Below are 55,008 nucleotides of genomic sequence, written 5' to 3' on the forward strand. Positions count from 1 at the left end.
GCAGCGGTAATAATAATCTCGACCAGATATTCCGGGGCGGCGAGCTTTGCTTCGCCGGTGGCGCGGGCTGGCGTGTTGCCCTGCGGCACCCACTTGTCCCACTCAGCGTTCATCTCGGCAAAGGTGCTCATGTCGGCCAGCCAGATGATCGCCTGCAGGATCTTGGTCTTGTCGGAGCCAGCCTTGGCCAGCAATTCGTCGACAGCCGCCAGGATGTCCCTGGTCTGCGAAGCGACATTGCCGGTTGGCTGGCCGACCTGACCAGCCAGATAGACGGTATTGCCATGGATGACGATCTGGCTCATGCGCGGGCCGACATCGATGCGACGAATGCTCATTGGATGGTTCCTTCCTGTGGCGGTTGCGCTTCTTTAGAGTCGCGACCGGCTTGGGGCAAGGTCGCCAGGTCGAATCCCCTTGGGCCAACGGCATATGATACGCACACACGGCAAGTTGACCCTGCGGCCGCAATTCCGCCGGATTGGCTTGTTGACTAATGTAATAACATCACATATCCAATCGGCCGCTGCCAGCAGCCGGATTTCGCCGCCTACGGATCGCAGAATGACAAATACCTGCCTGACATTCCGCGACCTGACGCTTGGCTACGGCAGCCATCCGGCGATCCATCATCTCGACGGCACCATCCGCAAGGGCTCGTTGACCGCTGTGGTCGGCGCCAACGGCTCCGGCAAATCGACGCTGATGAAAGGCATTGTCGGCGTCCTGAAGCCAATGGCCGGCGAGGTTATCCGCGCGCTCGGTGTACGTGCCGCCTATCTGCCGCAGCAATCGGAGCTCGACCGCTCCTTTCCGGCACGGGTGGTGGATCTGGTTTCGCTCGGCCTGTGGCCACGGCGCGGCCTGCTTGGCCGCTACACCAAGGAAGATCGCGATGACGTCAGCAAGGCGCTGATGGCGGTCGGCCTCGGCGGCTTCGAGAAGCGGCCGATCGACACGCTGTCGGGCGGCCAGTTGCAGCGCACGCTATTTGCGCGTGTGCTGCTGCAGGACGCCGACCTCATCCTGCTCGACGAGCCGTTCAACGCGGTGGATGCCAAGACGGTCGGCGACCTGATCGCGCTGATCAAGCACTGGCATGGCGAGGAACGCACCATCATGGTCGTCGTCCACGATCTGGATCTGGTGCGGCAGAATTTCCCCGAAACGCTGCTTCTGGCCCGCCAGCCGATCGCCTGGGGCGAAACCCGGGAAACGCTGAAGCCTGAAAACCTGTTGCGCGCCCGCCGTTTTCACGAGGCCTGGGAAGAAAATGCACCCTGGTGCGAGCCGGGCGAGGACGCTCATGGTCACGATCACCATGGCCACGATCACGATCACCAACATGGCGTCGGACCGAAGGCTGCCTGATGGACACATTTTACGGCCTTGTCATCGCGCCCTTCGCCGATTTCGCCTTCATGCAGCGGGCGTTGATCGGTTCGCTGATGCTGTCGCTCGGCGCCTGCCCGATCGGCGTCTTCCTTATGCTGCGGCGCATGAGCCTGTCGGGCGACGCCATGGCGCATGCCATCCTGCCCGGTGCGGCCGCCGGCTTCCTGTTTTATGGGCTGGAGATCCTGCCGATGACCATCGGCGGCCTGATCGCCGGCGTCATCGTCGCGCTCGGCGCCGGCGCCGTCTCGCGCTTCACCATCCAGCGCGAAGACGCCTCGATGGCGGCTTTCTACCTTATTTCGCTCGCCATCGGCGTGCTGATGGTGTCGATCCGCGGTTCCAGCGTCGATCTCATGCATGTGCTGTTCGGCACCGTGTTGGCGCTCAATGACGAGGCCCTGACGCTGATCGGCGGCATCGTCGCGGTGACGCTGGTCAGCCTCGCCATCTTCTGGCGGGCGCTGGTCGCCGAATGCCTCGACCCGCTGTTCCTGCGCTCGGTCAGCCGGCTCGGCAGCCCGGTGCATTTCATCTTCCTCGGCCTTGTCGTACTCAACCTCGTCGGCGGCTTCCAGGCGCTCGGCACGCTTCTATCGGTTGGGCTGATGATGCTGCCGGCCGCGGCCGCCCGCTTCTGGACGGTTCGCGTCGAGCCGATGTGCGTGCTGGCCGTACTGATCGGCTTCGCATCCTGCGTCGCCGGGCTGCTTTTGTCCTATCACGCCTCGCTGCCATCCGGCCCGGCCATCATCCTGTCGGCCGGCGTCGTCTATTTCGCCTCGATCCTGTTTGGCACGCGCGGCATCCTGCGCGCACGCATCATCCATCACCGTCACAGAACGGCCTGATCCCCGCCCCTAGAAGGAGACCCCTCTATGCTGAAATCCATCCATGCCGCCCTGGCGATGAGCGTTATAACATTAACCGCCTTTGGCGCATCGTCGGCCTTCGCGGCACCGCTGAAAGTGGTCGCCAGCTTCACCGTCATTGCCGATTTCGCCAAAAATGTCGGCGGCGACCGCATCGATGTCACCACCATCGTCGGGCCGGATGGCGATGCCCATGTCTACGAGCCGAGCCCGGCCGATGCGGTGGCCATGGCCAAGGCCGACATCGTGCTGGTCAACGGCCTGCATTTCGAAGGCTTTCTGCAGCGGCTGGTCGATGCCAGTGCCACCAAGGCCTCGATCATCACCTTGACCAAGGGCGTGACGCCGATCGATTTCAAGCCTGAATTCGCCGATGCCGACGCGGCCGAAGCTGCCGGCACCGGCGGCGGCAAGACGGTCACCGATCCCCACGCATTCCAGTCGATTGCCAACGCCAGGATCTATGTGAAGAACATCGCCGAGGCTTTCTGCGCGGCCGATTCGGAAGGCTGCGTCAGCTATCAGACCAATGCCGCCGCCTACACCAAGAAGCTTGATGCGGTCGAAGGTGAAGTGAAAGCGGCAATTGCCTCGATCCCGGAGAGCAAGCGCGTCGTCATCACCTCGCACGACGCCTTCGGCTATTTCGAACATGCATACGGCCTGACCTTCCTCGCCCCGCAAGGGGTGTCGACCGACTCCGAACCATCCGCCGCAGACGTTGCCAAGCTGGTCAATCAGGTGAAGCAGGACAAGGCGGCTGCGATCTTCGTCGAGAACATCACCAACCCGCGCCTGATCGAGCAGATCGCCAGCGAAACCGGCATCAAAGTCGGCGGCACGCTCTATTCGGACGCGCTGTCGCAGCCCGACGGCCCGGCCGCGACCTATATCGACATGATGCACAACAACATCCGCCAGATCAAAGGCGCTATTCTCGGCAGCTGAGTTTGAAGGATTGCCCAGCCGGGCCGCATCGGCCCGGTTGGATTTTCTGGCACGCAATGTCTATTTGGCAGAGAAATCCTTCGGCACGGATTGCCGCCCATGTCGGGGAGTGGCAAGACTGCCACCTGACCAGTTTGCGAGGATGCTGCCATGGAATACCGCGAAATCAGCGAGGACTATTCGGTTTCGGGCCAGATCCAGCCCGAAGACGTCGCCGCCATCAAGAAAGCCGGCTTCAAGAGCGTCATCTGCAACCGGCCCGATGACGAACAGCCGGGCCAGCCTTCTGCCGACACCGTCGGGGCAGCGGTCGAAGCCGCAGGCCTCGCCTTCCGCTACATTCCGGTGATCAGCGGCCAGATCACGGCCGAGAATGTCGAGGATCAGGCCGAAGCGCTCGAGGAACTCGACGGCCCGGTCTTCGCCTATTGCCGTTCCGGCGCCCGCTGCACCAATCTCTATGGACTGATCCAGCAGTCGAAGGGTTGAACGGCCCTTCCGTCATTAGGCTGGCGATCCTTCACACCCCCTCTGGCCTGCCGACGTATCAATGATATCCGCTCAGATTAAATCGGCAGCGCGCCGGTTTCCTTCAGCGTCTCCAGCACGATCGCCGTCTTCACGTGCTGCACGGATTCGTGCGGCAGTAGCACGCCGTTGACGAATTCCGACAATGATTTGAGATCCGGCGTCACCACTTTCAGGATGTAGTCCATCTCGCCGGTCAGCGCGTGCGCTTCCTGCACTTCGGGCAGCCGCGCCACCAGTTCGCCGAAGCGCCTTGCATTGTCGCGATTGTGGGTGGCGAGCGTGACCGAAATGACGTTGACCAGGGAAAAACCGAGCTTGTCGCGGTCGAGAACGGCGCGATAGCCCCTGATGAAGCCGTCCTCCTCCAGCCGCTGACGGCGGCGCGAGCATTGCGACGCCGACAGGTTCACCCGCTCCGAAAGATCGTTGTTGGTCAGCCGCGCATCACCCTGCAACAGTGCCATTATCTTGCGGTCGAACTGGTCAATGCGCGCCTCATCCATGGCTTTCCCTTACATCATGCACGCTTCACGCATGACATCATCATTTCAAGCGTTTGAATGCAAGCACCGTGCGCCTCCTCCGCGTTATCATCGTGTCAAATCGCCTTTTCAGGCCAGGCCAGCTTTCGGAGGAATATTATGGGTCCCTTCCCGCACGACGCCCCGCCCGCCAGGATCAGCAAGGACAACCCGGCCGGCACCGATGGGTTCGAGTTCGTCGAATTCGCGCATCCGGAGCCGCAAAAGCTGGCTGAGCTGTTCACCCGCATGGGCTATATCGCGGTGGCCAAGCACCGCACGAAGGACATCACCGTCTGGCGCCAGGGCGACATCAACTATGTCGTCAATGCCGAACCCGGCTCGCATGCGATGAAGTTCGTCGACAAGCACGGCCCTTGCGCCGCCTCGATGGCCTGGCGGGTGGTCGACGCCAAACACGCCTTCGATCATGCCGTTGCCAAGGGTGCCACACCTTACGAAGGTGCCGACAAGGCGCTGGACGTGCCGGCGATCGTGGGCATTGGCGGCTCGCTGCTCTATTTCATCGAGACCTACGGCAAGAAGGGCTCGGCCTATGACGCCGAGTTTGAGTGGCTGGGTGCGCGCGACCCGCGGCCGGAAGGCGTCGGCTTCTACTATCTCGATCACCTGACCCACAATGTCTATCGCGGCCAGATGGACAAATGGTGGGATTTCTACCGCAACCTGTTCGGCTTCAAGCAGATCCATTTCTTCGACATCGACGGCAAGATCACCGGCCTGGTCAGCCGCGCCATCACCTCGCCCTGCGGCAAGATCCGCATTCCGCTCAACGAGTCCAAGGACGAGACCAGCCAGATCGCCGAGTACCTGAAGAAGTACAATGGCGAAGGCATCCAGCACATCGCCGTCGGCACCGACGAAATCTACGAGGCCACCGACAGACTGGCCGAGAACGGGCTGAAGTTCATGCCCGGCCCGCCTGAAACCTACTACGACATGTCGTATGACCGCGTGAACGGCCATGACGAACCGATCGAGCGGATGAAGAAGCACGGCATCCTGATCGACGGCGAAGGCGTCGTCGACGGCGGCATGACCAAGATCCTGCTGCAGATTTTTTCGAAAACCGTGATCGGGCCGATCTTCTTCGAGTTCATCCAGAGGAAGGGCGACGAAGGTTTTGGCGAAGGCAATTTCCGCGCGCTGTTCGAATCGATCGAGCAGGACCAGATCAAGCGTGGCGTGATCAAGGTTCAGGCGGCGGAATAGCCATCGAACTCACTTGCGGCCCGGCCAATTATGACCTAAATTCTGGTCATAAGAGGTCGTCTATGAATATCCCCATGGCAAAAGCGAAGGCTCAGCTTTCCGAATTGGTGAAACGTGCCCAGGCTGGCGAAGAGATCCATCTGACCAGACATGGAGAGGTTGTCGCAACCTTGAGCGCTCCCGTTCGGGCTGGTGGGAGCAAAGGCTTGCTTGGCGCCCTGAAAGGCCAGATTTGGATATCGGATGATTTTGATGAACTCGGTCCCGAATGGGACGAGTATATTAAATGAGCCGCAGATATCTGGTCGATACCCATATTCTGCTTTGGGTACTCAACGCCGATTCACGTCTTTCGGATCATCATCGCGATATCTTTCTCACAGGCAAGGATGTGATCGTCAGCGCCGTCTCGGTGGCCGAGATCGCCATCAAGAAATCGCTCGGCAAAGTGACGCTCACAGGCGACATCGTGGACATCCTGCGATCGAACGGGATTCCGATTCTCGGCGTAAACGAACTACACGCGGCGAGACTTGAACATCTGCCGCTTCACCACCGCGATCCCTTCGACCGCCTGCTTATTGCGCAGACCCAAATTGAAGGCCTGACGTTGGTCTCCGCGGATCGGCAATTTTCAGCCTATGACGTCGTATTGGCCTGATCGCCCAAGCCCAGCCGCTTGACCTCTTTCGCCGGGCTGAAGGGACAATACCGCGCGGTAGAGTCGGTCGTTCGACCAGAGATTGTTGCCGGCCATGCTGCGCGGGTAGTCGGGCAGGCTCATCACGTCATCCGGTTGACCGCGACAGATACAAGCCCGCCCACATAACGACAAATCCAGCAAGAACGATCAGCAGCAACCAGTTCATACGCCGACGTATGCTCTGCGTTTCCGCGTCCCGCGCGACGTCCATGTTGGTGATGGTGTGGAACATCATCGCCTTGCGCGGAAAGCCGCTGAGGTTGGTCAGGTCGGGCGATCGCGCCTCGATGCGATAGCTCAGCCGGATCGCCTGGATGAAGACCGCCAGTATGGCGAGTGCCCAGACACCGGCCAGCAGATAGCCCCCCGTCATGCCCTCACCTCTCGTATTTTTCGACCTTCTGCTCGATGGCGCCGAAGATCGAATGCCCGGTTTTGTCCTTCATCTCGATGCGCACCGTGTCGCCGAAGCGCAGGAACGGCGTTTTGGCTTCGCCCGACACAATGGTTTCGATCATGCGCAGTTCGGCGATGCAGGAATAGCCGGCGCCGCCGGCCGAGACAGGCTTGCCCGGCCCGCCGTCTAGCTTGTTGGAGACGGTGCCGGAACCGATGATCGTGCCGGCGGCCAATGGCCGTGTCCTTGCTGCATGAACGATCAGCGCAGGAAAGTCGAAGGTCATGTCGATACCGGCATTGGCGCGGCCGAACGGCTTGCCGTTGAGATCGGCAAGCAGCGGCAGGCTGACCTTGCCGCCGTCCCAGGCATCACCCAGTTCGTCCGGCGTCACAGCGACCGGCGAAAACGCCGAGGACGGCTTTGATTGGAAAAAACCGAAACCTTTCTCCAGTTCCGGTCCGGTGAGCGCGCGCAACGTAACGTCGTTGACCAGCATGACCAGTCGGATCGCTGCCTTTGCTTCTTCGAGGCTTGCACCCATCGGCACATCGTCGACGATGACAGCGACCTCGCCCTCCATGTCGATGCCGAAGGCTTCGTCAGCCGTGCGGATCGGATCACGTGGCGGAATGAAAGAATCCGAGCCGCCCTGGTAGATCAGCGGGTCGGTCCAGAAGCTCGCCGGCATCTCGGCGCCGCGCGCTTTGCGCACCAGCTCGACATGGTTCACGTAAGCCGAGCCATCGGCCCATTGATAGGCACGCGGCAGCGGCGAATGGGCGTCATGTTCGTGGAAGCGCTCCGCCGGCATCGCATTGTTCTCAAGCGATTCCGCTATTGTCGCGAGATGCGGGGCGATGCGCCGCCAGTCGTCGAGCGCCGCCTGCAGCGTGCGAACCAGGAACGAGGCGTCGGTGAAGCGTGTCAGGTCGCGCGAGACGACGACGAGTTTCCCGTCGCGCGTCCCGTCCTTCAATGTGGCAAGCTTCATGCGGTTTCCTCTCCTGCTGCAGCTTTGGCGCTGCTTAAGCCCACAACAAGACCGTCGCGGGCGATCGTCAAGTCGCCGTTCCAAGTTTTCCTGACGGCGGCAGTCCAGTCGGCCTCGCCTATCAAAGAATCGTCGGCCGGAATGAGGTGGTTGAGCACCAATCTCTTCACGCCGGCATCGCTTGCGATGCTGCCGGCCTCTTCGGCAAAGCTGTGGCTGGCGAGCAGATGCTCTCTGAGCCGCGCACCATTGCCGGTCCTGGCCACCAGTCGCTCGATGCCTTCTTCCAGCATGGCTTCGTGGACGAGGATGTCGGCGCCTCGGGCAAAATCGGCGAGCGGCGGATAAAAGGCCGTGTCGCCGGAGAACACCACGCTTTTGGCGCCATGCTCGAAGCGAAGCGCAAAACAATCGGTCACCGGCGGATGCTCGACGCGCAGCGCCGAAACCGTCAAGCCGCCCTGCGCGACCACCTGGCCTTCGCCGAATTCGCTGATCGACACCAGATCGCGAATATCCGGCCGGCCTTCGTCAACGATGCGGATCTCGATGTCGAACTCCATCGCCTGGCAAAAGCGCCGCCAGTAATGACCGGTGCCGGGCGGGCCGAACACGCCGACGGGCGTCGCGAGGCCCGCCGTCCAGGCGGTGTGGATCAGCGGCCCCAGTTCCAGCACATGGTCGGAGTGCAGATGCGTGATGAAGATCAGGTCGAGCGACTTCAGGCTGATGCCGGCATCGACCAAACCACGCGTCACGCCAAGGCCGCAGTCGACGACGATGCTGCGGCCGCCGATCTGCAGCAGCGACGAACTCGGCCATGGACCACCCGGCCGCAATGCCGGGCCACCCTTCGAGCCCAAAAGCACCAGCCGATCCGGCATTGGCTCGGTGATCAAGACCAGTCGCCCTCGGGCGTGCCGTTGAAACGCTTCTTCAGGTCGGCCCAGCAGTCGATGTAGTTGTCCTGCCGGGTTTCGAGCTCGGCGCCGTAGCGGGTCAGCATCTGCGGAAATCGGGTCTCGAACATGAAGGCCATGGTGTTGTCGAGCTTGACCGGTTTCAGCTCCGCGCGCGAGGCCTTTTCGAAGCCAGGCGCATCCGGCCCATGGGCCAGCATCAGATTGTGCAGGCTGATGCCGCCGGGCACGAAACCTTCTTCCTTGGCGTCGTACTGGCCGTGGATCAGTCCCATGAACTCGCTCATGATGTTGCGGTGGTACCAGGGCGGCCGGAAGGTATCTTCGGCCACCAGCCAGCGCGGCGGAAAGATGACGAAGTCGATGTTGGCCGTGCCCTCCTCGCCGCTCGGCGCGGTCAGCACCGTGAAGATCGACGGGTCGGGATGGTCGAACAGCAGCGCTCCGACCGGTGAAAAGGTCGCCAGATCATATTTGTAGGGCGCGTAGTTGCCGTGCCAGGCAACGACATCCAGCGGCGAATGGCCGATCTCGGTGACATGGAAATTGCCGCACCATTTCACGATCAGCCGGCACGGCGTTTCCTTCTCCTCGAACCAGGCGTAAGGCGTCTTGAAATCGCGTGGGTTGGCCAGGCAATTGGCGCCGATCGGGCCGCGATCGGGCAGCGTCAACTTGGCGCCGTAGTTCTCGCAGACGTAGCCGCGCACTTCGGCGTCGACCAGCTCGACCTTGAAGACCAGACCACGTGGCAGCACGGCGATCTCGCCGGGCCGCAGCTTAATGACGCCCATCTCGGTGACGAAGCGCAATGCGCCGACCTGCGGCACGACCAGCAACTCGCCGTCGGCATTGAAAAAATGATCGTCCGCCATCGAGGTGTTGGCGACATAGACATGCGCCGCCATGCCAGTCTGCCCGAGCACGTCGCCAGCGGTTGTGATGCTGCGCATACCGGCGATGAAATCGGTCGGCTCCTTCGGCATCGGCACCGGGTTCCAGCGATACTGGCCGAGCGCCAGTTCATGATCGCCGACATTGGGCGCACTCTTCCACAAGGGATAGCTCGCCGCCTTGAAGCGGCCGGTGTGCTTGACGCTCGGCCGGATGCGGTAGAGCCAGGACCGCTCATTGGTGCCGCGCGGCGCGGTGAAGGGCGAGCCTGAAAGCTGCTCGGCATAGAGGCCGTAGGCCGGCCGCTGCGGCGAATTCCGGCCCTGCGGCAACGAGCCGGGCAGCGTCTCGGTCTCAAAATCGTTGCCGAAACCCGGCATGTAGGAAAAGGCCATTGCTTCCTCCCGGAATGGATCTCAATTGACCAAACTGGTTTCATTTGTAACCATCGAAAATGTAACCATCAATGGCGGCTTTGAAAAATGGCGATCAGGAGCGAAGCGTCCGACGCGGCTGAAATTCTCAATCTGGAAAACTTCCTGCCCTACCGGCTCTACCGGCTTGCCGACGCCGTCAGCCGCGAATTTTCGAGGATATACAAGGACAGCCATGGCCTGACGCGGCCGGAATGGCGCACCCTTTCGGGGCTGGGGCAGCATGGAACGATGACTGCGACCGAACTCGGCGAGCAATCGGCTATGCACAAGACCAAGGTTTCACGCGCCGTGGCTGAACTCGAACGGCGGCGTTGGCTTGTGCGTACGCCAGATGAGAATGATCGCCGGGTCGAGCATCTGTCGCTGACCGGAACGGGGCTTGCCGCCTATCGCGAGATGGTGCCGCTGGCGAAGGCGTTCGAACGGGATTTGCTGGCAAGGCTCAGCGCTGAAGAGCGCACGGCGATCACCAGCGGACTGGCTGCATTGGAGACCAGTCTGGTCCCGAGCAAGAGTTAGTCCAAGATCAAGCCAATCACTCTGAACGACGGAGTTCGAGCGAGACTGCGTGGAAACTCCCGAAGCATAGCATTGCTTTCGATTTAATCGTGATTTGCGTTGTCAGGCCGCGTATAATGCCCATCATACCGACAGGAGGATACGATGAGCATTCGCACATTAAGTGTCCTGGTGACGCTGCTTGTAGGCACCTGCACATTTGCGCAGGCGCAGCAGACAAAGCCGATGTCGATCGAAGTGTTCCCTTTCGAATTGGAGGACAAGAGCGCCGGGGCGGGAATAATTCCCCCGGATGAATATGACAGGCGCTATCTGTCGGAATCAGCACAAGTTGCTAAGGACATGCTCTCCCAGTCTGGGCGTTTTACAGTAATTGATGTGCCGGCGAGGGATACACAGGCTGCGGCGCCGCACGGATTGCGCAACTGCGCTGGTTGTGAAGGCCCGATTGCCAAGGAGCACGGCGCGTCGCTTGCCTTGCTTGGCGTCGTAACGCGCGTCAACCGAACAGAACATACTATGTTCATTCGCATCCTTGACGCCGAAACCGGGAAACATGTTTCGGAGGGGTTTACCGATCTTCGCATGGGTGCGAACTACGCGTGGCCCCGCTCCGTGAAATGGCTGATGAAAAACAGAATTCTGCGTTAGGGCGGCATCTACCAATCCATCACCACCTTGCCGGAACTGCCGCTGCGCATTGCATCGAAGCCGGCTTGGAAATCGTCGATGCCGATGCGGTGCGTGATAAGCCCGGAAACATCCAGCGGCCCCTGCACCAGCGCGATCATCTTGTACCAGGTCTCGAACATCTCGCGGCCATAGATGCCCTTGAGATGCAGCATCTTGAAGATGACCTTGTTCCAGTCGATCTCGAATCCGGTCGGGGCGATGCCCAGAATGGCGATCTTGCCGCCGTTGTTCATGGTGTCGATCATGTCGCGGAAGGCGGGGGCTGCGCCCGACATTTCGAGGCCGACATCAAAACCCTCGGTCATGCCGAGTGCCGGCATGACATCGCGCAGCTTTTCCTTGGACGCGTCGACGACATGCTGGACGCCGAGCTTTTTCGCCAGCGCCAGCCGCACCGGATTGATGTCGGTGATGACGACTTTTCGCGCGCCGACGCATTGGGCGACGAGCGCGCCCATGATGCCGATCGGCCCGGCGCCGGTGACCAGCACGTCCTCGCCGACCAGATCGAAGGAGAGTGCCGTGTGCACGGCATTGCCCAACGGATCGAAGATGGCGGCGATCTCGTCCGGCACATCATCGGGGATCGGCACGACGTTGTGCTGCGGGATAGCCAGATACTCACCGAAGGCGCCCGGACGATTGACGCCGACGCCGAGCGTGTTGCGGCACAGATGCCCTCGCCCGGCGCGACAGTTGCGGCAATGACCGCAGACGATGTGGCCCTCGCCCGACACGCGCTGGCCGACCTTGTATTCGGTGACCGCTGCGCCGAAATCGGCAACGGTGCCGACGAATTCATGGCCCGTCACCATCGGCACCGGCACCGTCTTCTGCGCCCACTGGTCCCAATTGTAGATGTGCACGTCGGTGCCGCAGATCGCCGTCTTCTTGATCTTGATCAGCACGTCGTTAGGGCCGATTTCCGGCACCGGCACCTCTTCCATCCAGATGCCTGGTTCGGCCTTGGCCTTCACCAGCGCTTTCATCATGTTCGACATGCTTTTGTCCCTTGAAGCTCTTGTTCCGGAATCGCTTTTCGATTCCGGCTTGTCAGGAAATGACGCCGAGTTCGCGCCCGACGGCGGCGAACGCTTCCACCGCGCGGTCGATATCGGCGCTGGAATGCGCCGCCGACATCTGCGTGCGGATGCGCGCCTGCCCCTTTGGCACCACCGGGAAGGAGAAGCCGATGACGTAGATGCCGCGCTTCAGCATGCGCGCGGCCATCTCCTGCGCCAGGCTGGCATCGCCCAGCATCACCGGGATGATCGGATGATCCGCTCCGGCCAGCGTGAAGCCGAGCTTGCCCATTTGCGACCGGAACCGCGCAGCGTTGTCGTAGAGTTTGTCGCGCAGCCCATCGCCGTCCTTGATCAGCTCGAACACCTTGATCGAAGCGCCGGCGATCGCCGGCATCAGCGTGTTGGAAAAGAGATACGGCCGTGAGCGCTGGCGCAACCAGTCGACCACCTGGCTTTTGCCCGAGGTGTAACCACCGGAGGCCCCACCAAGTGCCTTGCCGAGCGTCCCGGTGATGATGTCGACCCTGCCCTCGACGCCGCAATGCTCGGCCGAACCGCGGCCGTTCTGACCGACGAAGCCGACGGCATGGCTGTCGTCGACCATCACCATGGCGTCATACTTCTCGGCGAGGTCGCAGACACCCCTGAGATTGGCGATGATGCCATCCATCGAAAACACGCCGTCGGTGGCGATCAACCGGAAGCGGCAGTCCCGGGCTTCCTTCAGGCGCGCCTCGAGATCGGCCATGTCGTTGTTGGCGTAGCGGAAACGTTTGGCCTTCGACAGCCGCACACCATCGATGATCGAGGCATGATTCAAGGCATCCGAAATAATGGCGTCTTCCTCGCCCAGCAGCGTCTCGAACAGGCCGCCATTGGCATCGAAGCAGGAGCCGTAAAGGATGGTGTCTTCCATGCCGAGGAAGGAGGAAATCGTCGATTCGAGCTGCTTGTGCTCTTCCTGCGTGCCGCAGATGAAGCGCACCGATGCCATGCCGTAGCCATAGCGGTCGAGCGCCTGCTTGGCAGCATTGCGCAAATCGGCGCTATCGGCGAGGCCGAGATAGTTGTTGGCACAGAAATTCAACACCTTGTCGCCGCCGACCTCGATCTCGGCCGACTGCGTCGAAGTGATCACCCGCTCCGACTTGTAGAGGCCTGCCGATTTGAGCCCCGCGAGCTCGCTGTCGATGTGGGAGAGGAATGCTGCGGTCATGACCTAGCCTCGTTTGATGTGGGCCGACTGTCGTCTCGTCCGCGCGAAAAATCCATCGCAAAAACGACCGGATCGGTGGCAAGCAGCACGATGCGGCCCCGATGTCGATCATCACGCGGCCGAGGAACGACACCACGACAAAGGTTCTGGCCGATGTCCGCTCAAATGCCGGTACGGTGCTAAACGAGCCGATAACCATTCCGCGATCTTTCCACGGCCGCCCCTTGCCGGACAGCCGTCGATTTCCGGTCCTGTTAACGTTTGCAGTTCAATGGTGCTCATACAAGAATCCCTAGGCAAGAATCCTTAGGCGAGAGGGCCGCCCCCGAAAATGTCGCAGCAGCCGGTGCAAACCGTTTCAGGCAAGCTCATACTGCTGATCAAGGCTGGCTATTGGCTAGCCCTGCTGATCATTGCGGCCATGGTGATCGCCTCCTTCATCCTGCTGCAGCAGATGATGGCCACCCAACAGCACAATCACACCTTGCTCGACATCGTCAGCACACAAAAGACGCTGTCGCAGCGCATCGTCTTCCTTGCCAGTGCAACGGGTGCCGGTTCACGCGACAAGCAACCGGCGCTGGTCAGCGCGCTCAAGCAGGCAACGGCGGAGTTCGAGACCAACTACGACCTGCTGCTCCATCAGACAGGAGCCGATCCGCAATCGCCGGCCAAGCTCGACCCGAAGTCGATCGAAAGCGTCCTCTTCGCCAAGCCCTTCCACCTCGACTATTTCTCGGTCGGGCTGATCGCCAATGGCGACCGCCTGATCTCTGCCTATGAATCGCAATTCAGCGGCAATGGCGGTTACAAGGGCGGCGGCGAACGCGTCAATCTCGACGCCTCAGTCGCCAATGCGACCTTGTCGGGTTATGCCGCGCTCGGCCAGCGCATCACTGCCGACGCCGACGACCGCTCCGAGAGGCTGCTCGCTCTCCATCGCACGCTGTTCTACGCCACAATCGGCGTCATCATACTGGTGGCGCTCTTCATCTTCAGGCCGATGTCGAACGCCATCCTGCGCAAGACGCATGAACTGATCGACGCGCGCAATTCCATGGCCTTCATCGCGGTTCATGACGGCCTCACCGGCCTGCACAACCGCACGTTCCTGACCGATCATTTCGACACGCTGATCAAGGGCACGCACCGGCGTCGCGAACGCCTTGCCGTCGTCCAGCTCGATCTCGACCGATTCAAGCAGATCAACGATACGCTCGGCCACGCCGCCGGCGACTATGTGCTGGTCGTCACGGCACAGCGCATGCGCGATTCCTGCCGGGCGTCGGATCTGTGCGTGCGCCTGGGCGGCGACGAGTTCGTCATGATCCTCGGCGGCGCCGGCGGCACCGAAGACATCAACATGCTGGCGCGGCGCATCCTGGCGCACATCAACGAGCCGATCGTCTTCCAGGGCACGACCATTCTCCCAGGCGCCAGCGCCGGCATCGCGGTCTATCCGATCGACGCCGACAATGCTGGGGATTTGCTGGTCCATGCCGACCTGGCGCTTTATTCCGCCAAGAAGCTTGGCGGTGGCAACTTCTCCTTCTTCTCCGAGGAACTGCGCCGCGAACTCGATTATCGCAAGCAGCTCGAGCACGACATCAAGGTCGCCATCGCGGAGCGGGCGTTCCAGGTCTATTTCCAGCCGCAGGTCTCGCTGACCAACGGCACGATCAGCGGCATCGAGGCGCTGGTGCGCTGGAACCATGCGGAGCGCGGCATGATCCCGCCCGGCGAATTCATCCCGGTCGCCGAGAAATGCGGCTTCATGCCCGAGATCGGCCGCATCGTCATCACCAAGGCGATCAACGAGGCGGCCAAATGGAATCGCGCCGGCATTGCCTTCGGACGGCTTGCCGTCAATGTTTCCGGCACCGAGCTGCGCGAGCACGATTTCGATGCGTTCTTGTTCGAGACGCTGGAAAAGGCTGGGCTGCCGCCGCAAAAACTGTCGCTGGAGATCGTCGAATCCGTCATCCTCGACGACGAAAAGACAGGCATCGCCGCCAAGCTGCGCCACATCAGGGCAGCCGGCGTCCATCTCGAACTCGATGATTTCGGCACCGGCTATGCTTCGCTCAGCCATGTCAACCCGAACGAGATCGACCGGCTGAAGATCGATCGCCGCTTCGTTCAGAACATCCATGAGAATGGCGACAACTCGAAGATCGTGCGCGCCATCACCGAGCTGGCGCGTGGCCTCGGCATCTCGATCGTCGCGGAGGGTGCCGAAACCGAGGCCGAGCTCGATTCGCTGATGGCGATCGGCTGCGACCAGGTGCAGGGCTACTCCATCGCCTTCCCGATGCCGCACGACAAGGCGCTGGAATGGCTGACCGCTCGCATGCCGAAGAAGGCCAAGCTGACGGTGCTGCAAGGAAGCCTGGCATAGGTACGGCCGGGCTGCCTTGACAACCGCGTGTGAAGATGGCCGCCTTGTCGTGATCGCAACAGGGATATCGGGGCTGATGACACCGTTTCGGTTTGCCCTTGCGGCACTGCTGATCTTTGCGGCCCCCGCCCAGGGCGCCGATCGCACCATCTATCTTACCTTCGACGATGGGCCGCTGAACGGCACAAGCAACATCCTCGACGTGCTGGAGGCCGAGCAGGTTCCTGCAACCCTATTCATGGTCGGCATGCATGCACAGGCGAGCGCTGCCAACAGAGCGCTCGTCCAGCGCGCCAAGCAGCTTCCTCTGGTGACGCTCGGCAACCACAGCTACAGCCATGCCTACAATCACTACCGGCATTTCTACGGCGACACCGAGGGTGTCGTCGCCGACATGGTACGGGCAAACGCGGTGCTCGGCTTGAAGCCCGTGGTGCATGCAAGGCTGCCGGGGCGCGACGTGTTCAGGCTGCCCTCCATGTCGAAGAACGACACTTCGCTTGGCCTCGCCCAGGAGGGGCATGAAGAGCCCGACTACGAATTTGTCGCGGCCTCAGGCTTCTATCTCTACGGCTGGGACCATGAATGGGTGCACAAGGACAACGGCGAGCCGGTGCAGAGCGTCGACCATCTGGTCAGCGAGATCGATCATCTGTTCGGCTATGGCCGCTTCGTCAAGCCCGGCAAGCTGATCTTGCTGATGCATGACGAGATGTTTCAGGACGGCTTCGACGGCAAGACGAAACTGACCAATTTGATCGCCGCGCTGAAGCTGCGCCGTTACGCCTTTGGGGCAATCCAGGGCTACGACGACTGAACCGGTGAGGACGGCAAGTTCTTCAGCGGATGTGCATCGGTACCCGATGCTGTCGCATGGCCGGCAAGGCGTCAAAGCACCTCGATCGATTCCCCGCGCAGCTTGTGCCGACGCAATTTGATGTATGTGCGCAAATTAGGCGTCATCTGAAAGCCCACCAGCTTCGTCTCCTGGAGGGGAGCAGCCCACGCCATCGTCTCGTAGCGGGCGCCGTAACCTTCGATGGTGGCGGCAAGATTTTCGCGGCCCAGATTCCTGGCCAGAGTGGCGCAGGCAGCAACCCTCGAACGAATCGACTGGCCGTATTTGGGCGCAAACGCCAGTCCGCCGTCCGCCAGGTCATCGACCTCATGGGCAAGCGCCAGGAACAGAATGTCCTCGTCGCCGGTCGGCACACCTTTGTCCACAATGCGCTCGGGATCTCCCGTGTCGAATTTCAGTCCGACCACGCGAGCGACAAGACCCTCGACGCGAGGACCAATTTTTTGCTCCAGCCACTTGCGGTGAGCATCGGTTCGCCTGCTGGATTTGCCGTCCGGATACTGGCCTCCGTCATAGGCGGCGTGAAACATAGCAGCGAGGACAAGATCGACGCTTTTGTCGAAATGCGCGACCGACGACGCAGCTCCCACCGCATGGCAGATGAAAGGCCGTCCCGTCTTGCGATAACGGCCGTTGAACATCGCGCAACACACACGATACGCCTTCTGCACCCGGGCGATATCGGCAAGCGGATATCCAGCCTCGTATAGCTGGATGTAAAGCGCCGTGTTGGTCTGGCGCGGAACGAACAGATCTTCTTTGGTCAACTTGTCCCCCCGAACGTTGTTAGGTTTTCCGGCGACTTCTCGCTGCCGAAGCCAGCGGCTTCGGTATTCTTGCACAGATTTTGCAGAAGAGTTGAGCCTGACCTCTCCCCACCAGGATCAGCCGGACAATGGAACGTTACAAATGTGATGAGGGAAGTCCAGTCCAAGGAAATTCTTGGTCCGTCGGGTTCTATCCCCCGACATTGCCCCGCAACACAGCCAGCACCTGCGCGAACTCCGCCAGACGCTCGTCGGTCAATCCCACTCGCAGCCGCTTGTCGAAGACGAGCGCGGCCTTTCGCAGTGTCTCGAACATCGCTTCTCCGGCCTCGGTCAATTCGACCAGATGAACCCGGCGGTTGACGGGGTCGCGGCGGCGCATCAGCAGGCCCTGCGCCTCCATGGCGTTGAGATGATGGGTCAGCGTCGCGCCCTGGATACCGATCATGCCGGCAAGCTCGCGCTGGTTGGCAAGGTTGCTCGACTTGACCGATAGCAGCGTGAGCCAGATCGGCAATGTACCTCCAGCCTCGACCAGGGCAGCATCGAAGGCCTGGGCAACCAGCTTGGCGGTTCGTCCGAGATTCATGCCGACTGGCGGGCGGTCAAAGGGTGTCATTGCAGGACCCTAGACGGTGTCATGCACGGATGGAACTGGGATGACTTATATATTGACATCTAACCATTCGATATCTAATTATCTAGAGATGGCAGGCTAAAGAGGAAATCCGGTCATGCAGTATGTCTACATCGTCGTTATCGGTCTTCATGTCATGGCAGGCGTATTCTGGGCGGGCACGACCATCGCGGTCGGCCGTGACCCGGACATCCGGGCGGAACGGTTCTTCCGGCCGCAAATGGGCGCTGCCGGCCTGGTTTTCCTGACCGGCATACTGCTCTGGTATTTCTTTCACGAGGGTGTTTTCGGCTCGATGGAGAAGGTGCTGGCGCTGGGCATCGTGGCGGCCCTGATCGCCGCCGGCGTGCAAGGCGCGCTGGTGGGCTCAGCCAGCAGGCAGCTTGCCGGTGCCGATGCGGCAACGGAAAGGCAGTTGCGCGCGAAGATGACAAGAGGCGAGCGCATTGCCGGGGGCTGTTGGTGCTGACAGTGCTGTGCATGGCCACCGCCAGAATGTTTTGAACGCCGCCACGCGGCACACCCTCACAGAATCGTGCGTTGTCTGGCGACGAGCCAATGACGTGCGGGCGCGCGGCCAGACCGAAGTACATGGGCTCTCGTACGCAGGTCCGGCCGCGCGCCACCGATCCTCGCAACGCCCAATTTCAGATCCGCAAGCCGAACCTGATGCCGTCGTAGATGGCGGCATGGATGTTGCGCGAGGCGACCGCGTCGCCGATGCGGAACAGTACAAAGCCGCCTTCTGGATTGCGCTTGGGGAAGATGTCGCCGCCGCTCACCAGCCGTTCGTAGTCGACCGCACCGCCGTTCTTCGACAGCGGCTTCAGCGAGAGATAGAGATCATCGAGCGGCAACGTACCGTGCTCGACCACCACCTGGTCGACCCTGCGCTCGCCGCGCCAGCCATCGGCGAAATCCGATGCCAGTTCGGCGACCAGTTGGTTGCCCTCGCGGCGCACCGAACGCAGCCGCGTGTTGATGGTGATGATGACGCCCTTTTCCTGAAAGGCGCGCATGTACGGCACATGGTTCATGCCGCCCATTTCCGGGGCAAAGAAACGTTCGGGCGAGACAAGTTCGAGTTTCGAGCCGGCATTGGCGATCAGTTCGGCGGCGCCCATGCCCTGATGGCCGCCATTGTCGTCATAGAGCAGTACATTTTCGGCCGGCTTGACGCTGCCGGCCATGATGTCCCAGCTTGAGGTGACAAGATTGTCGCCGGCCGTCAGCGGCGGGTTCTGCGGCAGGCCGCCGGTGGCGACCACCACCACGTCGGGTGACAGCGCCAGAACATCGTCCTTCTCCGCCCAGGTGTCGTAGCGGATCTCGACGCCGAGCCGGGCGAGTTCAGCCAGCCGCCAGTCGATGATACCGATCAGCTCCTTGCGGCGCGGATTCTGCGTCGCCAGTCGAATTTGGCCGCCGGCCTGGCTCGATGCTTCAAGCACCGTCACCTTGTGGCCGCGCTCGGCTGCGACCCGCGCAACCTCCAGCCCGCCGGCGCCGGCTCCGATGACCACGATTTTCTGCTTCGGTCCTTCGGTCTTGACGATGATATGCGGGATTTCGGCCTCGCGGCCAGTCGCGGCATTGTGGACGCAAAGCGCTTCGCCGCCCTCATAAATGCGGTCGAGACAATAGGTGGCGCCCACGCACGGGCGGATCTCATGCTCGCGGCCCTCCATCACCTTTTTGATGATGTGCGGATCGGCGATATGGGCGCGGGTCATGCCGACCATGTCGAGCTTGCCGGTGGCAATGGCGTGGCGTGCGGTGGCCACGTCGGATATGCGCGCCGCGTGGAAGGTCGGGAATTTCGTCGCCGCCCTCACCTCTCCGGCGAAATCGAGATGCGGCGACGAGCGCATGCCGGCCACCGGTATGACCTTGGTCAGCGCCGCATCGCTTTCGATCGAGCCGCGGATGATGTTGAGGAAATCGACCTTGCCGGAATTGGCCAGCCGCCTGGCGATCTCGATGCCCTCCTGTTTGGACAGGCCTTTTTCGAAATCTTCGTCAGCGACCATGCGGATGCCGACGACGAATTTCTCGCCGACCGACGCACACACGGCATCAAGCACCATGTTGGTGAAGCGCAGGCGGTTGTCGAGCGAGCCGCCGAATTCGTCGTCGCGATGGTTGGTGGCCGGCGACCAGAAGCCGTCCATCAGATGGCCGTAGGATTCGAACTCGATGCCGTCCAGGCCGGCGGCCTGACAGCGCTGGGCGGCCGAAGCATAGTCGGCGACGATGCGCTCGATGTCCCAGTCCTCGATGGTTTTCGGGAATGCGCGATGCGCCGGCTCACGCACCGGCGAGGCCGAGAGTACCGGCAGCCAGTCGGCCTTGTTCCAGCCGGTACGGCGGCCGAGATGGGTGATCTGGATCATCACCTTGCAGTCGTGCTCGTGGCAGGCATCGGCGAGCTCGGCCAGCCACGGCACGATCCTGTCGTCATAGACATGCAGATTGCCGAAAGCGGCCGGGCTGTCGCGCGAGACGATCGCCGAGCCGGCGGTCATGGTCAGCGCCATGCCTCCCCTAGCCTTCTCGGCATGGTAGAGCCGGTATCGCTGTTTCGGCATGCCGTCCTCGGAATAGGCCGGCTCATGGCTGGTCGACATGACCCGGTTCTTCAGCGTCAGATGTTTGAGCTGGTAGGGCTGGAGAAGCGGATCGTTGGAGGTCATCGTCTTCCTGCGGTTTCAAATTGTGCTAATGAGCGGCAAAATTCGTTTTCAAGCATGTCGTCCCGCACGCACTCCGGGCGCATGCGACAAGGATTGGGCCCATGATCGACACCAAAACTCTCACCCAGCTCGGTGCGCACGTCGAGACGCCACAAAGCCCCGAAGCAGCGGTCCTGGAGACCGTACCGTTTTCGCGCGGCGACGGGCCGCCGGCGATCGTGCGCTTCACCTGCCCGGAATTCACCTCGCTGTGCCCGGTCACCGGCCAACCGGACTTCGCCCATATCGTCATCGACTACGCACCCGATGCGGCTCTGGTGGAATCGAAGTCGCTCAAGCTGTTCATGACCTCGTTTCGCAACCATGGCGCCTTCCATGAAGACTGCACCGTCATGATCGGCCGCCGCATCGTGGCGGCAACCAAGCCGCTGTGGTTGCGCATAGGCGGCTATTGGTATCCACGCGGCGGCATTCCGATCGATGTGTTCTGGCAAACCGGCGCTCCGCCGGAAGGCGCCTGGCTCCCCGACACCGGGGTGGCGCCCTATCGCGGGCGGGGTTGAGCTCGCCCATCATTCGCACTGATATTGGCTGAGTGCCCATTCGCCGGTCACCGACAACAGGTCCGTGATCTTCCAGTCGCCATCGACCTTCTTGAATTTCCATTCCAGCCGGTGCGGGTTGCCCGATATGACGAAGGCGACGATGACCTTGGCCTGGTCACCGTTGATCGCCTCGAGCGTCTTCAGGCTCTTGTCTATCTCGGCCTTGTCGTAATCGGCATTGTCGAGCGCCATGTTGGGGTCGAGGCACTCGCCCTGCCCGGATTTGCGCAAGGCGTCGCTCTTGTCGAGCACGGTTTTGGCCGGATCGATGAAATGGCTTCGCTCGGCCGGATCGATCTCCAGCCCGACCTGACCGTAAAACGGCCGCACCACGGCGGTCGGCGAGCCCGGCTGGATCGGTGCGGCGGGCGCGGCTTCGGCCGGCGACCATCCAACCGGCGGCGTGGCCGGTTCTGCCGCTCCGCCCGGCGCATTTGCGGGCGGTGCAGCGCTGTCGCTCGGCTGGGTGTCGGCCGGGGCGTTTGCCGGCGGCGCACCCAACAAGCCTTGCGCGGCGGCGCCGCTCAGAGCCGCCAGCAGGCACACACCCGACAGTGCCACGAACCGGCGGTGGGCCATCGCTTCACTCCGGCGTCTGGCCGGCCATGCATTCCAGCGCGCTGAGCGTCCAGTCGCTGGTTTTGGAAGCGATGTCCGATATCTTCCACTTGCCGTCGATCTTCTTGAGCGACCAGAGCATTTCACGTTTGGAATCATCGCCTTCCGGAAACAGGCTGAAGGATGCCGTGACCTGTGCGTTGTCGCCATCCTGCTTCTCAGACAGTTTCAGCGTTTTCGAGACGGTTTTCTGATCGAAATCCTGAGCGTCGAGACCAGGATCGAAATCGATGCAGGCGACCTGGTCCGGGTTCTTTTTCGTTGCCTGGTCGTTCAGCTCGAACAGTTTCGTCACCGGTTCGGTGAACCGGTCCCGATATTGTTCGTCGGCCTCGAACTTGACCGCCGGGGCATAGAAGAACTTCACCGCGTCGGACGCCGGTCCGGCGACGGCTCCGGCCGGCAGGGCTATCGAAAGGGCGGCAACGATCACTGTCAGTCGCATGCAGAATCTCCGGCTTTTGACGGCTTGAGCCTATCAACACCACGTATCCTGCATATCGGCTTTTTTGCGGCTCATGAAGTCCTGCAGCACCTTGTTTCAGCCGTCCAGCCAGACGTTCTGAAGGTCCATCTCGAATGTCTGGTGGACACCATAGTTCTTCACCTTCTTGCTCATGTGGCTGTAGAGCTTCTGCCAGAAGGGCTGAATAATGACGCCCGAATCCTGCAGGATCTGCTCGACATCCTTCATGACCTCGCGTCGTTTCTCCACGTCGATGAGCGAAAGCGCCTGCTTGAGCTTGGCATCGAAATCGGGGTTGGAATATGCCGATTCATTCCAGGCCTCGCCGGTGCGATAGCCGAGCGCCAGCACCTGCACGCCAAGCGGGCGCATGTACCAGATCGTCATCGAATAGGGATATTTCGTCCAGTCGTTCCAGAAGGTCGAACCCGGCAGCACCGTGCGCTTCACCTTGATCCCGGCATCGCGCAACTGGCCGGCAATGGCGTCGCCGGTATTCTTCTGCCAATCGTCCTCGATGGTGATCAGCTCATGCTCGAAGTCGGCCTGTCCGGCTTCCGCCATCAGCTTCTTGGCGCCGGCGGCGTCGCGTGTCTTCTTGGGCAGCGCATAGTATTCCGGATGGATCGGGGCGACGTGGTGGTTTTCACCAGGGGTGCCTCGCCCGGCATAACCGAGTTCGAGGACCGCATTGTTGTCGACGGCCATTTGCAGGGCGTTGCGCACCCGCTTGTCGTCATAGGGCTTGTGGGTGATGTTGGTGCGGGCAACCAGCGTCGTCGCCGTCGCCACCTCCGATTTCACCAGATCCATCTTGTCGAGAATGTCGATGAAGTCGGCCGGCGACTCGAAATTGAGGTCGATCTCACCGGATTCGAACGCGTTCACGGTGGCATTGAAATCGGTGCCGTAGTCGACGAACTCGACGCTGTCGAGCGGCGCCTCACCACCCCACCATTTGCCATTCTCACGACGCTTGACGACCGCCTTCTGGCCGACATCGTAGGAGACCAGTTCGAACGGGCCCGTGCCGATCGGCTTCTTGATCGGATCGGCACCATCGGCATCGAAGCTGCGATGGACGACGAGCGCCGGATAGTCGGTGAAATTCGGGATCAGCGAAATGTCTGGTTCGCTTAGCTTCAGCTTGACAGTATTGTCGTCGACCTTGGTGATCGCGCCATCCCTGGCCTTGCCGGTCTTTGCGTCGATCAGCGCGCCGACCCGGGCGGCCATGGAATTGCCGGCGACATTCTTCTCGCACCAGCGGGTCAGATTGTGAGCGACGTCATCGGCGTTGAAGGCATCGCCATTGTTCCACGTAATGCCCTTGCGCACATGCAGCACGTATTCGGTGGCGTCGTCGTTGATATCCCAGCTTTCGAGTAGGACCGGCTCGAAGGTGAATTGCCTGGTATAGCGGACAAGCGGCTCCAGCCAGCAGCGCGAAATGTTCGCCAGTTCCACCCAGTCGTAAGTGCGCGGATCCTTCTGTCCCTTCACCGACATCGAGACGCGCAGCGTTCCGCCTTTCTTCGGCTCTTCGGCCAAGGCCCGATCCGGCACGGCAAGGCCGATCATGCCATAGGCAAGAGCCGTCGATGCGCCGAAGGCGCTTGCCAGCGCCAGGAACTCGCGCCGGTCGACACGGCCCGCGCGTGCTTCGACCGCCATTGCCTCGATAGCGCTCGGCACGCGATCGCCACTGCTTCTGAAGAATGCCATTTTTTCCTCCCGTCTGGTTCCCTTTGATCTTGGTTCTTCGCCTCAACTGACGCTGTCCGGCAGCCTCTCCTCGCGCCGCGCGATGAAATCCATCAGGCCATCGGCGATGCCTTCGTCGAGTTTCGGCTCCTCGTAATCCGCCAGCATGTTGCGCGCCTTCTCGCGGCCGCGCGTGTCGTGGTCCTTCGCCCCTTCTGCCTTCCACTGTTCGAACGAATTGAAGTCCATGATCGAGGGCATGAAGAAGGCGGATTCGAAATGTTCGAGCGTGTGCTGGGTACCGAGGAAATGGCCCTGCGGTCCCACCTCGCGGATTGCCGCCATGGCTTCCTTGAAATCGTCGAACGGCAGGCCGCCGGCATATTTGTACCAGCCGATGAGCTGTTCGCAGTCGGTGGCGAATTTCGAATAGCCGCAGGTCAGGCCGGCCTCGAGCCATCCGGCGGAGTGCCAGATGTAGTTGGCGCCGGCGAGGATGGCGGCGTGCATCAGCATGTTCGCCTCGTAACCAGCCTGGGCGTCGTTGAGCTTCGACCCGACATGGAAGCCGGAGGTGCGCCACGGCAGCCGGTATTTCCGCGCCAGCGCTCCCATCAGATACATCATCTGCGCCGCCTCGGGCGTGCCGCCCATCGGAGCACCGGTCTTCATGTCCACCGTGACCATGAACTGTCCGTAGATCTGCGGCGACCCTGGGCGCAGCAGCTGCGTAAAGGCGACGCCCGCCAGCGCTTCCGCATTGACCTGTGCCACAGCGCCCACGGCGGACGCCGAAGTCGAGGCGCCGCACAGTGCAAAGGGTGCGAGGATCAGCGGCTGGTTGCTTCGCGCATAGACCTTCATCGCGTCCAGCATGGTGGCGTCCCACACCAGCGGCGAATTGCAGTTGGTGATCGACACCAGGACCGGATTGTCGCGGACGTAATCCTCTCCGAACACGATGCCTGCCATCGCCATCGTGTCTTCCGCCCGCTCCTTGGACGTGACGATGCCCATGAACGGCTTGTCGGAATGCTTAAGCGCGGAATGGATGATGTGGAGGTGACGCTTCGGTACCGCGATTTCCATCGGCTCGCAAATGACCGAACTCGATGAATGCAGCGCCGGCGCCATGTAGGCGAGTTTGTGGAAATTGTTGAGGTCGGCGAGCGTGCCGTAACGCCTGTTGTTGTCGAGATCGCGAACATAGGGCGCGCCATACATCGGCACGAAGATGGTGTTGTTGCCGCCCACCCGCACCGTGCGCTGCGGATTCCTCGCATTGAGCGTGAACTCCGACGGGACCTTCGACACCAGTTCCATCAGCAGGGCCCGGTCGATCCGCACACGGGTTTCCGAGACATCCGCGCCCGCCGCCTCCACAGTGCGATAGCCTCGTCGTCGCGGAACTCGCATCCCACCTCTTCGAGGATCAAGAGCGACTCCTCGTGGATCAGCTCGACCGCCTCATCCGGGACCATCTGGTAGACGGGGATCTGGCGGACCAGCGTCGGGAACGACGTTACGGGAGCTCCGCGCAGGGCCTTGCGCCCCAGGCGGCCGCCACTGCGGCGGTTGGCATGTTCGGTCACTTCGGGGGCCGGTGCATTCATGGCAACTCCATTCCACTCATGAAGGAGCCTAGCGCGACAAAATGGTGATGTGACGCTGGAAAATCCTGATCTCTTGTATAAGCTCAGCTTATGCGAAGCTTGCGCCACCTTCTGCCTTCGGCCGGCAGCCTGATCGTCTTCGAGGCGGCCGGGCGGCTGTCGAGCTTCACCGCCGCCGGGCGCGAGCTGGGCATGACGCAGGCCGCCGTCTCCTATGCCGTGCGCGGACTGGAAGAACAGCTCGGCGCCAAGCTGTTCCAGCGCCGCCACCGCCAGGTGCTCCTGACTGAGGCCGGCGAGCGCTTCCATGCCGACGTCTCGCTCGGCCTTTCGCACATCCGCAAATCGGCGGAGGATCTGCGCCTGCAGGCGACCGGCGGTCATGTCACGCTGGCCGCCTCGACCGCGTTCGGTTCGTTCTGGATGATGCCGCGCCTGCAGCAGTTCCGTGACGAGCTGCCGGGCATCGACCTGCGTATCCAGACCGCCGACCGCGACCTCGACATCATCGCGGAAGGCATCCCGCTCGGCGTGCGCGGCGGCGCGCCGCGGGACTGGCCGGACTATCATTCGTTGCCGCTGGCTGACGAGGAGATATTTCCCGTCGCCGGCACCAGCTATGCGGCAAAGTTCGGCCTGCCCAGATCCGCTGCCGAACTGGCCACGCACCGCCTCATCCATCTGGAGGAGCCGTATCGCGAGGCGGCCAGTTGGGACGAATGGTTCCAGTCTGCGGGCGCCAATCTCAGCGATACCGCGCGCGGCCTGCGCATCAACGACTACGGCCTGGTGATTCAGGGTGTCATGGAAGGCCAAGGCATCGCGCTCGGCTGGCGGCACCTCGCCGAGCGGCTGCTGGCGTCGGGCCTGCTGGTGCCGGTGACGGATCATGTGCTGAAGACCGGCAAGGCCTTCTATGTCGTCTGGCCGAAGAACCGGGAGCTCAGCGACAACGCCCGCAAGGTGCGCGACTGGCTGGCGGCGCAGGCATAAGTCGTTTTCCACTGATCCACCGCTGGCGCAATTCTGCCCCTCCCGCGCGACGCGAATCCGCCTATAGTGCCGCCATGCCCATCCGCCAGCTTTCCGAAACGATGATCAACCAGATCGCCGCCGGCGAAGTCATCGAGCGTCCGGCGAGCGTGGTCAAGGAACTGGTCGAGAATGCGCTCGATGCCGGTGCTTCGCGCGTCGAGATCGTCACATCGGGCGGCGGGCTGAACCTGATCCGCGTCACCGATGACGGCTCCGGCATTCCCGAACGGGAGCTGGCGCTGGCGATCGCACGTCACTGCACCTCCAAGCTCACCGAGGATATCAACGACATTCGCTCGCTGGGCTTCCGCGGCGAAGCGCTGCCGTCGATCGGCTCGGTGTCGCGACTTTCGATCCGTTCGCGCACGGCAGCAAGCGAGAGCGCCGCCGAGATCGGCATCGAGGGTGGCCGCGTCCTGCCTGTCAGGCCGGCGGCGGCCAATCGCGGCACCACGGTCGAGGTGCGCGACCTGTTCTTCGCAACGCCGGCCCGATTGAAGTTCATGAAGGGCGAGCGCGCCGAAAGCTCGGCCACCAGCGATGTGGTCAAGCGCATCGCCATCGCCTTCCCCGCCGTGCGCTTCACGCTGGCCGGCTCGGACCGCTCGACACTGGAATTGCCGGCGGCGGATGACAGCGCGGAAGGCAGCCTGCGTCGTGTCGCCCAGGTGATGGGCGCCGACTTTCCCGACAATTCGATTGCCCTCGACGCGATGCGCGATGGCGTGCATCTGACCGGCCACGTGTCGATCCCGTCCTTCACCCGCGCCAACGCGCTGCAGCAATATGCCTACGTCAACGGCCGCCCGGTGCGCGACAAGCTGATCGCCGGCGCCATACGCGGCGCCTATGCCGACGTCCTGCCGCGCGACCGCCATGCGGTGACGGTGCTGTTCCTGACGCTCGATCCGGCCATCGTCGACGTCAATGTCCATCCAGCCAAGGCCGATGTGCGCTTCCGCGATCCCGGCCTTGTGCGCGGATTGATCGTCGGGGCCATCCGACAGGCACTGGCCGATGCCGGCGTCCGCGCCGCCACCACGGGTGCCGCCGGCATGATGGCGGCGTTCCGGCCAGGGGCCGCATCCTACGGCCACGGCGGACCGGCAAACGGCCACCGCAGCTACGACGCGGCCTACCGCGCGTCGGGTCCGTCCGGCTTCGATCCTGCCCGATCGCCGCAGCGGCCGCTCGATATGGGTTTCGATGGTGCGGGCTTCGAGCAGCGCGGCTTGCGAGAAAGCGAGCAAGCGGCTTTCGATGCCGGTCCGCTTGCCAGCGCCGATGCACGCGCAGGGCAGGATGAAGCGGCCGAGACGTTGCTCGGCGCGGTGCTGGGCGCGGCGCGCGCCCAGGTGCATGAGAACTACATCGTCGCCCAGACCAGGGATTCGCTCATCATCGTCGACCAGCATGCGGCGCATGAACGGCTGGTCTACGAGGCGCTGAAGAATGCGCTGCATTCGCGCCCGGTGCCCTCGCAGATGCTGCTTCTGCCCGAAATCATCGACCTGCCGGAGGAGGATGCGGAGCGGCTTGCGCTGCATTCGGAAACGCTGGCCCGCTTCGGTCTCGGCATCGAGCGCTTTGGCCCCGGCGCTGTCGCGGTGCGCGAGACGCCGTCGATGCTGGGCGAGGCCAATGTCCAGCAATTGGTGCGCGACCTCGCCGACGAGATCGCCGACAACGACACGGTCGACACGCTGAAGGAGCGGCTGGACAAGATAGCCGCGACCATGGCGTGCCACGGCTCTGTGCGCTCCGGCCGCTTGCTCAAGGCCGAGGAGATGAACGCGCTGCTGCGGCAGATGGAGGCGACGCCCGGCTCCGGCACCTGCAACCACGGCCGCCCCACTTATATCGAACTCAAGCTGGCGGATATCGAACGGCTTTTCGGACGGCGATAGCTGCGGACGGATTGCGGGCCTATCGCTTCGCCGCTCGAGGTCGGCAGGTCAGGAGGCCGGCCGACAATGTGGTCACCCGCGATTTTCGCCCAGCGGCCTGAGTAGCGCGATCGCAGCCGCCGCCAGCAGGAGGATCGCACCGGTGATTTCAGCCCAGCCGACCGCCTCGCCGAAGAGCCAGGCTCCTGCCGCCAAAGCGGTCAGCAAATAGCGTGCAGCCGCCAGCAGGCGCGGAGGCGCGTCATTGAGACCGAGCTTGATCGCGGCCCAGGTCAGCCCCCAGATCAGCGATATCACCGCGAAGAAGAAGAGGTTGCGAACCACCGATCGGCGCTCAGCGCAGTCCCCGACGATCGACAAGTATCCGATGGATTTCGATCCGCTCCGGCAGCTCGATCAGGAACTCGGCATCTCGGTCCAGATGATGGACTTTGGTCGGTTCGCCTTTGGTAAAGGCGGTCATCGCTTGCATGTCGGCCCAATACGAGATGGTTGTGAACCACGTCTCGGCATCACGGTCCTCGCGCAGCAATTGGACGCCAAGCGCCGTCTTCTCGAGGGGCGGAATACCCTCGGCACGCAGGTATGGCTCATAGGCGTCGGCGATGTCGCGGCGGGTGCGACCGCGCCAGATGCGCGCGATGGTCGGTTTGGTCGGCATGAGGTTCTCCTTCAGTCAGGCGGACAGCAAACTGGGCATAGCGGACGCCGGCTGTGATCAGCCGTGAACACGAGCCAGGAAATCGCGGACCAGCGCCAGCGCGTCGTCGAAATGTGTCTCGAGCAGCCAATGACCCGCCCCTTCGATCAGATGCAGTTCCGCATCGGGCAGATCGCGATGATAGGCCCTTGCCGACGCCGCGGGCATATAGCCATCCTCTGGCCCCCAAACGATCAACGTGGGCGGATGGTGTTCACGCAAATAAGCCTGGTAGCGCGGAAACCAGGTGAGATTGGCTTCCAGCTTCTCCATCAGACCGACGGCGATCTGCCGACGAACCGGCGTGTTCATCAGTGGCCAGTGAAGGCTCCAGAGATCGGGCGGCACGCGCATGGCGACGTCGTCAGCCACTTCCCCGATGAACTCGGCCCGGAACCCGTCCTCACTTACCGCGGCCTCGAGCGGACGGTGCTTGCCGGGCGTCTTGTCGGTCCACCAGGCCTTGATCGTGGCGTATTTGGGTCCAAGCACGTCCTCGTAGATGTCGCCGTTCTGGATGATCAGGGCGCTGATCCGCTCCGGGTGCGAGATCGCATGCCGGAGTCCTATCTGCGAGCCATAATCGTGCAGCCATAAGGCGTAGCGTTGGAGACCGAATTTATCGGCAAGCTTGGAAAGCACGTCGCAATAGGCGTCGAAATCATAGCCGAAGGTGGCCGGATCGGGTGTGCCGCTGTATCCGAAGCCAGGCCAGTCGAATGCAATCGTCCGCCAGCGGTCGGCGAGCGCCGGCATCAGTCGGCGGAATTGGAACGAAGAGCAGGGATAGCCGTGCGGCAAGAGCAAGACAGGTGCTTCTAACGGCCCTGCCTCGCGATAAAAAATGGATAGATCATCCAGTTGCATGCGTCGGTGCGTCGTTGCACCCGGCATTCGGACCTCCGTCGAACAAACCTCGGCTAAACGCGTTTGATCGAGGGATCGTTCCGAATGGGGGAAGCGGACGGTCGGCAATATTCATCTCTTCAAATTCACCACGATGACACCGCCCAGCGCCAGCGCGCCGCCGATTATGCCGAGCAGAGTGGGAACTTCGCCCAGCCAGAAGAAGCCGATCAGCGCGGACATCGGCGAGACCAGATAGAGGAAGTTGGAGGCACGTGCCGCCGGCAGACGCGACAGCGCGGTCGCCCAGGCGGCATAGGCGATGAGGCTGGGCACGATGCCGAGAAAGATGACGGCGCCGAGGCCTGCTGTGTCGGCGACCGCCGCCTGCGAAAAGGCCGACGGTAGGAAGGGCGCCAGGCATAGTGCGCCGAGCACCATGTTCGAAGCCGCAATGGTCAATGGATGATGGCGGGCAAACAGCGGCTTCTGGACGATGGTGTTGACGGCCGAGCACAAGGCCGAACCAAGCACCAACAGAGCACCGGTGTTGAACGACAGGCCATGCCCGTCGACCATGGCGATGATGCCTATGCCGGCGAAGGAAATCACCGTACCGATCCAGGCCACGCCTGAGAAGCGCTCGCCCAGCAATGCCATCGCCATGATGGCGGTGAAGATCGGGCTGACATTGATGATGAAGCCGGCGGCACCGGCCGAGACGGTCAGTTCGCCGAAATTGAGCATGACGGTGTAGAGCGCGACGAAGATGGCGCCGCCAAAGACCAGGCGCCACACTTCGTCGAGCCTTGGCAGCGCCGGGCGCTTGACGGCCAGGAAGATCGCCGCCGGCACAGCGGCGATGGCAAAGCGCAACGCACCCAGTTCCAGTGGGCCGAAGGCGGCGAGACCGGCTCGGATAGCGGGAAAGGCGGAGGCCCAACCAACCACCGTCAGCGCCACCGCGATGGCTGCCGTGGTGTCCATTCGCTGTGTCGAATTCAACGTGCCCGTTATCTCGCTCATCTCACCGCCCTCGTATTTCTTCGGTCCTGAAAGGCAGAAAACGCCTTTTCACCCCGGTTGACAAACGACGAAATCGAGGATCACCTGTGACTATGGATCACAGCTCGGACACAATGGTGCCGCTCGAAACGCTGCGCGCCTTCGATGCGGCGGCGCGGACAGGCAGCTTTTCAGCGGCCGCCGAAAAGCTCAATATCACCCATGGCGCCGTCAGCCGGCAGATCGCCAAGCTCGAGGACTGGCTGGGATTGAAAGTCTTCGACCGTGGTGCGCGCGGCGTCTCGCTGACGATCGAAGGCAACAGGCTGCATCTGCGCACGGCGGAAGCCTTTGCGCTGATATCGACCCATTCCGACCGCTGGGTCGAGCCGCGTGGCACGGCGGTGGTGCGGCTGACCTCGATCCCCTCCGTCAGCGGGCTGTGGCTGATGCCGCGCATGGCGGCTCTGGAGAACAATCCCTCGAAGCTGCGCATCGTGCTCGATGTCGACATCCGCCAGGCCGACCTTGCCGATGAAGGCATCGACCTCTCGATCCGCTGTGGACGCGGCGGCATTCCGGGCCGCATCTCGGTGCAGCTTTTCGAGGAACATGTCTTTCCCGTCGCGTCACCCGATCTTGCCCGCGAGATCGGCCGCGGCGACCCTGCCCGGCTGCTCAAATATCCGCTGATCAACGATTCCGACGCGTCGGCCTGGCGCGCCTGGTTTGCCGCGCAAGGCATGGATTACCGCCCGCGCCCGCAGGACCGCCGCTTCGAGGACTACAATCTGGTGCTCGACGCCGCCGCCTATGGGCTCGGCATCGCGCTGGCCCGCCCGCCGCTGACCGGACATCAATTACAATCGGGCCGCATCACTCCCGTCGATGAGCGCACAGCCCTCAACCCGGTATCCTACTGGCTCGACCGGCCGATGGGGCGGCCGCGTGCCGCCGCCGCCGACCTCGCCCGCCGCATCGCAGCAGAGGCCGGGCTGGCCCAGGAAAAGATCGAGGCGTTTATCGAAGCCGAGCGATAGGCCTTCCGGACCTATATGGAAAACCGGCCGATTCGAAGCTCAACGAAGCAACAACAAAACGAACCCAAGGATCACCGCTCCCAGCAAACCGGCCATTATCGAAACAAAGCCAATTTTCACCAGCAACTGCTCAGGGTTCGGCACCGCACCATGGGATTGATTGGCCGGCCTGTGCCTGCCCGCCGGCGTACCCAGGGCGGCAGCGTTGCGCGGGACTGGAGCCTGCGGCGGGATAAGCGACAGCAATGACAGCCCCGCAACCTTGGCGGAGGCATTGTCATTGGCGGTTGTCGAAGGCGGCAAGAAGGCTCGCAGCGTTTCGGCTTCGGGTTTTGCCTTTCTCGCCACGACTGTTGCCAACGCCGCCTCTTCGCCCGTCTCAAGCTGGGCAAGATAGGCATCGACGATGCCAGCGGATGCGATCTGCTGCGATTTGACGGCCATCGGCGCCGCCGGCAAAATCAACAGCGCCGGCGCTGTCTGCTGCGCGAGCAGAGACGGCGCCGGCGGTTGGACCAGCGCCTTGACCAGTGCCGTCATCACGGGATCAGCCTGCCCCGAGGGCACGGCTTGCGGCGTCATCACTTCCCTAAGCAGGGCGGGAAGACGAGTGGAGGAAACGTCCATTGCGGCCCACCAACAACATTTTTCCGCTTCACAATAAGCGTTCAGCATTGTCTCAGGCTTGTCTCATGCTTGACCTCGCCGGGAATTTATGGCGATGAAATCCTCATGAACCCTGGCGTCCCCGCATGATGAACCGTTTCGAAGGCCCCGGCGGCAAGGAAGCCCGCATCCGCTACCTGGATGGCGACTTCCAGGTTACCAGCCCCGGCGCGTTCGTGCGCTGCGCGGTGACAGGCGAAAGCATTCCGCTCGACGAGTTGAAGTACTGGAGCGTCGCAAGGCAAGAGCCCTATATCAGCGCCACCGCCTCGCTGCGCCGTGAAATCGAGATGCATCCGGAGCTGCGTAAGCGCAGTTAACCCTTCAGCTTGCGCTGGCGCCAGGCATCGAGCGTCTCGTCGATGATGCGCTCGGGAACGTGATCGAGTTCGAAGACCGTGTCGATCTCCAGCACCTCGAGCCGGTCGAGAAAGTCCTGTGAGGCGCCGTGGCGCAGCCGGGCGGCGTCCTTGGCGGTGGTGATGAGCACCAGCCCCTCAGTGCGTGCGGTCGCCGCCAGCTCGGCAAGTTCGTCCTCCGCATAGAAATGATGGTCCGGAAACGGCCGCGTCAATGCCAGTTCGCCGCCGGCCTCGCGCACCGTGTCGAAGAATTTCTCGGGATGGCCGATACCGGCGAAGGCGAGGAACCGCTTGCCGGCAAGCCCTGCCTTGCCGCTTGGCTCTGTATGGGCCTCGAAGATCGCCCGGCCGGCGCGTGCCGCCTGGCGGACCACGCTGTCGGCGGCAGTGCCCTCGCCCATTTTCAACAACCCGCTGGTGAAAACCAGCTGGTCGACGATTTTGGCCCTGAGCGGCCCCCCCGGAATGACGCGGCCGTTGCCGATCCCGTAGCGCGCATCGACCACGACCAGCGCATAGTCGATGTGGATGCGGGCGCTCTGGAAGCCATCGTCCATGATCAGGAAATCGCAGCCATTCCGTTCCAGCAGCAGCCGGGCGCCGGCGGCGCGGTTCGGCGTCACCGCCACCGGCGCGTGTTCGGCGAGCAGCAGCGGTTCGTCGCCGACATGCCGGGCGCTGTCGTGGTCGATATCGACCACGTGCGGCTCGGCGAAGGAGCCGCCATGGCCGCGCGACAGGAAGCCTGGTTTCAGATGCATGCGCTTGGCCTGCTTGGCGAGCGCGATGGCCACCGGTGTCTTGCCGGTGCCGCCAACCGTGAAATTGCCGATGCACAGAACAGGCGCTTCGATCTTCTCACGCTTGGCCCGCCGCATGCCGCGGCCGGCGGCAGCCGCATAGATGGCCGACAGCGGCGACAGTGCCAGGACCCGCCAGTCCGGCTCTTCCCACCAGAATGGTGGTGCTTCGGAGGCCACGCTAGCGCCCGTTCGCGCCCTTCAGGCGCGACTTGACGACCAGCGGCTGGATGTAGGGCTCAAGCGATTTCAGCGTACGCGCCAGCGCACCGCGCATCTCGTCGACGGTCGCAATGCCTGCCGCCATCATCTCGTGGCGCGCCACTTCGTTGGTCAGGAGGAAATTGACGGCGCCGGCCAGCATGTCGCGATCGCGCACCAGCTTGGCGCCGCCGCTGTCGAGGAGACGCTGGTAGGCCTCGCGAAAATTCTGCACATTGCGCCCGGCGAGAACCGCCGTGTCGAGCATGGCCGGCTCCAGCGGGTTCTGGCCACCCTCGGAGGTCAGCGAGCGGCCGACGAAGGCGATTTCCGTCAGCCGGAGATAGAGCCCCATCTCGCCGATCGTGTCGCCAAGCAATATGTCGGTGTCGGCCGTGATCCTGTCGCCCTTGCTGCGCCGCGCGACCTTCAGGCCCATGCCGGAAATCTGCGCCGCAAGCGCCTCGGCGCGATCGGGATGACGCGGAACGACGATCGTCAGAAGACCATGGTGGCGCTTGTGCAGCGTCGCGTGGACTTCAGCCGCGACCACTTCCTCGCCGTCATGGGTCGAGATCGCCGCCCAGGTCGGGCGCGTGCCTATCTGCCGCCGCAGTGTCGCCAGCGCCCGTTCGTCGACCGGCGGCGGCGACGTGTCCACCTTGAGGTTGCCCGACACCGTCACCGGCCGCGCGCCGAGCGCGAGAAACCGCTCGCCATCGACATCCGACTGGGCCACGACGTGAGCCAGGTTCTCGAACAGCGCCTCGGCGATGTTGGCGCGTTTCTTCCACGATTTGAACGAGCGGTCGGACAGCCTGCCATTGACCAGCACCTGCGGCACGCGTCGCGCGCCAAGCTCGAGGATGGTCATCGGCCAGATCTCGGATTCGGCGATGATTGCCAGATCCGGCTGCCAGTGATCGAGGAACCGGCTGACCGCCGGCTTGAGGTCGAGTGGTACATATTGATGGATGATGCGGTCACCGAGCCGCTCGTCGGCGACCTGCGCCGAGGTGACCGTGCCGGTCGTCAGCACGATGTTGACGCCGTAGTCGAGGATGCTTTCGACCAGCGGCACGACGGCTATGGTCTCGCCGACGCTCGCGGCATGGATCCAGATCACCGGCCCGTCGGGGCGCGCGCGGCCGGCGACGCCATAGCGCTCGCGGCGGCGGTAGCGGTCTTCCTTGCCGCGCGAGGTGCGCCAGGCAACGTAGGGCCCGACCAGCGGATAGGCTGCCGCACCCGCGAATCGGTAAGCCGACAGCATGGCCCGTGCCCAGCGGCCGCTCATCGCGGAGCATCCACGAGACGGTAAGCCTCGGCGGTCGCGGCATTGAGCGCTGTCGTCACTTCCTGGCGCTTGCGCTCCATTTCGGCGTCATCGGCGCCGGCCGCCACGAAGATCGGCTGGCCGATGACGATCGACGAACGGCCGAACGGCAGGTTGATGGTGGTCTTGTCCCAGCTCTTCTCCAGCACCTTGCGGCGGCTGGTGGTGATGGCGACGGGCACAAGCGGCCGGCCCGAGAGGCGAGCCAGGAGAACGATACCAAGTCCTGCGTCTCGCGGCGTGCCGTGCGGAATATCTGCGATCATGGCGACGTTCTTGCCGACGGCGAGCGACTTTTTCAGGGCGATAAGCGCTTTTGCCCCACCCTTGTCGAGGTGCCTGGCATTTTCCCGCCCGCCCGAGCCGCGCACCGCCTCGATGCCGAATTTTTCCAGCATCAAGGCGTTGAGCTCGGCATCGGCGCTGCGCGAAACCATGGCGACCAGCGGCTTGCGCTTGGGATAATAGGCAGGCGTCAGCAGATGCTGGCCGTGCCACAAGGCGATGATGCCAGGCTCGAACTCGGTATAGGCACCGCCCGAAAACCGTGCCGATCCCTCGACGACGCGATTGGTGAGGCGCACGAAGCGGACGAACTGGGCGAACAGGCTGGCGATGGCGTTCTTGACGAATCGCGACTGCGCAAGCGGTTGGCGAATCTTGCGCCAGAAGGCCTTGGTCGTGCGGCTGCGTCCCCTGCCCGTGGGCGCGGCATCGCTTGCTGGCCCTTTCGCCAGGTCATGCTCCATCGAAGTCAACCGGCAGCCTTGTTGTCGGGGTCCAGCAGCCGGTGCAGATGAACGACGAAGTAACGCATGTGAGCGTTGTCCACGCTGGCTTGCGCCTTGGCTTTCCACGCCGTGTGCGCGGATTGATAGTCGGGATAGATGCCGACGATGTCGAGCCCGTCGAGATCGCGGAATTCGGTGCCGCCAAGCTTCTTCAGTTCGCCACCGAACACCAGATGCAAAAGCTGTTTCTTTCCGTCTTCCGCGGCCATGTCGGTCCTTCACATATCGTGAGTTTGTCACAGGTCTAGACCAAAGCCGCCGACTTTGGAACCTTTAGGGCGAGATGAATTCATCTCGCCGGGGAAAACGCTTTCACGTGTCCAGACCGGCGATGACGCCGGCGAGCACGGCCAGCAATTCACCGCTGCCGGCAGCAAGGGCGCCGTGACGAGTCACCTCGCCGGCATAAAGTGGAGCGCGGCCATGCTGGTCGAGCAGCTGGCCGCCGGCCTCGCGCAGGATGAGGTCGGCCGCCGCAATGTCCCAGTCATGCGCGTTCGGCTTGACGAAAGTGGCGTCCAGCGCGCCATTGGCGATCATGGCCAGCCGATAGGCGAGCGAAGGGCTGTAAGGCGCCCGCTTCAGCCGCGCCTGCCATTCGGCAGGCATCAGGTCGGTCAACTGCTTCAGCCCGGAAATCTCCGCCGTTTCCGCCAGCTTGCGAACCGCAATGCGCTTGCCGTTGCGGAAAGCACCCTGGCCGGGCAGCGCCCAATAGGTCTCCTCCATCGCCGGGCATTCCAGCACGCCGGCCAGCGTGCGGCCATGCTCGACGACGGCGACGCTGACGCACCAGGTGCGCTGGCCTTCCAGGAAACCGCGCGTGCCGTCGATCGGGTCGACGACGAAGGTGCGGCGTGCCGAAAGCCGGACCGGATCGTCAACTGTCTCTTCCGACAGCCAGCCATAATCCGGCCGCGCCGCCAGCAATGTTTCGCGCAGATAGGCGTCGGCCGCGTGGTCGGCCTCGCTGACCGGCGATGTGCCGCCCTTCATCCAGACTTGCGGGCTGTTGCCGAAGTAGCGCATGGCGATCACCCCCGCCTCGCGGGCGGCATCGCGCAGCAGCGGCAAGTCTTCGGTGGCTCCGGCAGTGGTCAGGTCATGCTCCGGCAAGGGTCATGCCTTCGATCAGGAGCGTCGGCGCCGCGGTGCCGAAATTGCGGTCGAGGTCATCGGCCGGCACCATGTTGAGGAACATCGTCTTCAGGTTCGAGGCGATGGTGACCTCGGCGACGGGATAGGCCAGTTCGCCATTCTCGATCCAGAAACCGGAAGCGCCGCGGCTGTATTCGCCGGTGACCATGTCGACGCCCTGGCCGAACACCTCGGTGACGTAGAAGCCGGTCTTGAGCGATTTGATCAGCTCTTCCGGCGACCGCTCGCCGGGTTCGATGGCGAGATTGGTGGAGGATGGCGTAACGGAGGAGCCGCTGCGTGCGCCGCGGCCGTTGGTGACGAGGCCCAGCTCCCTTGCAGCCGAGGTCGACAGGAACCAGTGGTTGAGCACGCCCTTCTCGACCATCAACAGCTTTTCGCCCTCGACGCCTTCGCCGTCGAACGGACGCGAGGCCTGGCCACGTCGCCGGAGCGGCTCGTCGGTGACGGTGATGGCGGAGGCGGCCACCTGCTTGCCCATCATGTCGCGCAGGAACGAGGTCTTGCGCGCGACCGAGGCGCCGTTGATGGCGCCGGCGAGATGGCCGGCGATGCCGCGCGCGACGCGTGGGTCGAACACCACGTCGACCGGCCCGGTCGCCGCCTTGCGCGCGCCGATGCGGCGCACGGCGCGCTCGCCGGCCTTGCGGCCGATGTCCTCGGGCGCATCGAGATCTGCAAAATGCTGGCGCGAGGAGAATTCATAGTCGCGCTCCATGCCGGTGCCCTCGCCGGCGATAACGCTGGCCGAGCGCGAAAAACGCGAGCCGACATAGTGGCCGAGGAAGCCGTGCGAGGTGGCCAGCACCAGGCCGCCCAGCCCGGCACCGGCGCTGGCGCCGGCCGAATTGGTCACGCCCTTGACGGCAAGCGCTGCCGCTTCCGCCGCCAATGCGGCTTCCTTCAACTGGTCTGCCGACACTTCGGTGGCGTCGAACAGGTCGAGATCGCGCGTCTGTTTGGCGAGCAATGCCGGATCGGCCAGCCCTTGATAGGGATCCTGCGGCGACACTTTCGCCATCGCCACGGCGCGCTCGGCCAGCGTTTTCGGGTCGGACGCCGCTGTCGCCGAGACACTCGCCACGCGGCCGCCGACGAAAACGCGCAGCGCCACATCCTCGCTTTCGGAAGCTTCGGTAGCCTCGACCTTGCCGAGACGCACCGACACACCGGTCGAGCGGCCGCGCACGGCCACCGCGTCGGCGGCATCGGCGCCGGCCTTTTTGGCAGCCTCGACCAGGGCCGCGACGCGGTCGGTCAATTTTGCTGCGTCTGATATGTCGGTCATGCCTGAAATCCTGCTGGTGCGGCCGGTGTGCGGCCGTTGCCCACCCATCTATTGTTCCGGTCCGGCTTGTGCAATGGCATAGGCTTCAATCAAAATGCAGGGCGGACGGTTCAAACCGCGAACCCTGTGACGCAAAATCGGTTCGCAGCCTGCACGGAGCATTTCGATGACGCCTTTCCATCTCGCCTTCCCGGTCCGTGATCTCGATGAAACCCGCGTTTTCTATGGCGAGGTGCTGGGCTGCGCGATCGGCCGCTCGTCAGCGACCTGGGTCGACTTCGACCTCTACGGTCACCAGATGTCGGCGCATCTGCGGCCGCAGGCCGCACAGGCCCCCAGCGACGGCAAGGTCGACGGCATTGTCGTGCCGATCCCGCATTTCGGCGCGGTGCTCTTGATGGACGACTGGCAGCGCCTGGCGACACGGCTGGAGGCGCGCGACGACATCGACTGGCTGGAACGGCCGATGGTCCGCTTCAAGGGCGAGCCCGGCGAACAGGCAACGCTGTTCATCCGCGACCCCTCGGGCAATGCCTTGGAATTCAAGGGCTTTCGCTCGCTGGAGCAGGTTTTCGCGCACTAGCTCAGATCGAGGGCATCCATCGATCAACGGCCGAAACGGCCCGCCGCGAAAGGTGCGAGCCGAGCCGGATCGCCGCGTCCGCCGATCAAGTCGGCGACCAGCCGCGCAGTGATCGGAGCCAGCGTCAAGCCGAGATGGCCGTGCCCGAAAGCATGAATTACGCGGGAGCTGCCGCGCGAAGCGCCGATGACCGGCCTGGAATCCGGCAGGGACGGCCGGAAGCCGAGCCATTGCGAGGCAGGCGAGCCGAGCCTGGGAAAAATTTGCCTGGCGCCACGGTCAAGCAGCGCCAGCCGGCGCGGATTTGGCGGCGCGACCAGGCCGCCGAGTTCGACGGTGCCGGCGACCCGCAAGCGGCCAGCCATCGGCGTCAGGTAGAAACCAAGATCGACGGGACAGACAGGTCGGTTGAGCAGCGGCGCGTCGGTCTGGAATTCCAGATGATAGCCGCGCTCGGTCTCGAGCGGAATCCTGTCGCCGGCCTGCGCGGCCAGTGCGCGCGACCGTGCACCGGCGGCGATCACCACCGTGCCAGCCTTGATGCGAACGCCGGGTCCGCTGAGCTGGACACCGTCAGCCTCGATCTGCAGCCCGGTGATCTCTGCCTGCTTCACCGATGCACCACGGGCACTCACCGCGCCCAGCAACCGCCGCATCACCATTGCCGGATCGGTGACATTGATCGAGTCGGGAAAATACACGCCATGCGCTGCTGTCGCCGGCAGGCCCGGCTCAAGCGCCGCCACCTCTTCGGGAGTCAGCACCTCTTGGTGGATGCCAAACCCAGCGCGCATTGCCCGGCCGCCGGCGCCAGCGGCAAAATCGCTCAAGCGGCGATAGAGGTAAAGACAGCCATTGCGGCGCAGCTGGTCCTCCAGCCCGGCTTCCCCGGCCATGTCTTCCCAGGCCGGGAGGGCGTCGGCCAGCAGTCCGGCGAGCGCCAGTGCATTGGCCCGGGTGGCCGCCGGCAGCGATTGCCGCATGAACCGAACGAGCCATGGCGCCAGCTGCAGCAGCGCCGGCCAGCGCAGCGAAAACGGGCTGTCGGGATCAAGCAGCAGCTTTGGCAATGCCCGCAGCACCGCAGGAGTGCCGACCGGCATGCAGGCATATTCGGCGATCGTTCCGGCATTGCCGAACGACGCGCCTGAGCCCGGCTCGTTCGGATCGATGAGCAGGACTTCGCGGCCGTCCGCGACAAGGCGAAGTGCCGTCGCCAGCCCGACAACTCCGGCGCCGACAATGGCGATTTCGACCGTTTCAGAAGCAGCCACTGTAGATCTTCCCGATTGACCTTGAAATCCAGTACCGATCATGTGGTCTCTTGGTTCGGGGTCACGGTCCAGTCTTGATCCCTGGAATCGAATAGGCCAGATCTTTCCGCCCTCAGGCGACAGGCGTCCAGATCACGTCCTCGATTTTTTGCGCGCCGGTCGCCAGCATCGCCAGCCGGTCGAAGCCGAGCGCGATGCCGCTGGCCGGCGGCATGATGGCAAGGGCTGAGAGAAAATCCTCGTCCAGCGGATAGCGCTCGCCATAGATGCGCTGCTTCTCGTCCATCTCGATAACAAAGCGCCGGCGCTGCTCGTCGGCGTCGGTCAGTTCGCCAAAGCCGTTGGCGAGTTCGACGCCGCAGCAATAGAGCTCGAAACGCTCGGCGACGCGCGGGTCGCGCTGGCTCGGCCGCGCCAGTGCCGCCTCGGCGACGGGATATTCGCACAGGATGGTCGCGCGGCCCTGCCCGAGAAATGGCTCGACCTTTTCCACCATCACCCGGCTGAACAGATCGGCCCAGCTGTCGTCGGGCGCGGTGCGCAGGCCGACATGGGTCAAGGCGGCGTGCAGCGCGTCGCGGTCGGTGCTGCCGTCGGCGGCGACCGTGGCCAGCAGGTCGATGCCGGCATGGTGGGCGAAAGCGTCCGCCACCGTCAGTCTTTCCGGCTCGGCAAAGGGATCGCAGTCGCGGCCCCGGAAAGAGAAAAGAGTCGCCCCTGTCCTTGTCGCGGCCAGCGCCAGAAAGGCCGCACAATCCAGCATCAGGCTCTCATAGGCCTCGCCCACCCTGTACCATTCGAGCATGGTGAATTCGGGATGATGCAAGGGGCCGCGCTCGCGGTTGCGATAGACCGGACCGAAGCTGAAAATCCTGGTTTCACCGGCGGCGATCAACTTCTTGCAGGCGAATTCCGGCGAGGTGTGGAGATAGAGTGGCGCCCTTGCACCGTCCGGCCCGACCGCTTCCGTGGCGAAAGCCGCCAGATGCGCCTCATTGCCGGGCGAGACCTGCAGCGCCGCCGTTTGCACCTCGACGAAATCATGGGTGGCGAACCAGTCGCGCAGGCCGGCGGCGATGCCATTGCGCAGCATCAGCCGCGGGCGGCGGTCGGCGTGAACGTCAGGCGTCCACCAGGGCGAAGCTTCGGTCATGCGGCTCGGAACATGGTGGAAGGGGGCTGGCGGCGGCGGCCAAGATGCGGTAGGCCCCCATCCAGCGCCGCACTAGCCGGCAAACGCCAGTCAACTCTTCTTGCAGGATTTAAAACCGTGGTGAAAGTCATCGCCAGTTCGCTCCGCAAAGGCAATGTCGTCGACAAGGACGGCAAGCTTTATGTGATCCTCTTTGCCGAAAACATCCACCCAGGCAAGGGCACGCCGGTAACGCAGCTCGACATGCGCCGCATCGGCGACGGGGTGAAGGTTTCGGAACGCTACCGCACCACCGAGCAGGTCGAGCGCGCCTATGTCGAAGAGCGCGAGCACACCTTCCTCTATCGCGACGGCGAAGGCTTTCATTTCATGAACCCGGAGACCTACGACCAGGTGGCGGTGTCGGAAGCCGTGGTCGGCGACATGGCGCCTTACCTGCTGGAAGGCATGGCCGTGCAGGTGTCGCAGTTCAACGGCATTGCCATTTCCCTGGTGCTGCCGCAGCGCGCCACCTTCGAAGTGGTGGAAACCGAGCCGACGACCAAGGGCCAGACGGCCTCGTCGTCCTACAAGCCGGCCGTGCTATCCAACGGCGTGCGCACCCTGGTGCCCCCCCACATCGCGCCGGGCACCCGCGTGGTGGTGATGACGGCTGATGGGGCTTATGTGGAGCGGGCGAAGGACTGAAGACGAGCGGTGGGGTTACGGGTTTACCGGCCAGCCCTGCGTTTCACCAGGGCTCACCCTTGTCCTCTTCCGCTGTCTCCCCTTGAACGCGGCGCCTCCGCCCGCACAGTGATATTTTTCACGAAGCATGTCGCAAACACCCTGCGCGGTCCGTCCTTTGAGCGAAGAAGGAGAACGCCATGCGAAAACTTATCGTCACCGAATTCATCAGCGTCGATGGCATTGCCGAGGTCGAGAAGCTGCCAAGCGTGACTTGGAACGACGAGATGAACAGGTTCAAGGAGGACGAGCTTGCCGACAGCGGCGCCATGCTTTTGGGGCGCACGACCTATGAGATATTTGCCGGCTCCTGGCCGACGGAAACCGGAGATTTTGCCGAACGGTTCAACGCGCTGCCGAAATATGTCGCGTCGAACAGCCTGAAGGCGCTCGACTGGAAGCCTGCCGAATTGCTGAAGGGGCCGCTGCCCGAAGCGGTCAGGATCCTGAAGCAAGGCAGCGGCGGCAACATCTATGTGCATGGCAGCCTCAGCGTCGCGCAGGAATTGCTGCGCCATGGCCTGGTCGACCGCGTCAGGCTGCTCAGTTATCCCGGCACCGTCGGCCAGGGCAAGCCGCTGTTCCCAGGCGGCGAACCGGTGTCGCTCGAACTGATTTCTGCGATGCCGTTCAGCAACGGCGTTGTGGCGCTGGAGTATGCGCCGGTGGCGGCGAAGTCGTAAATCGGTTGGAGCCTTTCAGATCGAATGGGGAAGATGCATCCTCACCCGACCTGCTTGCCCCGTCTCCCCTTGATGGCGGCGCTATTCCTCGCCTCCACCGCCTTCTCCACCTGCCGCTTCAGTTCGTCCTTGATATCCACCGTCTCGTTCATCAGCGCGTCGATCTTCAGGAAATCGAGGACGCGGTATCTCGACACTGCCGGGCGGACCAGGATGTCGGGGCGGCATTGCTTCAGCTTGTTGGCGATGATCGACTGCATCATCAATTGCGTGGCGCCGAACATCAGGTCGACGGAGGTCGGCTGTTTGCGGTCGGCCTCTTCCGGTGCGCCGACGACGTCGACGCCGATGATGATGTCGGCGTCGTTCTCGATCAGGTCGAACGGCACGGGGTTGTAGATGCCGCCGTCGATCAGCAGCCTGCCGTCGCGCATCACCGGACGGAACACGGCAGGGATGGCCGCTGACGCCGCCAGCGCGGAGTGCAGGTCGCCGTCTTCGAAGACGGCCAGCTTGTGACCGAAATAGTCGGTCGCCGTCACCTTCAGCGGGATCTTCAGCTCGGCAAAGGTTTCGGGGATGGCCTCGGGCAGAAAGGCTTTCAGGATGCGTTCGACATTGAACTGGCTGACGCGGATGCCGTTCTGCATGGCTTCGGCTATCGTGCCCGGCCGCGCCCGCCACATGCGGCTGGCCACCTCGGCGCGGCGGCCGAGGATCGAGCGGGCGTAGTCGTGGATGTCCTTGCCGGTCATGCCCGATGCCATGCCGGCGCCCATGATGGCGCCGATCGACGAGCCGGCAATCGCCACCGGCTTGATGCCGAGCTCGTCCAGCGCCTCGATGACATGGATATGCGCCAGCCCGCGCGCGCCGCCGCCGCCGAAGGCGATGCCGAAAGTGGGGCTCATCCCTTGCCGGCTCCGGCCAGTTTCGGGCCGATGACCATGATGGTCGGCTCGGTGGTCAGCAGCTTTTTCGCCGCGGCCTTGACCTGTTCGAGCGTCACCGCGTTGATGTAGCCGGCGCGGCGCTGCATGTAGTCGATGCCGAGATCGTCGAGCTGCAACTCGACCAATGTCGAGGCAATGGCGCTGGACGAGTCCAGATTGTTGATGGCGTAGGCGCCGATCATGTATTTCTTGGTCGCCGCCAGTTCCGCTTCGGTCGGGCCTTGCTCGGCCAATTGCTTGACCACATCGCGGACGATGCCCAGCGTCTCGGCCGCACGGTCGGACCGGGTGCCGGTGCTGACGATCAGCGCGTTAGCGTGGTCCTGGTTGATGAGCGAGGAGTTGACACTGTAGGCCAGTCCGCGCTTTTCGCGCACTTCCTGGAACAGGCGCGAGGTGAAGGTGCCGCCGCCGAGGATCTCGTTCATCAGCACGGCGGGGAAGAAATCCGCCGCCTTGCGCTTCACGCCTGGAAAGGCGAGCTGCAGGGAGGTCTGCGGCAGGTCGTAGTCGACCTCGATATGCTGCGCCAGCTTCGGGTCGATATCGGCCACAGGCCTCAGCGCCTGGTTCTGCGGCAGGTCGCCGAACACCATGTCGAGCTTCTTCTTCAGCGTCTCCGCGTCGATGGCGCCGACCACGGCGACATGCAGGCCGCCGCGCGCGAACACCGCTTTGTGCAGGGCTTTCAGATCATCGGACGTGATGGCGGCGATGCTTTCCTTGGTGCCCTGATCGGAGCGGGAATAGGGATGGTCGCCATAGAGGGCGCGCGCCCATTTGTTCTGCGCCACCGTGTCCGGGTCGTTTTCGCCGGCGATGATGCCGGACAGGATCTGGGAACGGATGCGGTCGATCGGCAACTGGTCGAAGCGCGGCTCGTTGACCGCCAGCCGCAGCAGGTCGAAGGCCTGGTCGCGCTGCTCGGCCAGCATGCGCATCGAGCCGTAGATGCCGTCGCGGCTCTCGTCGAAGCTCATCTCGGCGCCGGCATCGTCGAGCTTGATCTGGAAGTCTTCACTATCGAGCGGGCCGGCGCCTTCGTCGAACAGGCCGGTCATTAGATTGGCCAGTCCTTCCTTGCCGACAGGATCCTGCGTCGAGCCGCCGCCAAAGACGAAGCGGATGGCGACGACCGGCACGGAATAGTCCTCGACCAGCCAGGCGGTGATGCCCTTTGGCGAGGTGACGGACTGGATGTCCATGGCCCGCGCGGTGAGTGCCGGCAGGATGAGGAAGAGGATGGAGAGGAAAAGGGTGGTGAGTGCGGCGAGCGCCCTTCCTTCTCCCCTTGTGGGAGAAGGTGGATCGGCGCGCAGCGCCGAGACGGTTGAGGGGTGGGTGACGGAGCGCCGTCGGCGCCAAGCTGGAACACCCCTCATCCGACCTCGCTTCGCTCGGCCACCTTCTCCCACAAGGGGAGAAGGGAGAGAGCGGCGGTGCTGGTTCGTCATCATCAATTCCCCGCCTGTTGCTGCGGCAAGAGATAGCCGGTCGTCGACCGGGCGAGCACCAGATAGCGCGCGGCGACCGCCTTGACCTCGTCTGCGGTGACCTTGCGGATGCGGTCCGTCCATTGCTGGACGTCCTGCACATTGCCGCCGGTGGCCAGCGTCGAACCGTAGATGTTGGCCATGGAATCCTGCTTGTCGCGGGCAAAGATCATCGACCTGACATAGCGGTCCTTGGCCTTTTCCAGTTCCGATGGCGTCACGCCATCCCGGACGATGCGCACCACCTCCGCATCGACCGCCGTTTCGACGTCGGAAATCCTGGCATCGCCGCGCGGCGCGCCGTAGACGGTGAAGTTGGTGTCGTCGAGCATGGTGCCCTGGAAAAAGGCGCCGGCGCTGGATGCGATACCTTGCTGGACGACGAGCGCCTGGTACAGCCGGCTGCGATTGCCGCCGCCGAGGATCTCCGCCAAGAGGTCGAGCGCTTCCGCCTCGCCCGGCTTTCCCGAATGATAGGACGGCACCACCCATTGCGTGGAAAAGCTCGGCACGCTGACGCGCGCGTCGGAGAGCGTGACCGTGCGCTTGGTGTTCTGCTCCGGCTCGACCGGGCGGATGCGGGGCGGCAGATCGGGGCCGCGCGCCACCTTGCCATAGGTCTTTTCGGCCAGCGCCCGCACCGTGTCCGGTTCGACATCGCCGGCGACGATCAGCACGGCGTTATTGGGCCGGTAGTATTTGTCGTAGAAGGCGGTGGCGTCGACGCGGTTCAGCTGCTGCATCTCCTGCATCCAGCCGATGACCGGAATGCGATAGGGCTGGTTCTGCCACAGCGTCGCATCGACCTCCTCGTCCAGCACAGCCTCGGGGCTGTTGTCGATACGCGAGCGGCGCTCCTCGAGGATGACGTCGCGCTCGGTCTTGATGACATCGTCGGTGAGGATGAGGTTGCGCATGCGGTCAGCCTCGAAGCTCATCATCAGCTCGAGCGCCGACGGCGCCACCGTCTCGTGGAAAGCGGTGTAGTCATAGGAGGTGAAGGCGTTGTTGGATCCGCCGATATCGGAGACGGCGCGGTCGAACTCGCCGGCCGCATGGTTGGTCGTTGCCTTGAACATCAGATGTTCGAAGAAATGCGCGATGCCGGATTTGCCGGGCGGCTCGTCGGCGCTGCCGATCTTGTACCAGACCATGTGGGTGACGATCGGCGCACGGTGGTCGGGAATGACGACCACCTCCATGCCGTTGTCGAGCAGGAAATCCGTGACCTTGAACTCGGCCGGAACCGTGTTGGGCAAGACGGGGCTCTCGGCCAGCACTGGGCTGGTCGTGACAAAAGCCAAGGAGGTCGCCAACAGCGTTCCCCGCAGCCATTCAATCCTGGATGTCATCAACGGCTCCGGTTCTGTCGACAGACGATAGGCAAGGTGCTGGCGACAAGCAAAGTGATTTGTTGATCATGTTGCCGGCAAAGGCGGCGGCAAAGAGGCCGGCCCATGGATGCCCGGCCAAGGATACGAGGCGTATCAGGCCGCCTCGATGAAGCGGATGACGGTCTCGCCATAGTTGCGTTCGTCCAGCACCGAAAAGCCGGGGCCTGGCTCGAAGGACGCCACCGCGGCCTCTTCGACCACGCACAGCGCGCCGGGGCGAAGCCAGCCGCCGGCTTTGGCCGACTGCAAGGCGCGCTCGCCAAGGCCCTTGCCATAGGGCGGGTCGGCGAAGACAAGGCCGAACGGCGCCAGCGTGCCGGCCTCGCCGAGGCCGGTGGCATCGCGGCGGAAGATCTTGGTGCGGCCGGTGAGCCCGAAGGCCTCGACATTGTCGCGGATCAGGCCACGGCCTTCCGCCGATTCCTCGATGAAGACACCGTAGGAGGCACCGCGCGACAGCGCTTCGAGTCCCAGCGCGCCGGTGCCGGCGAACAGGTCGAGCACGCGTGCCCCGTCCAATTGCTCGGCAAAGCGATGCGCCAGCACGTTGAAGACCGCCTCGCGGGTACGATCGGTCGTCGGACGGATGGCGCTCGAGCGCGGCGTCGCCAACGGACGCCCGCGAAACTCACCGCCGACGATTCTCATCTCGCTTTGGGGCCTCGGGGACCGTTGCGCGGACGCTCACCGCCGCCAGCCCCGCCCGGACGTTCGCCGCGCGGCTTGCCGAACGGCTTTGCACCGGCCGGTTTGCCATAGGTCGGTTTGAACGAGGCCTTGCGCGCCTTGGCGTCAGCCGCCTTGGCGGCGTCAGCTTCGGCCCTGCCCTTGCCGATCGGTCGCGCGCCTGGCGCCATCCAGACATTGGCCTTGCGCTGGCCGGGCGGCTCGATCGGCCGCTGCTCGCGCTCGGACTTTTTGCCACCGCCCGGCTTGCCACCAAAAGCACCACGCGGCTTGTCGCCGAAGCCACCGCGCGGTTTGTCGCCGAAATTGCCGCGCGGCTTGTCGCCAAAGCTGCGTTCGGGACGCGGGGCGCGTTCGCCAAAACTCTTCTCAGCGTTTCTGTCGGGGCTTGTCGACAGTTTGCCCAGAGCCTCATCGCGGCTGCCTTCGCGGCGCTTGCGATTCTTGATCAACCCGCCCTCGCCGATCGGGCGGCGCTCGCCATCGCGGGTGAATTTCGGCCGTTCCGGCTCCGGCTCGCGAACTTCGGTGCGCCGCACCGGCTTGTTGGAAAACGGCTTGGTGACATCGGCGTCGAAATTGGCGCCGGATTCCTCGACCAGGCGCTCGCCAAGCTGGTCGCGCAACACCCTGCCCTTGATTTCCAGCACATGGCCCTCGGCGAGGTCATCGAGTTGGAACGGCCCGTAGGAGATACGGATCAGCCGCGTCACGTCGAGGCCGAGCGAACCCAGGATGTTCCTGACTTCGCGGTTCTTGCCCTCGCGCAGGCCGATCGTCAGCCAGGCATTGGTGCCTTGCTCGCGATCGAGCGTCGCTTCGATGGCGCCGTAAAAGACGCCGTCGACGGCGATGCCTTCGCGCAGGCCGGCAAGCGCGCTTTCCTCGACCTTGCCGTGGACGCGCACGCGGTAGCGGCGCAGCCAGCCGGTGGCCGGCAGTTCGAGCACGCGCGACAGGCCGCCATCATTGGTGAGCAGCAGCAGGCCTTCGGTGTTGATGTCGAGCCGGCCGATGGTCATCAGCCGCGGCAATTCAGCCGGCAGCACGTCGAAGACGGTCTTGCGGCCCTCGGGATCGCGGTTGGTGGTGACGACGCCGGCCGGCTTGTGGAACAGGAACAGCCTTGTGCGCTCGATCGGCGGGATTTCCATACCGTCGAGATGGATGATGTCATCAGGCATCACGTTGAAGGCCGGTGAAGTCAGGGCGCGGCCATTGACCTTGACGCGGCCGGCGGCGATCAGTTCCTCGGCATCGCGGCGCGAGGCGAGGCCGGCGCGGGCCAGCCGCTTGGCGATGCGCTCGCCTGCCTCTTCCGCAGCCTCGGCGGGACGCGGGCGTGGCTTGAAGCTGCCGCCTGACGCGCCTTGCGGCCGATCGTTGAAATCCCGCTTCGGGCGATCGCCGAAGTCACGCTTGGGGCGGTCGGCGAAGTCACGCCTTGGGCGATCGCCGGCGTCACGGGGGGCGCGGTCACCGAAATCGCGCTTGGGACGGTCGAAGCGCTTTTCGCCGCCCGCTGCCGCCCCAGCCGGCCGGTCGCCCCGCGGTGCGTAGGGTTTGCGCGGCCCTTCGCGCTTCTCGTAGGGCTTGCGCTCGCCTTCGGCGGCCACCGGGCGGTCGCCGCGCGGTGCGTAGGGCTTGCGTGGCCCCTCGCGCTTTTCATAGGGCTTGCGCTCGCCTTCGGCGGCCACCGGGCGGTCGCCGCGCGGTGCGTAGGGCTTGCGTGGGCCCTCGCGCTTTTCATACGGTTTGCGCTCGCCTTCGGCGGCCATTGGACGATCGCCGCGCGGTGCATAAGGTTTGCGCGGCCCCTCGCGTTTCTCAAAAGGCTTGCCTTCGGGACGCGGGCCTTTGCTGAAAGGCTTGTCGCCGCCCTTGAAATCGCGCTTCGGCCGCTCGCCATCGGCAGCCATCGGCCGGTCGCCACGCGGTGCGTAAGGTTTCTTGGCGCCAAAGGACGGTTTGCCGCCCTTGCCCGCGGCGCCATCGCGGCTGCGCGGTCCCGCGGCTTTCGGCCCACTCTTGGCCGGACCCTTCCTGGGTCGGAATTTCTTGTCGTTGTCGTCCATGTGGCCTTTATCCGTTTGCGCTGCTACAGCGTGGCGCATCCTTAGGGGCGCGCAACGAACGCTGTAGCACTTTTGATGTGGCGCATGATCATTTTCGAAAACCGAGTCCCGATTTTCGAGGTCATGCGCTCCATAACAGGATCACCGTCAGGTGGCGAGGAGATAATCGGAGTGGAAATCGCGTGAAGCGGCCCGATTTCATGGCGCTGGCGCTGAAGGAGGCCGAAGCTGCCGCCTTGCGAGGCGAAGTGCCGGTCGGCGCCGTCATCGCCAATGGCGCTGGTGTTGTCGCCAGCGCCGGCAACCGCACACGCGAACTTGCCGACCCGACCGCGCATGCCGAGATGCTGGTCATCCGCGAAGCCTGCCGCAAACTGTCGGCCGAGCGACTGACCGGGCACGATCTCTATGTGACGCTGGAGCCTTGCGCCATGTGCGCCGGCGCCATTTCCTTCGCCCGGCTGCGCCGGCTCTATTTCGGCGCCGCCGACGACAAGGGCGGTGCGGTGGTCAACGGCGTGCGCTTCTTCGCCTCGCCGACCTGCCACCACGCGCCCGACATCTATCCGGGCATGGGCGAGACCGAAGCAGGCCTGCTGCTCAAAGAATTTTTTCGGGAGCGGCGCGGCTGAAGCGGGCGCTACGCCCGGCGACACAATTCGGTGTTCTTACAGCCAATCGAACCAGCCGCTGCCCTTCTTGCCTTCCGCCTCTTTCTTGAGACGGCGTTCCTTCTTGTACTCGTCCTCGCCAAGCTCGTTCTGCGGCGCGGTGCCGGCCGCGACACGATACTGCACTGGAGGCTCGCTCAGATATTTGCGGGTGTTCGGATCGCCCTGCTTGCTGTCGGCGAGGCGACGCTGGATCTCGGCGGCACGGCCCTTGTCGGAATCGGCCGGTGTCCATGCCGGCGGGTGGCTCGAGCCTGACTCCGCCATCGCCCTTTTCACCGAGGCCGGATCGGTTTGCACGTCGTCGACGATCTCCGACTGATAGGCCGGGTCGTTCTGATGGGCGGTGGCATCGGCGCGCAAGCGGGCGCGGCGCTGCTCGGGCGATTCGGGCCATTCGGCGCTCGCCGTCTCGATGCTGTCCTGCGGGGCCGGCAGCGCTTCCTTCTGGCCGGGCGCCGGCTTTACAAGCGTCGGACGCGGCTTGTAGTCGATCTGTTCCTTGCGCTTCGGCGCAAATGAAAAGGCGCCTGAAATATCGCCGGCCAGCTGTTCGCCGGCGGTCTTGTCGGTGCCGTAGGTCGGAGAGCCCATGCAGCCGGACAAAGCGAGGCCCGACGCGACAAGCGGCGCCAGCAGCGCCAGGCGCGCATTATATCTCTCGGTCATGCCAAAAAGTCCCACTCTAGACAGCCTCTCGATTGCCACCAGCCTCGTGGCCGGTCCCCATCGTCCAAGCACTTGCGACGGAAATCCGGCGACAATTTGTCTTCCGGAGTTTCGCGTGTTTACCTCAACCACTCGTTAAGGGCAACGCGCGGGCGGTTTTCACCCGCCCGGCGTGGCATTTGTGCACCGATCAAGCTGGCCGGCCTGTCAAAGCCGGCCAAGCGCCTTCAATTCATGCAGCACCGCCGCATCCCTGGCCGAAACATCCGGGTATTCCGGATCCTGGCCGATATCGGCGGTGTAGCGCCATGAGCGTGCGCATTTTAACAGGCCGCGATCCTCGGCCTTCTCGACCACCACGGCGACACCCCTGACGTCGTCGATCGCGAAGGCACCAGCCGGTGCCTCGCCATGCGCGATAACCAGATCGCTGGTGATCGCCATCTCGGCCATGTCGACATCTGAAATCGCCGCTTCGAGCGCTGCATCGTTGATGGTGACGACCGGCACCGCTTCCAGCGACGATCCGATCACCTTCTGGGCGCGCGCGATCTCCAGCGCGCCGGTAACGACGCGCCGCACCTGCCGCACCTGGCGCCACTTTTCCGCCAACGCCTCGTTCTTCCAGTCCGCCGGGATTTGCGGGAACTGGTCGAGATGCACCGAGACCGCGTCGGGATGACGATCGAGCCAGGCCTCCTCCATGGTGAAGGGCAGCATCGGCGCCAGCCATTTCACCAGGCAATCGAAGAGATGGCGCACCACCTGCACCGAAGCCTTGCGCTTCAGGCTCGACGGCGCGTCGCAGTAGAGCGCGTCCTTGCGGATGTCGAAATAGAACGCCGACAGCTCGACCACCATGAAATCGAGCAGCATGCGGGTGATGCGCTTGAATTCGAAGGCGTCGTAGCCCGAGCGCACGACCTCATCGAGCTCGGCCAGCCGGTGCAGCATCAGCCGCTCCAGCTCCGGCATCTTCTCCAGCGGCACCTCTTCGCCATCGTCATGGGCGAGCGTGCCGAGCATCCAGCGGATGGTGTTGCGCAGCTTGCGGTAGGCATCGATGTTGGTCTGCAGCACGTTCTTGCCGAGCCGCTGGTCCTCCCAGTAGTCGGTCGTCACCACCCACAGACGCAGGATATCGGCGCCCGACTGCTTGATGACGTCCTGCGGCACCACGGTGTTGCCGAGCGACTTCGACATCTTGCGGCCATCCTCGTCCATGGTGAAACCATGGGTGACGACAGTATCGTAAGGCGCCCTGCCCCTGGTGCCGCAGCTTTCCAGCAGCGAGGAATGGAACCAGCCGCGATGCTGGTCGGAGCCTTCGAGATAGACGTCGGCCGGCCATTTCAGGTCAGGGCGATCCTCCAGCGTGAAGGCATGCGTCGAGCCCGAATCGAACCAGACGTCGAGGATGTCCATCACCTGCTTCCATTTGGAGGCATCGTGATTGCCAAGGAAACGCTCCTTGGCGCCAGCGGCGAACCAGGCGTCGGCGCCCTCCTTCTCGAAGGCGTCCATGATGCGCTGGTTGACCGCTTCGTCCTTCAGCACATTGCCGTCGACATCGGCGAAGACGGCGATCGGCACGCCCCAGGCGCGCTGGCGCGACAGCACCCAGTCCGGGCGCTCCTCGATCATGGCGCGGATGCGGTTCTGGCCTGCGGCGGGCACGAAACGGGTGTCGTCGATGGCCTTGAGCGCCCGGCTGCGCAGCGTCGAGCCGTCGCCGAGGTCCTTGTCCATATAGACGAACCATTGCGGCGTGTTGCGGAAGATGATCGGTTTTTTGGACCGCCACGAATGCGGATAGCTGTGCTTCAGCCGGCCACGCGCGAACAGCGCGTTGCGCTTGATCAGCTCGTCGATGACGGCCTGGTTGGCGTTGCCCTTCTTGCCGTTGTCGTCGATGACGCGCGCCGGTCCACCCTCGCGGTCCGGTCCGAAACCCGGCGCGTCCTTGGTGAAGAAGCCGCCATCGTCGACGGTGAACGGGATGGCGGGATCGATGCCGCGTGCGCGCAGATCCACCGCCGCGTCCATCCAGGCGTCAAAGTCCTCGCGGCCGTGTCCGGGCGCGGTGTGGACGAAGCCGGTGCCGGCATCGTCGGTGACATGGTCGCCGGCGAGCATCGGAACGGCAAATTCGTAGCCGCCGCAAAAACCCTTGAGCGGATGTGAAAGCGTAAGGCTTCCAAGCTCTTGCGCCGAAACGCTGCGGAGACGATTCAAGGTGACCTTGGCCTTGGCCGAGGAGTCTTCGGCCAGTGCGTCGGCAAAGATCAGCTTTTCGCCCGGCTGCGGGCCGAATGCGTTCTCGGCCGCCGTAACCTCGTAGAGGCCGTAGTTTATGCGCGGCGAATAGTTGACGGCGCGGTTGCCTGGGATCGTCCACGGCGTCGTCGTCCAGATGACGACGTGGGCCTGCAGCAGATCGAGGGCGCCCTCCGTCAGCTTGGTCTGGCCATCGTCGATGGGGCGGACAAGGCTGGCGACCGGAAACTTCACCCAGATCGTGTCGCTCTCATAGTCGTGGTACTCGATCTCGGCCTCGGCCAGCGCCGTGCGCTCGACCACGCTCCACATCACCGGCTTGGAGCCGCGATAGAGCTGGCCCGACATGGCGAACTTCAACAGCTCGCCGGCGATGCGCGACTCGGCATGGAAAGCCATCGTCGTATAGGGGTTCTTGAAGTCGCCGATGACGCCGAGGCGCTGGAACTCGGCCCCCTGCACCGTGATCCAACCCGCGGCGAATTCGCGGCATTCCTTGCGGAACTCGTTGACCGGCACCTCGTCCTTGTTCTTGCCCTTGGCGCGGTACTGCTCCTCGATCTTCCATTCGATCGGCAGGCCGTGACAGTCCCAGCCGGGCACATAGTTCGAGTCGTAACCGCGCATCTGGAACGAGCGGGTGATGACGTCCTTGAGGATCTTGTTCAGTGCATGGCCGATATGGATGTTGCCATTGGCGTAGGGCGGGCCGTCATGCAGCACGTATTTCGTGCGGCCGGCAGCGCTCTCGCGCAGCTTGCGGTAGAGATCCATGTCCTGCCAGCGCTTGACCAGCAGCGGCTCCTTCTCCGGCAAGCCGGCGCGCATCGGGAAGTCCGTCTGCGGCAAATAAAGCGTCTTGGAATAGTCGATCGTTTCAGTTGTATCGGTCATTGGTCTGCCATGTGCATTGCCCGGCGGCAAAAGAGCTCGGGCGTGAACTATCATGTTATGAAAAAAGCGCGAGGGGCGCGCAGAAACTCCCGGCGGCTCCGGCGGCGCTCAGGCCACCCGGAACACCGGGCCTGTAATTCGTATCGCGATCGCGAAAAGGCGCGAAAAGCTGGTCATGGCTGGGCTTTTAGCCGAAGCCACGGCAGGAATAAAGCGTCTCTCGTTCGATTCACCTACATCGTGAAATCGAAGCGGTAGGTGGTCGACACGCCGACCGTGAACTGGTTGCGGTCGCCACGCTCCTTGACCAGGCTGGAATCGGCCGCCGGTCCCATCAGGCGCGAATATTCGCCAAACAGGCTGGCGGTCATCGGCTCGGTCACCTTCCAGGTTATGGCGCCGCCAAGGCCGGTCGATTTCAGCCCGCCACCGGGATGGTATTCGCTCAGGCCGGAGGCCACCGCTTCCTGCGCGTTGACGCCATAATAGGCGTCGAAATAGTTGCCCGAGGCGAAGGAAACACGCGGTCCTCCCGAAATCCTGACGGTCGGCGTCACGTCGTAAAAGGCATCGGCGGCGATGTCGGCGACAAAGCCGTTGTGGGCGCGAATGCCGTGGCGCAGCTCGGCGCGGGCGCGCAGCCAGTCCGTCGGATAGAATTCGAAGAAGCCGCCGACTTCGCC

At 63.5% G+C, this 55,008-nt stretch carries 56 protein-coding genes and 2 pseudogenes (2 of these 58 cut by a window edge); 21 read left to right on the plus strand and 37 right to left on the minus strand.

Going from position 1 to position 55,008, the window contains the following annotated elements; translation table 11 throughout:
* Positions 1 to 338, minus strand: the 5' portion of a protein-coding gene (locus RPF88_RS12060; RefSeq protein ID WP_013532306.1) for a RidA family protein. The gene continues 7 nt to the left of window position 1, outside the view; only the first 338 of its 345 coding nucleotides appear in the window; the start codon lies at positions 336 to 338; its stop codon lies beyond the left edge, outside the window.
* A 226-nt stretch (positions 339 to 564) separates the two neighbouring features.
* On the opposite strand from RPF88_RS12060, the gene aztA reads away from it, so the two are divergent.
* The 4 genes from aztA (at position 565) to RPF88_RS12080 (ending at position 3,704) form a co-directional block, all read left to right on the plus strand.
* Positions 565 to 1,371, plus strand: coding sequence for a zinc ABC transporter ATP-binding protein AztA (aztA, locus tag RPF88_RS12065; RefSeq protein ID WP_337122480.1), 807 nt, complete (start codon positions 565 to 567; stop codon positions 1,369 to 1,371).
* On the plus strand, positions 1,371 to 2,246 hold the full coding sequence (gene aztB, locus RPF88_RS12070) for a zinc ABC transporter permease AztB (RefSeq protein WP_024505597.1): 876 nt from the start codon (positions 1,371 to 1,373) through the stop codon (positions 2,244 to 2,246). Before aztA ends, aztB begins: the two co-directional genes overlap by 1 nt.
* 27 nt (positions 2,247 to 2,273) lie before the next feature.
* Positions 2,274 to 3,215 (plus strand): zinc ABC transporter substrate-binding protein AztC, encoded by a 942-nt coding sequence (gene aztC / locus RPF88_RS12075; protein ID WP_337122481.1) that lies wholly within the window; start codon positions 2,274 to 2,276, stop codon positions 3,213 to 3,215.
* Positions 3,216 to 3,365: 150 nt separating this feature from the next.
* The gene (locus RPF88_RS12080; RefSeq protein ID WP_013532310.1) at positions 3,366 to 3,704 is read left to right on the plus strand and encodes a TIGR01244 family sulfur transferase; all 339 of its coding nucleotides are present in this window, start codon (positions 3,366 to 3,368) and stop codon (positions 3,702 to 3,704) included.
* A gap of 77 nt (positions 3,705 to 3,781) precedes the next feature.
* Here RPF88_RS12080 and RPF88_RS12085 read toward each other — a convergent pair whose 3' ends face one another.
* Positions 3,782 to 4,249, minus strand: a complete 468-nt coding sequence (locus tag RPF88_RS12085; RefSeq protein ID WP_013532311.1) for an Lrp/AsnC family transcriptional regulator — start codon at positions 4,247 to 4,249, stop codon at positions 3,782 to 3,784.
* Positions 4,250 to 4,387: 138 nt separating this feature from the next.
* Here RPF88_RS12085 and hppD point away from each other — a divergent pair, with 138 nt between their 5' ends.
* From hppD to RPF88_RS12100, 3 genes are all read left to right on the plus strand, one after another.
* Positions 4,388 to 5,500 (plus strand): 4-hydroxyphenylpyruvate dioxygenase, encoded by a 1,113-nt coding sequence (hppD, locus tag RPF88_RS12090; RefSeq protein WP_024505598.1) that lies wholly within the window; start codon positions 4,388 to 4,390, stop codon positions 5,498 to 5,500.
* 74 nt (positions 5,501 to 5,574) lie between these two features.
* Positions 5,575 to 5,790 carry a type II toxin-antitoxin system Phd/YefM family antitoxin gene (locus RPF88_RS12095; RefSeq protein ID WP_395316750.1) on the plus strand — a complete coding sequence of 72 codons (216 nt, stop codon included), beginning with the start codon at positions 5,575 to 5,577 and terminating at the stop codon, positions 5,788 to 5,790.
* On the plus strand, positions 5,787 to 6,161 hold the full coding sequence (locus RPF88_RS12100; RefSeq protein ID WP_013532314.1) for a type II toxin-antitoxin system VapC family toxin: 375 nt from the start codon (positions 5,787 to 5,789) through the stop codon (positions 6,159 to 6,161). The genes RPF88_RS12095 and RPF88_RS12100 overlap by 4 nt, the downstream gene beginning before the upstream one ends.
* A 27-nt stretch (positions 6,162 to 6,188) precedes the next feature.
* On the opposite strand, the pseudogene RPF88_RS12105 reads toward RPF88_RS12100, so the two are convergent.
* The 5 genes and pseudogenes from RPF88_RS12105 to hmgA all read right to left on the minus strand — a co-directional run.
* A pseudogene (locus tag RPF88_RS12105) lies at positions 6,189 to 6,284 on the minus strand (DinB family protein); the annotation flags it as partial.
* 4 nt (positions 6,285 to 6,288) lie between these two features.
* The gene (locus RPF88_RS12110) at positions 6,289 to 6,576 is read right to left on the minus strand and encodes a hypothetical protein (RefSeq protein ID WP_337122482.1); all 288 of its coding nucleotides are present in this window, start codon (positions 6,574 to 6,576) and stop codon (positions 6,289 to 6,291) included.
* A gap of 4 nt (positions 6,577 to 6,580) precedes the next feature.
* Positions 6,581 to 7,594, minus strand: a complete 1,014-nt coding sequence (locus RPF88_RS12115; protein WP_337122483.1) for a fumarylacetoacetate hydrolase family protein — start codon at positions 7,592 to 7,594, stop codon at positions 6,581 to 6,583.
* A complete protein-coding gene (locus RPF88_RS12120) occupies positions 7,591 to 8,478 on the minus strand; it encodes an MBL fold metallo-hydrolase (RefSeq protein ID WP_032899759.1) in 888 nt (295 codons plus the stop codon). The genes RPF88_RS12115 and RPF88_RS12120 overlap by 4 nt, the downstream gene beginning before the upstream one ends.
* 11 nt (positions 8,479 to 8,489) lie before the next feature.
* The gene (hmgA, locus tag RPF88_RS12125) at positions 8,490 to 9,803 is read right to left on the minus strand and encodes a homogentisate 1,2-dioxygenase (protein ID WP_127365975.1); all 1,314 of its coding nucleotides are present in this window, start codon (positions 9,801 to 9,803) and stop codon (positions 8,490 to 8,492) included.
* Positions 9,804 to 9,890: 87 nt separating this feature from the next.
* On the opposite strand from hmgA, the gene RPF88_RS12130 reads away from it, so the two are divergent.
* Complete coding sequence (locus RPF88_RS12130) at positions 9,891 to 10,364, plus strand: MarR family winged helix-turn-helix transcriptional regulator (RefSeq protein ID WP_127365976.1); 474 nt, start codon at positions 9,891 to 9,893, stop codon at positions 10,362 to 10,364.
* Between the two features lie 144 nt (positions 10,365 to 10,508).
* The gene (locus RPF88_RS12135; RefSeq protein ID WP_013532320.1) at positions 10,509 to 11,015 is read left to right on the plus strand and encodes a DUF2380 domain-containing protein; all 507 of its coding nucleotides are present in this window, start codon (positions 10,509 to 10,511) and stop codon (positions 11,013 to 11,015) included.
* A gap of 8 nt (positions 11,016 to 11,023) precedes the next feature.
* Here the strand turns inward: RPF88_RS12135 and tdh are convergent, their stop codons facing one another.
* Positions 11,024 to 12,058: an L-threonine 3-dehydrogenase gene (tdh, locus tag RPF88_RS12140; RefSeq protein WP_013532321.1), complete on the minus strand. Its 1,035-nt coding sequence runs from the start codon at positions 12,056 to 12,058 to the stop codon at positions 11,024 to 11,026.
* A 52-nt stretch (positions 12,059 to 12,110) separates the two neighbouring features.
* Positions 12,111 to 13,298: a glycine C-acetyltransferase gene (locus RPF88_RS12145; RefSeq protein WP_024504815.1), complete on the minus strand. Its 1,188-nt coding sequence runs from the start codon at positions 13,296 to 13,298 to the stop codon at positions 12,111 to 12,113.
* A gap of 331 nt (positions 13,299 to 13,629) precedes the next feature.
* On the opposite strand from RPF88_RS12145, the gene RPF88_RS12150 reads away from it, so the two are divergent.
* A complete protein-coding gene (locus tag RPF88_RS12150) occupies positions 13,630 to 15,696 on the plus strand; it encodes a putative bifunctional diguanylate cyclase/phosphodiesterase (RefSeq protein ID WP_064994161.1) in 2,067 nt (688 codons plus the stop codon).
* 76 nt (positions 15,697 to 15,772) lie between these two features.
* A complete protein-coding gene (locus RPF88_RS12155; RefSeq protein ID WP_081714379.1) occupies positions 15,773 to 16,513 on the plus strand; it encodes a polysaccharide deacetylase family protein in 741 nt (246 codons plus the stop codon).
* 71 nt (positions 16,514 to 16,584) lie between these two features.
* Here RPF88_RS12155 and RPF88_RS12160 read toward each other — a convergent pair whose 3' ends face one another.
* Positions 16,585 to 17,397 carry a hypothetical protein gene (locus RPF88_RS12160; protein WP_245459167.1) on the minus strand — a complete coding sequence of 271 codons (813 nt, stop codon included), beginning with the start codon at positions 17,395 to 17,397 and terminating at the stop codon, positions 16,585 to 16,587.
* A gap of 115 nt (positions 17,398 to 17,512) precedes the next feature.
* On the minus strand, positions 17,513 to 17,941 hold the full coding sequence (locus RPF88_RS12165) for a MarR family winged helix-turn-helix transcriptional regulator (RefSeq protein WP_013532326.1): 429 nt from the start codon (positions 17,939 to 17,941) through the stop codon (positions 17,513 to 17,515).
* 115 nt (positions 17,942 to 18,056) lie between these two features.
* Between RPF88_RS12165 and RPF88_RS12170 the strand changes: the two genes are divergently transcribed.
* Positions 18,057 to 18,428, plus strand: coding sequence for a hypothetical protein (locus tag RPF88_RS12170; RefSeq protein WP_337122484.1), 372 nt, complete (start codon positions 18,057 to 18,059; stop codon positions 18,426 to 18,428).
* Between the two features lie 178 nt (positions 18,429 to 18,606).
* On the opposite strand, the gene RPF88_RS12175 is transcribed toward RPF88_RS12170, so the two are convergent.
* A complete protein-coding gene (locus tag RPF88_RS12175; protein WP_337122485.1) occupies positions 18,607 to 20,652 on the minus strand; it encodes an NADH:flavin oxidoreductase in 2,046 nt (681 codons plus the stop codon).
* 101 nt (positions 20,653 to 20,753) lie between these two features.
* Here RPF88_RS12175 and queF point away from each other — a divergent pair, with 101 nt between their 5' ends.
* Positions 20,754 to 21,215 (plus strand): preQ(1) synthase, encoded by a 462-nt coding sequence (gene queF / locus RPF88_RS12180; RefSeq protein ID WP_010915503.1) that lies wholly within the window; start codon positions 20,754 to 20,756, stop codon positions 21,213 to 21,215.
* A gap of 9 nt (positions 21,216 to 21,224) precedes the next feature.
* Here the strand turns inward: queF and RPF88_RS12185 are convergent, their stop codons facing one another.
* From RPF88_RS12185 to RPF88_RS12200, 4 genes and pseudogenes are all read right to left on the minus strand, one after another.
* Positions 21,225 to 21,836 (minus strand): hypothetical protein, encoded by a 612-nt coding sequence (locus RPF88_RS12185; RefSeq protein WP_127385470.1) that lies wholly within the window; start codon positions 21,834 to 21,836, stop codon positions 21,225 to 21,227.
* 4 nt (positions 21,837 to 21,840) lie between these two features.
* Positions 21,841 to 22,320: a DUF3828 domain-containing protein gene (locus RPF88_RS12190; protein ID WP_064994159.1), complete on the minus strand. Its 480-nt coding sequence runs from the start codon at positions 22,318 to 22,320 to the stop codon at positions 21,841 to 21,843.
* 96 nt (positions 22,321 to 22,416) lie between these two features.
* A complete protein-coding gene (locus tag RPF88_RS12195; RefSeq protein WP_027163239.1) occupies positions 22,417 to 24,066 on the minus strand; it encodes an ABC transporter substrate-binding protein in 1,650 nt (549 codons plus the stop codon).
* 42 nt (positions 24,067 to 24,108) lie between these two features.
* Positions 24,109 to 25,658, minus strand: a pseudogene (locus RPF88_RS12200) (trimethylamine methyltransferase family protein).
* 90 nt (positions 25,659 to 25,748) lie between these two features.
* Here RPF88_RS12200 and RPF88_RS12205 point away from each other — a divergent pair.
* Both RPF88_RS12205 and mutL read left to right on the plus strand, forming a co-directional pair.
* Entirely contained in the window at positions 25,749 to 26,651 is a 903-nt protein-coding gene (locus tag RPF88_RS12205) for a LysR substrate-binding domain-containing protein (RefSeq protein WP_013532333.1), read from the plus strand.
* Between the two features lie 74 nt (positions 26,652 to 26,725).
* Positions 26,726 to 28,600: a DNA mismatch repair endonuclease MutL gene (mutL, locus tag RPF88_RS12210; protein WP_337122486.1), complete on the plus strand. Its 1,875-nt coding sequence runs from the start codon at positions 26,726 to 26,728 to the stop codon at positions 28,598 to 28,600.
* A 72-nt stretch (positions 28,601 to 28,672) separates the two neighbouring features.
* Here the strand turns inward: mutL and RPF88_RS12215 are convergent, their stop codons facing one another.
* The 4 genes from RPF88_RS12215 to RPF88_RS12230 all read right to left on the minus strand — a co-directional run bounded on the left by RPF88_RS12215 (position 28,673) and on the right by RPF88_RS12230 (position 31,172).
* Positions 28,673 to 28,924: a hypothetical protein gene (locus RPF88_RS12215; protein ID WP_224620274.1), complete on the minus strand. Its 252-nt coding sequence runs from the start codon at positions 28,922 to 28,924 to the stop codon at positions 28,673 to 28,675.
* Between the two features lie 10 nt (positions 28,925 to 28,934).
* On the minus strand, positions 28,935 to 29,261 hold the full coding sequence (locus tag RPF88_RS12220; RefSeq protein WP_027163236.1) for an antibiotic biosynthesis monooxygenase family protein: 327 nt from the start codon (positions 29,259 to 29,261) through the stop codon (positions 28,935 to 28,937).
* 57 nt (positions 29,262 to 29,318) lie between these two features.
* Positions 29,319 to 30,194: an alpha/beta fold hydrolase gene (locus RPF88_RS12225; RefSeq protein ID WP_337122487.1), complete on the minus strand. Its 876-nt coding sequence runs from the start codon at positions 30,192 to 30,194 to the stop codon at positions 29,319 to 29,321.
* 84 nt (positions 30,195 to 30,278) lie between these two features.
* Positions 30,279 to 31,172 (minus strand): DMT family transporter, encoded by an 894-nt coding sequence (locus tag RPF88_RS12230; RefSeq protein WP_337122488.1) that lies wholly within the window; start codon positions 31,170 to 31,172, stop codon positions 30,279 to 30,281.
* Positions 31,173 to 31,264: 92 nt separating this feature from the next.
* Here RPF88_RS12230 and RPF88_RS12235 point away from each other — a divergent pair, with 92 nt between their 5' ends.
* Complete coding sequence (locus RPF88_RS12235; protein ID WP_337122489.1) at positions 31,265 to 32,191, plus strand: LysR family transcriptional regulator; 927 nt, start codon at positions 31,265 to 31,267, stop codon at positions 32,189 to 32,191.
* A gap of 39 nt (positions 32,192 to 32,230) precedes the next feature.
* On the opposite strand, the gene RPF88_RS12240 is transcribed toward RPF88_RS12235, so the two are convergent.
* On the minus strand, positions 32,231 to 32,818 hold the full coding sequence (locus RPF88_RS12240; protein WP_337122490.1) for a hypothetical protein: 588 nt from the start codon (positions 32,816 to 32,818) through the stop codon (positions 32,231 to 32,233).
* Between the two features lie 125 nt (positions 32,819 to 32,943).
* On the opposite strand from RPF88_RS12240, the gene RPF88_RS12245 reads away from it, so the two are divergent.
* A complete protein-coding gene (locus RPF88_RS12245; RefSeq protein ID WP_013532341.1) occupies positions 32,944 to 33,177 on the plus strand; it encodes a DUF2093 domain-containing protein in 234 nt (77 codons plus the stop codon).
* Here the strand turns inward: RPF88_RS12245 and lpxK are convergent.
* The 6 genes from lpxK to RPF88_RS12275 all read right to left on the minus strand — a co-directional run bounded on the left by lpxK (position 33,174) and on the right by RPF88_RS12275 (position 38,793).
* The gene (gene lpxK / locus RPF88_RS12250) at positions 33,174 to 34,199 is read right to left on the minus strand and encodes a tetraacyldisaccharide 4'-kinase (protein ID WP_013532342.1); all 1,026 of its coding nucleotides are present in this window, start codon (positions 34,197 to 34,199) and stop codon (positions 33,174 to 33,176) included. The genes RPF88_RS12245 and lpxK overlap by 4 nt on opposite strands.
* Before the next feature lies 1 nt (position 34,200).
* On the minus strand, positions 34,201 to 35,517 hold the full coding sequence (gene waaA, locus RPF88_RS12255; protein ID WP_013532343.1) for a lipid IV(A) 3-deoxy-D-manno-octulosonic acid transferase: 1,317 nt from the start codon (positions 35,515 to 35,517) through the stop codon (positions 34,201 to 34,203).
* Positions 35,514 to 36,305 carry a lysophospholipid acyltransferase family protein gene (locus tag RPF88_RS12260; protein WP_013532344.1) on the minus strand — a complete coding sequence of 264 codons (792 nt, stop codon included), beginning with the start codon at positions 36,303 to 36,305 and terminating at the stop codon, positions 35,514 to 35,516. The genes waaA and RPF88_RS12260 overlap by 4 nt, the downstream gene beginning before the upstream one ends.
* A gap of 5 nt (positions 36,306 to 36,310) precedes the next feature.
* The gene (locus tag RPF88_RS12265; protein ID WP_013532345.1) at positions 36,311 to 36,556 is read right to left on the minus strand and encodes a DUF4170 domain-containing protein; all 246 of its coding nucleotides are present in this window, start codon (positions 36,554 to 36,556) and stop codon (positions 36,311 to 36,313) included.
* Between the two features lie 103 nt (positions 36,557 to 36,659).
* On the minus strand, positions 36,660 to 37,463 hold the full coding sequence (locus RPF88_RS12270) for a 3'(2'),5'-bisphosphate nucleotidase CysQ (protein ID WP_013532346.1): 804 nt from the start codon (positions 37,461 to 37,463) through the stop codon (positions 36,660 to 36,662).
* Positions 37,450 to 38,793, minus strand: coding sequence for a TldD/PmbA family protein (locus RPF88_RS12275; RefSeq protein ID WP_013532347.1), 1,344 nt, complete (start codon positions 38,791 to 38,793; stop codon positions 37,450 to 37,452). The genes RPF88_RS12270 and RPF88_RS12275 overlap by 14 nt, the downstream gene beginning before the upstream one ends.
* Before the next feature lie 166 nt (positions 38,794 to 38,959).
* On the opposite strand from RPF88_RS12275, the gene RPF88_RS12280 reads away from it, so the two are divergent.
* Positions 38,960 to 39,376, plus strand: a complete 417-nt coding sequence (locus RPF88_RS12280; protein ID WP_013532348.1) for a VOC family protein — start codon at positions 38,960 to 38,962, stop codon at positions 39,374 to 39,376.
* A 23-nt stretch (positions 39,377 to 39,399) separates the two neighbouring features.
* Here the strand turns inward: RPF88_RS12280 and RPF88_RS12285 are convergent, their stop codons facing one another.
* Complete coding sequence (locus tag RPF88_RS12285) at positions 39,400 to 40,650, minus strand: NAD(P)/FAD-dependent oxidoreductase (protein WP_337122491.1); 1,251 nt, start codon at positions 40,648 to 40,650, stop codon at positions 39,400 to 39,402.
* Between the two features lie 112 nt (positions 40,651 to 40,762).
* Positions 40,763 to 41,803: an EF-P lysine aminoacylase EpmA gene (gene epmA, locus RPF88_RS12290; protein WP_337122492.1), complete on the minus strand. Its 1,041-nt coding sequence runs from the start codon at positions 41,801 to 41,803 to the stop codon at positions 40,763 to 40,765.
* A 117-nt stretch (positions 41,804 to 41,920) separates the two neighbouring features.
* Between epmA and efp the strand changes: the two genes are divergently transcribed.
* Both efp and RPF88_RS12300 read left to right on the plus strand, forming a co-directional pair.
* Entirely contained in the window at positions 41,921 to 42,490 is a 570-nt protein-coding gene (gene efp / locus RPF88_RS12295; RefSeq protein WP_013532351.1) for an elongation factor P, read from the plus strand.
* Between the two features lie 179 nt (positions 42,491 to 42,669).
* Entirely contained in the window at positions 42,670 to 43,212 is a 543-nt protein-coding gene (locus RPF88_RS12300; RefSeq protein WP_337122493.1) for a dihydrofolate reductase family protein, read from the plus strand.
* A gap of 41 nt (positions 43,213 to 43,253) precedes the next feature.
* Here RPF88_RS12300 and RPF88_RS12305 read toward each other — a convergent pair whose 3' ends face one another.
* The 5 genes from RPF88_RS12305 to RPF88_RS12325 all read right to left on the minus strand — a co-directional run bounded on the left by RPF88_RS12305 (position 43,254) and on the right by RPF88_RS12325 (position 49,814).
* Positions 43,254 to 44,123 carry a patatin-like phospholipase family protein gene (locus tag RPF88_RS12305; protein ID WP_337122494.1) on the minus strand — a complete coding sequence of 290 codons (870 nt, stop codon included), beginning with the start codon at positions 44,121 to 44,123 and terminating at the stop codon, positions 43,254 to 43,256.
* Positions 44,120 to 45,547 (minus strand): M16 family metallopeptidase, encoded by a 1,428-nt coding sequence (locus RPF88_RS12310; RefSeq protein ID WP_337122495.1) that lies wholly within the window; start codon positions 45,545 to 45,547, stop codon positions 44,120 to 44,122. The genes RPF88_RS12305 and RPF88_RS12310 overlap by 4 nt, the downstream gene beginning before the upstream one ends.
* A 74-nt stretch (positions 45,548 to 45,621) precedes the next feature.
* Positions 45,622 to 47,010: a M16 family metallopeptidase gene (locus tag RPF88_RS12315; protein ID WP_337122496.1), complete on the minus strand. Its 1,389-nt coding sequence runs from the start codon at positions 47,008 to 47,010 to the stop codon at positions 45,622 to 45,624.
* A 135-nt stretch (positions 47,011 to 47,145) separates the two neighbouring features.
* Positions 47,146 to 47,700 carry a 16S rRNA (guanine(966)-N(2))-methyltransferase RsmD gene (gene rsmD / locus RPF88_RS12320; protein WP_024504838.1) on the minus strand — a complete coding sequence of 185 codons (555 nt, stop codon included), beginning with the start codon at positions 47,698 to 47,700 and terminating at the stop codon, positions 47,146 to 47,148.
* A complete protein-coding gene (locus RPF88_RS12325; protein WP_337122497.1) occupies positions 47,697 to 49,814 on the minus strand; it encodes a pseudouridine synthase in 2,118 nt (705 codons plus the stop codon). Before RPF88_RS12325 ends, rsmD begins: the two co-directional genes overlap by 4 nt.
* A 182-nt stretch (positions 49,815 to 49,996) precedes the next feature.
* Here RPF88_RS12325 and RPF88_RS12330 point away from each other — a divergent pair, with 182 nt between their 5' ends.
* Complete coding sequence (locus tag RPF88_RS12330) at positions 49,997 to 50,446, plus strand: nucleoside deaminase (RefSeq protein WP_127271509.1); 450 nt, start codon at positions 49,997 to 49,999, stop codon at positions 50,444 to 50,446.
* 36 nt (positions 50,447 to 50,482) lie between these two features.
* Here RPF88_RS12330 and RPF88_RS12335 read toward each other — a convergent pair whose 3' ends face one another.
* The 3 genes from RPF88_RS12335 to RPF88_RS12345 all read right to left on the minus strand — a co-directional run.
* Positions 50,483 to 51,154 carry a hypothetical protein gene (locus RPF88_RS12335; RefSeq protein WP_013532359.1) on the minus strand — a complete coding sequence of 224 codons (672 nt, stop codon included), beginning with the start codon at positions 51,152 to 51,154 and terminating at the stop codon, positions 50,483 to 50,485.
* Positions 51,155 to 51,361: 207 nt separating this feature from the next.
* Positions 51,362 to 54,325 carry an isoleucine--tRNA ligase gene (ileS, locus tag RPF88_RS12340; protein WP_127367177.1) on the minus strand — a complete coding sequence of 988 codons (2,964 nt, stop codon included), beginning with the start codon at positions 54,323 to 54,325 and terminating at the stop codon, positions 51,362 to 51,364.
* Positions 54,326 to 54,558: 233 nt separating this feature from the next.
* Positions 54,559 to 55,008: the 3' portion of a MipA/OmpV family protein gene (locus RPF88_RS12345; protein ID WP_024504841.1), read on the minus strand. It continues 357 nt past the right edge of the window; 450 of the gene's 807 nt are visible here — the last part of the coding sequence; the start codon falls outside the window, past its right edge; the stop codon is at positions 54,559 to 54,561.

This window comes from Mesorhizobium sp. ISC11, from assembly GCF_037162595.1.
GTDB lineage: Bacteria > Pseudomonadota > Alphaproteobacteria > Rhizobiales > Rhizobiaceae > Mesorhizobium > Mesorhizobium ciceri.

Bases quoted from the DNA above. Each gene is read 5' to 3' on its own strand.
- hppD (WP_024505598.1), top strand. From the start codon at position 4,388: ATGGGTCCCTTCCCGCACGACGCCCCGCCCGCCAGGATCAGCAAGGAC.
- RPF88_RS12185 (WP_127385470.1), bottom strand. From the start codon at position 21,836: ATGGCCCACCGCCGGTTCGTGGCACTGTCGGGTGTGTGCCTGCTGGCG.
- RPF88_RS12335 (WP_013532359.1), bottom strand. From the start codon at position 51,154: ATGACCGAGAGATATAATGCGCGCCTGGCGCTGCTGGCGCCGCTTGTC.
- RPF88_RS12145 (WP_024504815.1), bottom strand. From the start codon at position 13,298: ATGACCGCAGCATTCCTCTCCCACATCGACAGCGAGCTCGCGGGGCTC.
- RPF88_RS12165 (WP_013532326.1), bottom strand. From the start codon at position 17,941: ATGACACCCTTTGACCGCCCGCCAGTCGGCATGAATCTCGGACGAACC.
- RPF88_RS12150 (WP_064994161.1), top strand. From the start codon at position 13,630: ATGTCGCAGCAGCCGGTGCAAACCGTTTCAGGCAAGCTCATACTGCTG.
- RPF88_RS12080 (WP_013532310.1), top strand. From the start codon at position 3,366: ATGGAATACCGCGAAATCAGCGAGGACTATTCGGTTTCGGGCCAGATC.
- RPF88_RS12095 (WP_395316750.1), top strand. From the start codon at position 5,575: ATGGCAAAAGCGAAGGCTCAGCTTTCCGAATTGGTGAAACGTGCCCAG.
- RPF88_RS12225 (WP_337122487.1), bottom strand. From the start codon at position 30,194: ATGCCGGGTGCAACGACGCACCGACGCATGCAACTGGATGATCTATCC.
- RPF88_RS12115 (WP_337122483.1), bottom strand. From the start codon at position 7,594: ATGAAGCTTGCCACATTGAAGGACGGGACGCGCGACGGGAAACTCGTC.
- RPF88_RS12265 (WP_013532345.1), bottom strand. From the start codon at position 36,556: ATGGCCGCGGAAGACGGAAAGAAACAGCTTTTGCATCTGGTGTTCGGT.
- aztA (WP_337122480.1), top strand. From the start codon at position 565: ATGACAAATACCTGCCTGACATTCCGCGACCTGACGCTTGGCTACGGC.
- RPF88_RS12325 (WP_337122497.1), bottom strand. From the start codon at position 49,814: ATGGACGACAACGACAAGAAATTCCGACCCAGGAAGGGTCCGGCCAAG.
- RPF88_RS12190 (WP_064994159.1), bottom strand. From the start codon at position 22,320: ATGCGACTGACAGTGATCGTTGCCGCCCTTTCGATAGCCCTGCCGGCC.
- RPF88_RS12170 (WP_337122484.1), top strand. From the start codon at position 18,057: ATGCAGTATGTCTACATCGTCGTTATCGGTCTTCATGTCATGGCAGGC.
- RPF88_RS12110 (WP_337122482.1), bottom strand. From the start codon at position 6,576: ATGACGGGGGGCTATCTGCTGGCCGGTGTCTGGGCACTCGCCATACTG.
- RPF88_RS12310 (WP_337122495.1), bottom strand. From the start codon at position 45,547: ATGAGGGGTGTTCCAGCTTGGCGCCGACGGCGCTCCGTCACCCACCCC.
- ileS (WP_127367177.1), bottom strand. From the start codon at position 54,325: ATGACCGATACAACTGAAACGATCGACTATTCCAAGACGCTTTATTTG.
- queF (WP_010915503.1), top strand. From the start codon at position 20,754: ATGATCGACACCAAAACTCTCACCCAGCTCGGTGCGCACGTCGAGACG.
- RPF88_RS12205 (WP_013532333.1), top strand. From the start codon at position 25,749: ATGCGAAGCTTGCGCCACCTTCTGCCTTCGGCCGGCAGCCTGATCGTC.
- RPF88_RS12130 (WP_127365976.1), top strand. From the start codon at position 9,891: ATGGCGATCAGGAGCGAAGCGTCCGACGCGGCTGAAATTCTCAATCTG.
- RPF88_RS12305 (WP_337122494.1), bottom strand. From the start codon at position 44,123: ATGAGCCCCACTTTCGGCATCGCCTTCGGCGGCGGCGGCGCGCGCGGG.
- waaA (WP_013532343.1), bottom strand. From the start codon at position 35,517: ATGAGCGGCCGCTGGGCACGGGCCATGCTGTCGGCTTACCGATTCGCG.
- hmgA (WP_127365975.1), bottom strand. From the start codon at position 9,803: ATGGCCTTTTCCTACATGCCGGGTTTCGGCAACGATTTTGAGACCGAG.
- RPF88_RS12120 (WP_032899759.1), bottom strand. From the start codon at position 8,478: ATGCCGGATCGGCTGGTGCTTTTGGGCTCGAAGGGTGGCCCGGCATTG.
- mutL (WP_337122486.1), top strand. From the start codon at position 26,726: ATGCCCATCCGCCAGCTTTCCGAAACGATGATCAACCAGATCGCCGCC.
- RPF88_RS12230 (WP_337122488.1), bottom strand. From the start codon at position 31,172: ATGAGCGAGATAACGGGCACGTTGAATTCGACACAGCGAATGGACACC.
- RPF88_RS12275 (WP_013532347.1), bottom strand. From the start codon at position 38,793: ATGACCGACATATCAGACGCAGCAAAATTGACCGACCGCGTCGCGGCC.
- RPF88_RS12300 (WP_337122493.1), top strand. From the start codon at position 42,670: ATGCGAAAACTTATCGTCACCGAATTCATCAGCGTCGATGGCATTGCC.
- RPF88_RS12220 (WP_027163236.1), bottom strand. From the start codon at position 29,261: ATGCCGACCAAACCGACCATCGCGCGCATCTGGCGCGGTCGCACCCGC.
- RPF88_RS12135 (WP_013532320.1), top strand. From the start codon at position 10,509: ATGAGCATTCGCACATTAAGTGTCCTGGTGACGCTGCTTGTAGGCACC.
- aztB (WP_024505597.1), top strand. From the start codon at position 1,371: ATGGACACATTTTACGGCCTTGTCATCGCGCCCTTCGCCGATTTCGCC.
- RPF88_RS12175 (WP_337122485.1), bottom strand. From the start codon at position 20,652: ATGACCTCCAACGATCCGCTTCTCCAGCCCTACCAGCTCAAACATCTG.
- RPF88_RS12240 (WP_337122490.1), bottom strand. From the start codon at position 32,818: ATGGACGTTTCCTCCACTCGTCTTCCCGCCCTGCTTAGGGAAGTGATG.
- RPF88_RS12085 (WP_013532311.1), bottom strand. From the start codon at position 4,249: ATGGATGAGGCGCGCATTGACCAGTTCGACCGCAAGATAATGGCACTG.
- RPF88_RS12245 (WP_013532341.1), top strand. From the start codon at position 32,944: ATGATGAACCGTTTCGAAGGCCCCGGCGGCAAGGAAGCCCGCATCCGC.
- RPF88_RS12100 (WP_013532314.1), top strand. From the start codon at position 5,787: ATGAGCCGCAGATATCTGGTCGATACCCATATTCTGCTTTGGGTACTC.
- aztC (WP_337122481.1), top strand. From the start codon at position 2,274: ATGCTGAAATCCATCCATGCCGCCCTGGCGATGAGCGTTATAACATTA.
- RPF88_RS12235 (WP_337122489.1), top strand. From the start codon at position 31,265: ATGGATCACAGCTCGGACACAATGGTGCCGCTCGAAACGCTGCGCGCC.
- tdh (WP_013532321.1), bottom strand. From the start codon at position 12,058: ATGTCGAACATGATGAAAGCGCTGGTGAAGGCCAAGGCCGAACCAGGC.
- RPF88_RS12280 (WP_013532348.1), top strand. From the start codon at position 38,960: ATGACGCCTTTCCATCTCGCCTTCCCGGTCCGTGATCTCGATGAAACC.
- epmA (WP_337122492.1), bottom strand. From the start codon at position 41,803: ATGACCGAAGCTTCGCCCTGGTGGACGCCTGACGTTCACGCCGACCGC.
- RPF88_RS12260 (WP_013532344.1), bottom strand. From the start codon at position 36,305: ATGGAGCATGACCTGGCGAAAGGGCCAGCAAGCGATGCCGCGCCCACG.
- RPF88_RS12155 (WP_081714379.1), top strand. From the start codon at position 15,773: ATGACACCGTTTCGGTTTGCCCTTGCGGCACTGCTGATCTTTGCGGCC.
- RPF88_RS12195 (WP_027163239.1), bottom strand. From the start codon at position 24,066: ATGGCATTCTTCAGAAGCAGTGGCGATCGCGTGCCGAGCGCTATCGAG.
- rsmD (WP_024504838.1), bottom strand. From the start codon at position 47,700: ATGAGAATCGTCGGCGGTGAGTTTCGCGGGCGTCCGTTGGCGACGCCG.
- RPF88_RS12315 (WP_337122496.1), bottom strand. From the start codon at position 47,010: ATGACATCCAGGATTGAATGGCTGCGGGGAACGCTGTTGGCGACCTCC.